General features: G+C 75.6%; 58 protein-coding genes (2 of these 58 only partly in view). 11 read left to right on the forward strand and 47 right to left on the reverse strand.

Annotated features, from left to right (window positions below):
* A protein-coding gene (gene gabT, locus AB2L27_RS03725; protein WP_370440120.1) for a 4-aminobutyrate--2-oxoglutarate transaminase crosses the window boundary here: on the reverse strand, positions 1-1,185 show its 5' portion. It extends 210 nt beyond the left edge of the window; the window shows 1,185 of its 1,395 coding nt (coding positions 1-1,185); the start codon lies at positions 1,183-1,185; its stop codon lies beyond the left edge, outside the window.
* 105 nt (positions 1,186-1,290) lie between these two features.
* Between gabT and AB2L27_RS03730 the strand changes: the two genes are divergently transcribed.
* Complete coding sequence (locus AB2L27_RS03730) at positions 1,291-2,664, forward strand: PucR family transcriptional regulator ligand-binding domain-containing protein (protein WP_370440121.1); 1,374 nt, start codon at positions 1,291-1,293, stop codon at positions 2,662-2,664.
* A 23-nt stretch (positions 2,665-2,687) separates the two neighbouring features.
* A complete protein-coding gene (locus AB2L27_RS03735; protein WP_370440122.1) occupies positions 2,688-3,089 on the forward strand; it encodes a pyridoxamine 5'-phosphate oxidase family protein in 402 nt (133 codons plus the stop codon).
* A gap of 1 nt (position 3,090) precedes the next feature.
* On the opposite strand, the gene AB2L27_RS03740 is transcribed toward AB2L27_RS03735, so the two are convergent.
* The 7 genes from AB2L27_RS03740 to rpsB form a co-directional block, all read right to left on the reverse strand.
* Positions 3,091-3,666, reverse strand: a complete 576-nt coding sequence (locus AB2L27_RS03740; protein ID WP_370440123.1) for a DivIVA domain-containing protein — start codon at positions 3,664-3,666, stop codon at positions 3,091-3,093.
* A 10-nt stretch (positions 3,667-3,676) separates the two neighbouring features.
* A complete protein-coding gene (rlmN, locus tag AB2L27_RS03745; RefSeq protein WP_370440124.1) occupies positions 3,677-4,882 on the reverse strand; it encodes a dual-specificity RNA methyltransferase RlmN in 1,206 nt (401 codons plus the stop codon).
* 56 nt (positions 4,883-4,938) lie between these two features.
* Positions 4,939-5,805, reverse strand: a complete 867-nt coding sequence (locus tag AB2L27_RS03750) for a phosphatidate cytidylyltransferase (protein ID WP_370440125.1) — start codon at positions 5,803-5,805, stop codon at positions 4,939-4,941.
* A gap of 8 nt (positions 5,806-5,813) precedes the next feature.
* Positions 5,814-6,371 carry a ribosome recycling factor gene (gene frr / locus AB2L27_RS03755; protein WP_370440126.1) on the reverse strand — a complete coding sequence of 186 codons (558 nt, stop codon included), beginning with the start codon at positions 6,369-6,371 and terminating at the stop codon, positions 5,814-5,816.
* A 78-nt stretch (positions 6,372-6,449) separates the two neighbouring features.
* On the reverse strand, positions 6,450-7,211 hold the full coding sequence (pyrH, locus tag AB2L27_RS03760) for a UMP kinase (protein WP_370440127.1): 762 nt from the start codon (positions 7,209-7,211) through the stop codon (positions 6,450-6,452).
* A gap of 181 nt (positions 7,212-7,392) precedes the next feature.
* Entirely contained in the window at positions 7,393-8,220 is an 828-nt protein-coding gene (gene tsf, locus AB2L27_RS03765) for a translation elongation factor Ts (RefSeq protein ID WP_370440128.1), read from the reverse strand.
* Positions 8,221-8,341: 121 nt separating this feature from the next.
* Entirely contained in the window at positions 8,342-9,247 is a 906-nt protein-coding gene (gene rpsB / locus AB2L27_RS03770) for a 30S ribosomal protein S2 (protein WP_370440129.1), read from the reverse strand.
* A gap of 309 nt (positions 9,248-9,556) precedes the next feature.
* Between rpsB and AB2L27_RS03775 the strand changes: the two genes are divergently transcribed.
* From AB2L27_RS03775 to AB2L27_RS03785, 3 genes are all read left to right on the forward strand, one after another.
* Complete coding sequence (locus AB2L27_RS03775) at positions 9,557-10,711, forward strand: pyridoxal phosphate-dependent aminotransferase (RefSeq protein ID WP_370440196.1); 1,155 nt, start codon at positions 9,557-9,559, stop codon at positions 10,709-10,711.
* Complete coding sequence (locus tag AB2L27_RS03780) at positions 10,708-11,070, forward strand: TraR/DksA family transcriptional regulator (protein WP_370440130.1); 363 nt, start codon at positions 10,708-10,710, stop codon at positions 11,068-11,070. Before AB2L27_RS03775 ends, AB2L27_RS03780 begins: the two co-directional genes overlap by 4 nt.
* A 525-nt stretch (positions 11,071-11,595) precedes the next feature.
* The gene (locus tag AB2L27_RS03785) at positions 11,596-12,138 is read left to right on the forward strand and encodes a murein hydrolase activator EnvC family protein (RefSeq protein ID WP_370440131.1); all 543 of its coding nucleotides are present in this window, start codon (positions 11,596-11,598) and stop codon (positions 12,136-12,138) included.
* Between the two features lie 16 nt (positions 12,139-12,154).
* On the opposite strand, the gene whiG is transcribed toward AB2L27_RS03785, so the two are convergent.
* Entirely contained in the window at positions 12,155-13,183 is a 1,029-nt protein-coding gene (gene whiG, locus AB2L27_RS03790) for an RNA polymerase sigma factor WhiG (RefSeq protein WP_370440132.1), read from the reverse strand.
* A 21-nt stretch (positions 13,184-13,204) separates the two neighbouring features.
* On the reverse strand, positions 13,205-14,179 hold the full coding sequence (locus AB2L27_RS03795) for a tyrosine recombinase XerC (protein WP_370440133.1): 975 nt from the start codon (positions 14,177-14,179) through the stop codon (positions 13,205-13,207).
* 86 nt (positions 14,180-14,265) lie between these two features.
* Between AB2L27_RS03795 and AB2L27_RS03800 the strand changes: the two genes are divergently transcribed.
* Positions 14,266-14,628, forward strand: a complete 363-nt coding sequence (locus AB2L27_RS03800) for a histone-like nucleoid-structuring protein Lsr2 (RefSeq protein ID WP_370440134.1) — start codon at positions 14,266-14,268, stop codon at positions 14,626-14,628.
* On the opposite strand, the gene AB2L27_RS03805 is transcribed toward AB2L27_RS03800, so the two are convergent.
* The 21 genes from AB2L27_RS03805 to smc all read right to left on the reverse strand — a co-directional run bounded on the left by AB2L27_RS03805 (position 14,615) and on the right by smc (position 36,884).
* Entirely contained in the window at positions 14,615-15,784 is a 1,170-nt protein-coding gene (locus AB2L27_RS03805; protein ID WP_370440197.1) for an RtcB family protein, read from the reverse strand. The genes AB2L27_RS03800 and AB2L27_RS03805 overlap by 14 nt on opposite strands.
* Before the next feature lie 114 nt (positions 15,785-15,898).
* Positions 15,899-17,047 (reverse strand): DNA-processing protein DprA, encoded by a 1,149-nt coding sequence (gene dprA, locus AB2L27_RS03810; protein WP_370440135.1) that lies wholly within the window; start codon positions 17,045-17,047, stop codon positions 15,899-15,901.
* Positions 17,044-18,597, reverse strand: a complete 1,554-nt coding sequence (locus AB2L27_RS03815; protein WP_370440136.1) for a YifB family Mg chelatase-like AAA ATPase — start codon at positions 18,595-18,597, stop codon at positions 17,044-17,046. The genes dprA and AB2L27_RS03815 overlap by 4 nt, the downstream gene beginning before the upstream one ends.
* Complete coding sequence (locus AB2L27_RS03820) at positions 18,597-18,965, reverse strand: YraN family protein (RefSeq protein ID WP_370440137.1); 369 nt, start codon at positions 18,963-18,965, stop codon at positions 18,597-18,599. Before AB2L27_RS03820 ends, AB2L27_RS03815 begins: the two co-directional genes overlap by 1 nt.
* Before the next feature lie 251 nt (positions 18,966-19,216).
* On the reverse strand, positions 19,217-19,543 hold the full coding sequence (locus AB2L27_RS03825) for a DUF2469 domain-containing protein (protein WP_366169179.1): 327 nt from the start codon (positions 19,541-19,543) through the stop codon (positions 19,217-19,219).
* A complete protein-coding gene (locus AB2L27_RS03830; RefSeq protein WP_370440138.1) occupies positions 19,540-20,328 on the reverse strand; it encodes a ribonuclease HII in 789 nt (262 codons plus the stop codon). Before AB2L27_RS03830 ends, AB2L27_RS03825 begins: the two co-directional genes overlap by 4 nt.
* A complete protein-coding gene (lepB, locus tag AB2L27_RS03835) occupies positions 20,325-21,065 on the reverse strand; it encodes a signal peptidase I (RefSeq protein ID WP_370440139.1) in 741 nt (246 codons plus the stop codon). The genes AB2L27_RS03830 and lepB (AB2L27_RS03835) overlap by 4 nt, the downstream gene beginning before the upstream one ends.
* Positions 21,062-21,751, reverse strand: a complete 690-nt coding sequence (lepB, locus tag AB2L27_RS03840) for a signal peptidase I (RefSeq protein ID WP_370440140.1) — start codon at positions 21,749-21,751, stop codon at positions 21,062-21,064. The genes lepB (AB2L27_RS03835) and lepB (AB2L27_RS03840) overlap by 4 nt, the downstream gene beginning before the upstream one ends.
* Positions 21,752-21,886: 135 nt before the next feature.
* Positions 21,887-22,249 carry a 50S ribosomal protein L19 gene (gene rplS / locus AB2L27_RS03845; RefSeq protein ID WP_370440198.1) on the reverse strand — a complete coding sequence of 121 codons (363 nt, stop codon included), beginning with the start codon at positions 22,247-22,249 and terminating at the stop codon, positions 21,887-21,889.
* 156 nt (positions 22,250-22,405) lie between these two features.
* A complete protein-coding gene (gene trmD, locus AB2L27_RS03850) occupies positions 22,406-23,224 on the reverse strand; it encodes a tRNA (guanosine(37)-N1)-methyltransferase TrmD (protein WP_370440141.1) in 819 nt (272 codons plus the stop codon).
* A complete protein-coding gene (rimM, locus tag AB2L27_RS03855) occupies positions 23,224-23,745 on the reverse strand; it encodes a ribosome maturation factor RimM (RefSeq protein ID WP_370440142.1) in 522 nt (173 codons plus the stop codon). Before rimM ends, trmD begins: the two co-directional genes overlap by 1 nt.
* Positions 23,746-23,842: 97 nt before the next feature.
* The gene (locus AB2L27_RS03860; protein WP_370440143.1) at positions 23,843-24,082 is read right to left on the reverse strand and encodes an RNA-binding protein; all 240 of its coding nucleotides are present in this window, start codon (positions 24,080-24,082) and stop codon (positions 23,843-23,845) included.
* Positions 24,083-24,086: 4 nt separating this feature from the next.
* On the reverse strand, positions 24,087-24,479 hold the full coding sequence (gene rpsP, locus AB2L27_RS03865) for a 30S ribosomal protein S16 (RefSeq protein ID WP_370440144.1): 393 nt from the start codon (positions 24,477-24,479) through the stop codon (positions 24,087-24,089).
* 127 nt (positions 24,480-24,606) lie between these two features.
* Positions 24,607-25,704, reverse strand: coding sequence for an amidohydrolase family protein (locus AB2L27_RS03870; RefSeq protein WP_370440145.1), 1,098 nt, complete (start codon positions 25,702-25,704; stop codon positions 24,607-24,609).
* Positions 25,705-25,711: 7 nt separating this feature from the next.
* Entirely contained in the window at positions 25,712-27,283 is a 1,572-nt protein-coding gene (ffh, locus tag AB2L27_RS03875) for a signal recognition particle protein (RefSeq protein ID WP_370440146.1), read from the reverse strand.
* A gap of 9 nt (positions 27,284-27,292) precedes the next feature.
* Positions 27,293-29,692 carry a [protein-PII] uridylyltransferase gene (locus tag AB2L27_RS03880; protein WP_370440199.1) on the reverse strand — a complete coding sequence of 800 codons (2,400 nt, stop codon included), beginning with the start codon at positions 29,690-29,692 and terminating at the stop codon, positions 27,293-27,295.
* 83 nt (positions 29,693-29,775) lie between these two features.
* Positions 29,776-30,114 (reverse strand): P-II family nitrogen regulator, encoded by a 339-nt coding sequence (locus AB2L27_RS03885; protein ID WP_370440147.1) that lies wholly within the window; start codon positions 30,112-30,114, stop codon positions 29,776-29,778.
* Complete coding sequence (locus AB2L27_RS03890) at positions 30,111-31,442, reverse strand: ammonium transporter (protein WP_370440200.1); 1,332 nt, start codon at positions 31,440-31,442, stop codon at positions 30,111-30,113. Before AB2L27_RS03890 ends, AB2L27_RS03885 begins: the two co-directional genes overlap by 4 nt.
* Positions 31,443-31,608: 166 nt before the next feature.
* Positions 31,609-32,793, reverse strand: a complete 1,185-nt coding sequence (gene ftsY / locus AB2L27_RS03895; RefSeq protein ID WP_370440148.1) for a signal recognition particle-docking protein FtsY — start codon at positions 32,791-32,793, stop codon at positions 31,609-31,611.
* 44 nt (positions 32,794-32,837) lie between these two features.
* Entirely contained in the window at positions 32,838-33,101 is a 264-nt protein-coding gene (locus tag AB2L27_RS03900; protein ID WP_370440149.1) for a hypothetical protein, read from the reverse strand.
* Between the two features lie 171 nt (positions 33,102-33,272).
* Positions 33,273-36,884: a chromosome segregation protein SMC gene (gene smc / locus AB2L27_RS03905; RefSeq protein WP_370440150.1), complete on the reverse strand. Its 3,612-nt coding sequence runs from the start codon at positions 36,882-36,884 to the stop codon at positions 33,273-33,275.
* A gap of 372 nt (positions 36,885-37,256) precedes the next feature.
* On the opposite strand from smc, the gene AB2L27_RS03910 reads away from it, so the two are divergent.
* Entirely contained in the window at positions 37,257-38,435 is a 1,179-nt protein-coding gene (locus AB2L27_RS03910; RefSeq protein WP_370440201.1) for a multidrug effflux MFS transporter, read from the forward strand.
* A gap of 8 nt (positions 38,436-38,443) precedes the next feature.
* Here the strand turns inward: AB2L27_RS03910 and AB2L27_RS03915 are convergent, their stop codons facing one another.
* The 5 genes from AB2L27_RS03915 to AB2L27_RS03935 all read right to left on the reverse strand — a co-directional run bounded on the left by AB2L27_RS03915 (position 38,444) and on the right by AB2L27_RS03935 (position 41,808).
* Positions 38,444-38,722, reverse strand: a complete 279-nt coding sequence (locus AB2L27_RS03915) for an acylphosphatase (protein WP_370440151.1) — start codon at positions 38,720-38,722, stop codon at positions 38,444-38,446.
* Between the two features lie 43 nt (positions 38,723-38,765).
* Positions 38,766-39,314 carry a hypothetical protein gene (locus tag AB2L27_RS03920; protein WP_370440152.1) on the reverse strand — a complete coding sequence of 183 codons (549 nt, stop codon included), beginning with the start codon at positions 39,312-39,314 and terminating at the stop codon, positions 38,766-38,768.
* A 44-nt stretch (positions 39,315-39,358) separates the two neighbouring features.
* Complete coding sequence (locus AB2L27_RS03925) at positions 39,359-40,087, reverse strand: TasA family protein (protein ID WP_370440153.1); 729 nt, start codon at positions 40,085-40,087, stop codon at positions 39,359-39,361.
* Positions 40,084-40,746, reverse strand: a complete 663-nt coding sequence (locus tag AB2L27_RS03930) for a signal peptidase I (protein ID WP_370440154.1) — start codon at positions 40,744-40,746, stop codon at positions 40,084-40,086. The genes AB2L27_RS03925 and AB2L27_RS03930 overlap by 4 nt, the downstream gene beginning before the upstream one ends.
* Before the next feature lie 204 nt (positions 40,747-40,950).
* The gene (locus AB2L27_RS03935) at positions 40,951-41,808 is read right to left on the reverse strand and encodes a M15 family metallopeptidase (RefSeq protein WP_370440155.1); all 858 of its coding nucleotides are present in this window, start codon (positions 41,806-41,808) and stop codon (positions 40,951-40,953) included.
* 339 nt (positions 41,809-42,147) lie between these two features.
* Here AB2L27_RS03935 and rhaI point away from each other — a divergent pair, with 339 nt between their 5' ends.
* Genes rhaI through AB2L27_RS03955 form a run of 4 tightly spaced genes read left to right on the forward strand, consistent with a single transcriptional unit; the run spans position 42,148 to position 48,164 of the window.
* Complete coding sequence (rhaI, locus tag AB2L27_RS03940) at positions 42,148-43,392, forward strand: L-rhamnose isomerase (RefSeq protein ID WP_370440156.1); 1,245 nt, start codon at positions 42,148-42,150, stop codon at positions 43,390-43,392.
* Positions 43,389-45,464 carry a bifunctional aldolase/short-chain dehydrogenase gene (locus AB2L27_RS03945; RefSeq protein WP_370440157.1) on the forward strand — a complete coding sequence of 692 codons (2,076 nt, stop codon included), beginning with the start codon at positions 43,389-43,391 and terminating at the stop codon, positions 45,462-45,464. Before rhaI ends, AB2L27_RS03945 begins: the two co-directional genes overlap by 4 nt.
* An 11-nt stretch (positions 45,465-45,475) precedes the next feature.
* The gene (locus AB2L27_RS03950; RefSeq protein ID WP_370440158.1) at positions 45,476-46,918 is read left to right on the forward strand and encodes a rhamnulokinase; all 1,443 of its coding nucleotides are present in this window, start codon (positions 45,476-45,478) and stop codon (positions 46,916-46,918) included.
* 7 nt (positions 46,919-46,925) lie between these two features.
* Positions 46,926-48,164 carry an alpha-hydroxy acid oxidase gene (locus tag AB2L27_RS03955; RefSeq protein WP_370440159.1) on the forward strand — a complete coding sequence of 413 codons (1,239 nt, stop codon included), beginning with the start codon at positions 46,926-46,928 and terminating at the stop codon, positions 48,162-48,164.
* 51 nt (positions 48,165-48,215) lie between these two features.
* On the opposite strand, the gene AB2L27_RS03960 is transcribed toward AB2L27_RS03955, so the two are convergent.
* From AB2L27_RS03960 to AB2L27_RS04010, 11 genes are all read right to left on the reverse strand, one after another.
* Positions 48,216-49,682, reverse strand: a complete 1,467-nt coding sequence (locus AB2L27_RS03960; RefSeq protein ID WP_370440160.1) for an NCS2 family permease — start codon at positions 49,680-49,682, stop codon at positions 48,216-48,218.
* A gap of 191 nt (positions 49,683-49,873) precedes the next feature.
* Entirely contained in the window at positions 49,874-50,800 is a 927-nt protein-coding gene (gene mutM, locus AB2L27_RS03965) for a bifunctional DNA-formamidopyrimidine glycosylase/DNA-(apurinic or apyrimidinic site) lyase (protein WP_370440161.1), read from the reverse strand.
* 12 nt (positions 50,801-50,812) lie between these two features.
* Entirely contained in the window at positions 50,813-51,562 is a 750-nt protein-coding gene (gene rnc / locus AB2L27_RS03970) for a ribonuclease III (RefSeq protein WP_370440202.1), read from the reverse strand.
* Between the two features lies 1 nt (position 51,563).
* On the reverse strand, positions 51,564-51,767 hold the full coding sequence (gene rpmF / locus AB2L27_RS03975) for a 50S ribosomal protein L32 (RefSeq protein WP_366169218.1): 204 nt from the start codon (positions 51,765-51,767) through the stop codon (positions 51,564-51,566).
* 2 nt (positions 51,768-51,769) lie between these two features.
* Complete coding sequence (locus AB2L27_RS03980) at positions 51,770-52,363, reverse strand: YceD family protein (protein ID WP_370440162.1); 594 nt, start codon at positions 52,361-52,363, stop codon at positions 51,770-51,772.
* 136 nt (positions 52,364-52,499) lie between these two features.
* On the reverse strand, positions 52,500-53,045 hold the full coding sequence (locus AB2L27_RS03985; protein WP_370440163.1) for a hypothetical protein: 546 nt from the start codon (positions 53,043-53,045) through the stop codon (positions 52,500-52,502).
* Positions 53,046-53,077: 32 nt separating this feature from the next.
* Positions 53,078-53,638 carry a pantetheine-phosphate adenylyltransferase gene (gene coaD / locus AB2L27_RS03990; RefSeq protein WP_370440164.1) on the reverse strand — a complete coding sequence of 187 codons (561 nt, stop codon included), beginning with the start codon at positions 53,636-53,638 and terminating at the stop codon, positions 53,078-53,080.
* Positions 53,635-54,198 (reverse strand): 16S rRNA (guanine(966)-N(2))-methyltransferase RsmD, encoded by a 564-nt coding sequence (gene rsmD, locus AB2L27_RS03995; protein WP_370440165.1) that lies wholly within the window; start codon positions 54,196-54,198, stop codon positions 53,635-53,637. The genes coaD and rsmD overlap by 4 nt, the downstream gene beginning before the upstream one ends.
* Positions 54,195-55,844 (reverse strand): DUF6297 family protein, encoded by a 1,650-nt coding sequence (locus tag AB2L27_RS04000; RefSeq protein ID WP_370440166.1) that lies wholly within the window; start codon positions 55,842-55,844, stop codon positions 54,195-54,197. The genes rsmD and AB2L27_RS04000 overlap by 4 nt, the downstream gene beginning before the upstream one ends.
* Positions 55,841-56,578: an ABC transporter ATP-binding protein gene (locus AB2L27_RS04005; RefSeq protein ID WP_370440167.1), complete on the reverse strand. Its 738-nt coding sequence runs from the start codon at positions 56,576-56,578 to the stop codon at positions 55,841-55,843. Before AB2L27_RS04005 ends, AB2L27_RS04000 begins: the two co-directional genes overlap by 4 nt.
* Before the next feature lie 24 nt (positions 56,579-56,602).
* Positions 56,603-56,869, reverse strand: partial view of an ATP-dependent DNA helicase RecG gene (locus tag AB2L27_RS04010; protein ID WP_370440168.1) — the 3' end only. Its footprint extends 2,025 nt past the window's final position; 267 of the gene's 2,292 nt are visible here — the last part of the coding sequence; its start codon lies beyond the right edge, outside the window — the gene reads right to left on this strand; it ends in the stop codon at positions 56,603-56,605.

Below are 56,869 nucleotides of genomic sequence, written 5' to 3' on the forward strand. Positions count from 1 at the left end.
CATGGCCCCGCGGCCGCGGACGTCGCCGACGCGCGGGTCGCGCTCGGCCAGGGCGCGCAGCCGGCGCAGCAGCAGCTCCTCGATCTGCCGGGCGCGCTCGAGCAGGCCCTCCTCCTCGATCGTGGCCAGGACGGCGAGCGCCGCGGCCGTGGCCAGCGGGTTGCCGCCGTAGGTGCCGCCGAGGCCGCCGGTGACGGGGGCGTCGACGATCTCGGCACGCCCCGTGACGGCCGACAGCGGCAGCCCGCCGGCGACGCCCTTGGCGATGGTCACCAGGTCCGGTTCGATCCCCTCCAGCGCGCTGGCGAACCAGGCCCCGGTGCGGGCGACTCCGGTCTGCACCTCGTCGGCGACGAACACGACGCCGTTCTCCCGCGCCCAGGCGGCGATGGCCGGCAGGAACCCGGGGGCGGGGACGATGAACCCGCCCTCGCCCTGGACGGGTTCGACGACGATCGCGGCGAGGTTGGCGGCGCCGACCTGCTTCTCGATGACGGCGATGGCGCGGGCGGCGGCGGTCGGCCCGTCGAGGCCGTCGCGGAAGGGGTAGCTCAGCGGGGCGCGGTACACCTCGGGGGCGAAGGGCCCGAACCCGTTCTTGTACGGCATGTTCTTGGCCGTCATGGCCATCGTGAGGTTGGTGCGGCCGTGGTAGGCGTGGTCGAAGACGACGACGGCCTGGCGGCCGGTGTGGGCGCGGGCGATCTTCACGGCGTTCTCGACGGCCTCGGCGCCGGAGGTGAAGAACGCGCTCTTCTTGGCGAAGTCGCCGGGGGTCAGCTCGGCCAGGCGCTCGGCCAGCTCCACGTAGGAGTCGTAGGGCGTGATCATGAAGCAGGTGTGGGTGAAGCGCGCCGCCTGCTCGGTGACGGCCCGCACCACGGCCGGGGCGGAGTTGCCCACGGTGGTCACGGCGATGCCCGAACCGAGGTCGGCGTAGGAGTTCCCGTCGACGTCGACGACGACGCCACCGCCGGCGGCCCGGGCGAAGAACGGCATCGAGGACCCGACCGCGGCCGAGACGGCCGCCGAGCGGCGGGCGGCCAGCTCGCGCGAGACCGGGCCGGGGACCTCGGTGACGAGGCGGATCTCCTGCGCCAGGGCGGGACCGCCCGGCGTGGCGGTCGGGTCGGCCGTCTCCTGCGGGCTGGGCCCGGGGGTGAGCCCGGGGGTGAACGTCGTCATGGCTCGACGGTAGGCGTCCGGTCCGGCGCCGTCAGTGCCGGACCTGCACGATCCACGGACTCTGCGACGGTGCAGAACGGACACCGGGTGCGGCACGATGACCCGGTGGTGCTGCTCGCCGACCTGCTCTCGACCGCCTCCCTGGACCTGCGGCTCGTCGGCGGTGACCCGGACGTGCCCGTCCGGTGGGTCGCCACGAGCGAGCTGGAGGACCCGACGCCGTTCCTGGAGGGCGGGGAGCTGCTGCTGACCACGGGGCTGCGGGTCCCGCGCGAGGGGTGGGGCGCCTGGGTGGACCGGCTCGCCGGCGCCGGCGCGGCCGGGGTGGGCTTCGGCGTGGGCCTGTCGCACCGGGCCGTGCCCCGCACGCTCGTCACCGCGGCTCGCACCGCCGGCCTGGCCGTGGTGGAGGTGCCGGTGCCGACCCCGTTCATCGCCGTCTCGCGCCGCCTGGCCGACCTGCTGCGGCGCAGCGAGAACGAGGCCGAGGCCGCCGCCGCCCGCGCCGGCCGCGACCTCGCCGCGGCCGCCGCCGGACCCGACGGGGCCCGCGCGGTCCTGCAGCGCACCGCCCGGGCCGTGCGCGGGTCGGCGTGGCTGCTCGACGCGGCCGGGACCGTCCTGGCCGCGACCACGTCCCAGGCCCCGCCCGCCGCGGCGCTGGAGGGGCTGCGGCGGGTCCGGGACCAGGGGGCCCGCGCGGCCTGGAGGGAGGTCACGGCGACCGGGACCCTCACGCTGCGCGCGGGCGGGGCGAGCCGGTGGCTGCTGGTGGCCGCCGGGCCCGACCTGCCCCGCGCGGCCCAGCAGACCGTGGGCACGGCGGCCGCGCTGCTGGACCTGCTGACCGCGCGCCCCGCCCTGGACCCCGCCGTGCTCACCCCGGTCCTCACCGCCGGCGTCGTCGACCTCGTCCTGTCCGGGCGCAGCGACCTCGCCGCGCGGCTGGCCGCGGCGCTGGACCTGCGGTTGCCCGACCCGGTCGTCGTCGTGCGCTGGAGCGGGCCGCAGGCCCCGGACCTGCTCAGCGGCGAGCACCACGCCCTCGGTTCCCCCGAGGCCGTGGCCGACGCGCTGCGCGGGTGGACCGGCCGGGCCGGGACCGCCCGCCCGGCCCCGCTGGCCCGGGCCGACCCGCGCGGCGCCGACGCCGCCTGGGCCCGCACCACGGCCCAGCGCCCCGTCGTGCACGCCGACGGCTCCACCCTGCCCGACCTGCTCGGCCCGGCTGGTCTGCAGGCGTGGGCCGCGGGCCGCCTGGAGGGGCTGCAGGACCCGCAGCTGCGCCGGACCGTGGAGGTGTTCCTGGCCCACCACGGCGCCCGGCAACCGGCCGCCGACGCGCTCGGGGTGCACCGCAACACGCTGCGCCAGCGGCTGGCCCGCGCCGAGCAGCGCCTCGGGCTGTCGCTGGAGGACCCGACCGACCGGGCCGAGGTGTGGCTGGCTCTCACCGCGACCCGCTCGTCCTCGGCCTGAACGGCCCCTGCCAGACTCCGGGCGTGGCCCTGGACCCCGCCGACCTGCCCCCCGCCGCCCTGGAGTTCCTCACCGAGCGGCACCTGGCGACACTCACGACGCTGCGGGCCGACGGCTCCCCGCACGTCGTGCCCGTCGGGTTCACCTTCGACCCCGGCACGCGCCAGGTGCGGGTCATCACCTCCGGCACCTCTCGCAAGGCCGTGCACGCCGCCCGCGGGTCGCGCTGCGTCGTCTCCCAGGTCGACGGCCGGCGCTGGCTGTCGCTGGAGGGACCGGGCCGGGTCCTGGACGACCCGGCCTCGGTGCGCGAGGCCGAGGAGCGCTACGCGGGCCGGTACCGCACGCCGCGGGAGAACCCGGCGCGCGTCGTGGTGGTCTTCACCGTGGACCGGGTGCTGGGGTCGGTCCCGCCGTGGGAGTGAGTCAGCGGTAGCCGACCATGAGCTCCACGACGCGGTCGAGGAAGGCGTCCACGGGCGCCTCGCGGTAGCCCCGCGCACCGCGTCGGGGCCGGAACAGCGCGTCGCGGACGTCGTCGGCGGTGAGGGTCAGCTCCCCGCGGAAGTGCTGCACCAGCAGCTCGCACAGCGCGTCGACGTCGCGCGGGTGGTAGCCGCGGCGCAGGCCGCGGGCGCGGGGGAACCGTTCGCCGCGACGCTCCTTCAGCCGGCCCGCGACGGCCTGGCCCAGGGCCGACCGCCGGTCGGTCCAGGCCCGCCGGTCCGGCTGGGCCAGCGCCTGGGCGCGCTCCCGCCCGGCGAGGGCGTCCTCGACCTCGGAGAGCAGGTCGTCCGTGTCGGCCACGTCGTAGCCGCCGAGCTGGGACCCGAAGCCCACGGCCCGCACCTGCGCGGCGGCGACCCGGCCGGCGGGCCCGGCCGCGGCGAGGTGGTCGAGGAACAGGTCGACGTCGGCGACCCTGTACCCGCGGCGCAGCGCCCCCACCCGGGCCGGCCGCTCCCGGACGAGATCGGTGAACGGGACCGTCCCGCTGCTCACGCCGTGCCGCTCACGCCGTCGGCTGCTCGGGACCGATGGCCGCGAGCTGGCCGCAGGCGCCGTCGATCTCGCTGCCGCGGGTGTCGCGGACGGTGGTCGGGATGCCCCGCGCCTCCAGCGCCGCGACGAACGCCTTCTCCACGGCCGGGTCGCTGGCCGTCCACTTCGAGCCCGGGGTCGGGTTCAGCGGGATGGGGTTGACGTGCACCCAGCCGCGGCCGCGGGCGTTGAGCAGCTTGCCGAGGCGGTCGGCGCGCCAGGCCTGGTCGTTGATGTCGCGGATGAGCGCGTACTCGATGCTCACGCGCCGGCCGGTGGCCTCGAAGTAGCGGCGGGCCGCGTCCAGGGCCTGCGCCACGTTCCACCGCCGGTTGATGGGGACGAGGTCGTCGCGCAGCTCGTCGTCGGGGGCGTGCAGGCTCAGGGCCAGCGTCGCCGCGATGCCCTCGGCGGCGAACTTGTCGATGGCCGGGACGAGCCCGACCGTCGACATCGTGATGCCGCGCGCGGAGATGCCCAGGCCGTCGGGGGCGGGCTGGGTCAGCCGGCGGACGGCCGCGACGGCCGACTTGTAGTTGGCCAGCGCCTCCCCCATGCCCATGAAGACGACGTTGCCGACCCGGCCCTCGCCGCCGGGGACCTCGCCGCGGGCCAGGGCCCGGGAGGCGGCCGTGACCTGCTCGACGATCTCGGCGGTGGACAGGTTGCGGGTCAGCCCAGCCTGCCCGGTGGCGCAGAACGGGCAGTTCATCCCGCAGCCGGCCTGGCTGGAGATGCACAGGGTGTCGCGGTTCTTGTAGCGCATGAGCACGGACTCGACGAGGGCGCCGTCGTGCAGCCGGTACAGCGACTTGACCGTGGTCCCCTGGTCGGCGCTCAGCGTGCGGATCGGCGTCAGCAGCCTCGGCAGCAGGGCCTCGGCGATGCGCGCGCGGCTGGCCGCCGGCAGGTCCGTCATCCGCTCCGGGTCGTCCTCGAGCCGCTCGAACCAGTGCGTGGCGAGCTGCTTGCCGCGGAACGCCTTCTCCCCCAGCTCGACCATCGCCGGGCCGCGCTCGGCCGGTTCGAGGTCGGCGAAGTGGCGCGGCGGCTTGCCGCGGCGGGGGGCGGACATGACGAGCTGGCCGGGGCCGGCCGGGGCCAGCGGGAGCGGTTCGCGCGGGGGCCGGGCCGGGTCCGTGGACGGGCCCGAGGACAGGGGGGCGGGAGTGGACATCGCCCTCCATGCTACGGCGCGCGGGACGGGGCCCCGGGACGTCAGGGCTCGGGACGTCAGGGGCCCAGGAACCAGACCAGCAGCAGGTGCACCACCGGCGCCGCGGGCAGCAGCGAGTCCAGCCGGTCCATGACCCCGCCGTGCCCGGGCAGCAGCGTGCCCATGTCCTTGATCCCCAGGTCGCGCTTGAGCATGGACTCCGACAGGTCCCCGCCGATGGCCACGACGACGGTGACGGCCCCCAGCAGGACGCCCTGCCACCACGCGCCCCCCAGGGCCAGCGGCAGGGCGAGGCCCCCCGCGACCATGCCGACGAGCAGCGAGCCGGCCGTGCCCTCCCACGACTTCTTCGGGCTGACCGAGGGCGCCATGGGGTGGCGGCCGAAGAGGACCCCGGCGGCGTAGCCGCCCACGTCGCTGGCCACGACGAGCAGGACGAACACGAGCACCCGCCAGGCGCCGTCGCTGGCGGCGAGCATGAGCATCGCGAACCCGGCCAGCAGCGGCCCGTAGGTGACGATGAAGACACCACCGGCGACGTCGCGCACGGGGGGGACCCGCACCGGGGCCCCGTGGTCGCCCCCGTCGTCGAGGAGGCGGTAGACGACGACCGCGGCCACGGTCAGGGCGTAGGCCGCGAACAACGTCTCCCCGCCGCCGAGGTAGGCGCCCGGCACCATCGCCAGGGTGCCCACCACCGGCGGCAGGACGGGGACGCGCAGGTGGCGCGAACGGAAGGCCCGGACCATCTCGACCGTCCCGTAGAGGACGGCGGCGCAGGCCAGGACGCCGAAGGCCTCCCGGCGCACGAACAGGCTGGCGACCAGCACCCCGCCCATCGCCAGGCCCATGCCGATGGCGGCGGGGAGGTTGCGGCCCGCCCGCCGCGGCGGGCGGGTCGCGGACGTCGTCTCGCTGGTCACCGGCACGCTCAGACGGCCAGGAGTTCGGTTTCCTTGTTCTTCAGCAGCTCGTCGACGGCGTCGACGTGCCGCTTGGTCACCGACTCCAGCTCCTTCTCGGCGCGCCCGACCTCGTCCTCACCGGCCTCGCCGTCCTTGACGATGCGGTCCAGCTCCTCCTTGGCGCGGCGGCGGACGTTGCGCAGCGAGACGCGGGCGTCCTCGGCCTTGGAGCGGGCCAGCTTGATGTAGTCCTTGCGCCGCTCCTCGGTCAGCTGCGGCAGCACGATCCGGATGACGTTGCCGTCGTTGCCCGGGTTGACCCCCAGGTCGGAGTTGCGCAGCGCCTTCTCGATCTCACTCATGGCGCCGCGGTCGAACGGGGTGATGAGCACCGAGCGCGCCTCGGGGATCTGGAAGCTCGCCAGCTGCTGCAGCGGCGTCGGCGCGCCGTAGTAGTCGACCATGACCTTGTGGAACATCGCGGCGTTGGCCCGCCCGGTGCGGATGGCGCCGAAGTCCTCCTTGGCGACCTCGACCGCCTTTTCCATCTTCTCCTCGGCCTCGAGGAGGGTGTCGTCGATCACGGTGGTCCCTTCGTCCTTCGTCCCGGCGCGTCCTGCGCCCCCGCGGTGCCGCAGGGCGCGGACGCGCCCGGGGAGGGCTCAGTCCGCGATCACCTGCGTGCCGATCCTCTCACCCCGCAGCGCGCGGGCCACGCCCTGGCCCTCCATGCCGAAGACGATCATCGGCAGGCGGTTGTCCATGCACAGGCTGAAGGCCGTCGTGTCCACCACGCGCAGGTTCTTCTGCAGCGCCTCGGCGTAGCTGATCGTCTCGATCTTGGTGGCGCCGGGGTCCTTGCGCGGGTCGCCCGTGTAGACGCCGTCGACGCCGTTCTTGGCCATGAGGACGGCGTCGGCGCGCACCTCCAGGGCCCGCTGGGCGGCGACGGTATCGGTGGAGAAGTACGGCATCCCGGCGCCGGCGCCGAAGATGACGACGCGGCCCTTCTCCATGTGCCGGATCGCCCGGCGCGGGATGTACGGCTCGGCGACCTGGCCCATGGTGATGGCCGTCTGCACGCGCGTGTCGACGTCCTGCTGCTCCAGGAAGTCCTGCAGCGCCAGGGCGTTCATGACGGTGCCGAGCATGCCCATGTAGTCGGCGCGGCTGCGCTCCATGCCGCGCTGGGACAGCTCCGCGCCGCGGAAGAAGTTGCCGCCGCCGACGACGATCGCGACCTGCACGCCCTGCTTGACCGGGCCGGCGATCTCGCGCGCCACCTGGGCGATGACGTCGGGGTCGACCCCGACCCGGCCGTTGCCGAAGAACTCCCCCGAGAGCTTGAGCAGCACCCGCTGGTAGGCGGGGCGGGGGTGCACCGTCCCGGCCTCGAGGTCGACGGTCAGGCTCGGCTCGCTCACGCGGTGGCTCCTCGGGTGGTTGCGCTGGGATCGGGGCTGGGGTGCGGGCTGGGGTCTGGGGCAGTCTGCCCCAGCCGGGTGCTGGAGGTCACGCTCGGTGAGTCTCGACTGGTCCGGACGTGCGAACGGGGTGGGAGGACCGTGGTCCCCCACCCCGTTCACGCTGCGGCTCGGTGCTGCCTCAGACGCCCGCGCGGAAGCGGGCGAAGGCGGTCACCTGGGCGCCGGCGTCGGCCAGCAGCTTGGTGATGGTGACCTTCTGGTCCTTGGCGAAGGGCTGCTCGAGCAGGACGTTGTCCTTGAAGAAGCTGTTGACGCGACCCTCGACGATCTTGGGCAGCGCGGCCTCGGGCTTCTTCTCCTCGCGCGCGGTCTCCTCGGCGATGCGGCGCTCGGACTCGACCTTCTCGGCCGGGACCTCCTCGCGGGACAGGAAGGTCGGGCTCATCGCGGCGGTGTGCATCGCGATGTCCTTGCCCAGCGTCTCGTCGTCCTTGTCCAGGGCGACGAGGACACCGATGGTCGGGGGCAGGTCGGTCGCGGTGCGGTGCAGGTACGCCGAGACGTGGGCACCCTCGACGCGGGCGACGTTGGGGACGAGGATCTTCTCGCCCATCGTCGCGTTGGCCTCGTCGAGGACGACCTGGACGGACTTGCCGTCCATCTCGCTGGCCAGCAGCGAGGCGGAGTCGGTCGCGCCGACGGCCACGGCCTGGGCGAGGACCTGGTTGGCCAGGGTCACGAAGCCCTCGGACTTGGCGACGAAGTCGGTCTCGCAGTTGACCTGCACCATGACGCCGAGGCCACCGTCGACGTGCACGGCCACGAGGCCGTTGGAGGCGTCGCGGTCGGCGCGCTTGGCGACGCCCTTCTGGCCCTTGATGCGCAGCAGCTCGATGGCCTTCTCGACGTCGCCGTCGGTCTCCACGAGCGCGTTCTTGCAGTCGAGCATGCCGGCGCCGGTCTTCTCGCGCAGCGCCTTGACGTCAGCGGCGGTGTACGCAGCCACGGTCTGTCCTCTCGTCGTCCTCGTGAACTTCTGGTCGGGGGCGGACGCGCGGACGCCCCGGGCCGTGGGCCCGGGGCGTCACCACAGGCGTCCTGTGTCGTACCTGGCGCAGGCGCCGAGGTCAGGCCTGCGCGGCGGCCTCGGCCGGCTCACCCTCGGCGGCAGCGGCCTGCGCCGGCTGCCCCTCGGCGGCGGCGGCCTCGGCGGCCTCGGGGGCGGTGGAGCCCTCCGCGGTCGCGGTCGACTCCGACCCACCGGTCTGCTCGCCCTCGCTGCCGGCCAGCAGGTCCTGCTCCCACGCGGCCAGCGGCTCGGCGTCGGTCTCGGACTTGCCGCCGTGACGGACCTGCAGGCCGTCGGCGACCGCGTCGGCGATGACCCGCGTCAGCAGCGTGACGGAGCGGATGGCGTCGTCGTTGCCGGGGATGCGGTAGTCGACGTCGTCCGGGTCGCAGTTGGAGTCCAGGATCGCCACGACCGGGATGTTGAGCTTCTTGGCCTCGTCGACCGCGAGGTGCTCCTTGTTGGTGTCGACGATCCACACCGCGGAGGGGACCTTGGTCATGTCCCGGATGCCGCCGAGGGTCTTCGTCAGCTTCTCGTACTCGCGACGGAGGACGAGCAGCTCCTTCTTCGTGAGGCCGGAGGCGGCGACGTCGTCGAAGTCGACCTCCTCGAGCTCACGCATGCGCGAGATGCGCTTGGAGACGGTCTGGAAGTTCGTGAGCATCCCACCGAGCCAGCGCTGGTTCACGTAGGGCATGCCCACGCGACGGGCCTGCTCGGCGATGGACTCCTGGGCCTGCTTCTTCGTCCCGATGAACAGGATGGAACCGCCGTGGGCGACGGTCTCCTTGACGAAGTCGTACGCGCGGTCGATGAAGGACAGCGACTGCTGCAGGTCGATGATGTAGATGCCGTTGCGCTCCGTGAACAGGAAGCGCTTCATCTTCGGGTTCCAGCGGCGCGTCTGGTGCCCGAAGTGCACACCGGACTCGAGCAGCTGGCGCATCGTCACGACGGCCATGGGTGGTCCTCCTCGTGCCGGCCCCCTGGTGGGGCCGATCGGTTGTCCCGCAGCGGGCCGGTCGGCCTGCCGCGCCTGGCTCCCGTGCGCACCCGACCACCGGGGCGACCCGGTGGACCGAGAGGGTGCTCCCCTCCGCCGTGGCGCGGAGAGCGGGAACGCGATGTCACCCTGGACGTCACCGGCCACCCGGAGGGCGGGCAGGACGCACGGGGGTGCGCTCGTAGTCTACGACGCGTGAGCACTGGTCTCGACCGCGGTCCGTCCACCCCCGTCGGCACACCCCCCGCACCCGCCGGCGTGCGGCGGATGCGGCGCTTCGGGCCGACCGTCTTCGCCGAGATGTCGGCCCTGGCCCAGCGCACCGGCGCGGTGAACCTGGGGCAGGGCTTCCCCGACACCGACGGCCCGGCCTCCCTGCTGGAGGACGCCGTGACGGCGCTGCGCTCGGGCGCCAACCAGTACCCGCCCGGGCTCGGCGTGCCGGAGCTGCGCGAGGCCGTGAGCCGGCACCAGGAGCGCTGGTACGGGCTGCGACCCGACCCCGGCACCGAGGTGCTCGTCACGGCCGGGGCCAGCGAGGCGACGGCCGCGGCGCTGCTGGGGCTGTGCGAGGCCGGCGACGAGGTCGTCGTCCTGGAACCGGCCTACGACGCCTACCCCGCGCTCATCGCCCTGGCCGGCGCCGTGCAGCGCTCGGTGCCGCTGCGGCCGACCACCGACGGCTTCGCCCTGGACCGGGCCGCGCTGGAGGCGGCGTTCTCCGAGCGGACCCGGCTCGTGCTGCTCAACACCCCGCACAACCCCACCGGCGCGGTCCTCTCCGACGACGAGCTCGACCTCATCGCCCGCCTCGCGGTGCGCCACGACGCCGTCGTCGTCACCGACGAGGTCTACGAGCACCTCGTCTTCGACGGCCACCGGCACCGGCCGATCGCCACCCTGCCCGGCATGGCCGAGCGGACGCTGACGATCTCCTCGGCGGGCAAGACGTTCTCGGTGACCGGGTGGAAGATCGGCTGGGTCAGCGGCCCCGCGCACCTCCTCGCTGCCGTGCGCTCGGTCAAGCAGTTCCTCACCTACGTCAACGGCGCCCCCTTCCAGCCCGCCGTCGCCCGGGCCCTGGACCTGCCCGACGCCTTCTTCACCGGGCAGGCCGCCGACCTGCAGCGCCGCCGGGACCTGCTGAGCGAGGGCCTGCGCTCGGCCGGGTTCGGGGTGCGCACCCCGGCCGGGACGTACTTCGTGATCGCCGACCCGCAGCCGCTGGGCTTCCAGGACGGGACGGAGCTGTGCCGCCGGCTGCCCGAGCTCGCCGGCGTCGTCGGCGTCCCCGTCGGCGCCTTCTGCGAGCCGGGCGGCGCGGCCGCCGCGGCGGTGGCGCCGCTGGTGCGCTTCACGTTCTGCAAGTCCGACGCCGTGCTGCTCCGGGCCTGCGACCGGCTGCAGGCCCTGCGCCGGTGATCCCGCCCGAGCGGGCCGGCCTGCGCACCGCCCTGGAGGCGGAGCGGGACGAGGCGGTCGACCGGGCCGCGGCGCTGGAGCGCGAGCTCGCCAGCGCGCTGGAGGCGGCCGCCGAGGGCACCGCCGACGACGAGCACGACCCCGAGGGCTCCACGACGGCCTTCGAGCGCGCGCAGGTGGCGGCGGTGCTGGAGCAGGTGCGCGAGCGCCTGGCCGCGCTGGACGTGGCCCTGGCCCGGCTCGGGGAGCCGGGGTTCGGGCTGTGCGAGCGGTGCGGGCGCCCCATCGCCCCGGGCCGCCTCGCCGCCCGGCCGTGGGCCACGACGTGCGTCGAGTGCGCCGGGCGGGTGCGGCGGTAGCGCCGCCGCGGCCCGCTCCCCCGGCCCCACACCCGGCCCCACACCCGGCCCACACCCGGGCCCACACCCGGCCTCACGCCCCCCACGCCCGGCTCCCCGTGGGTGCGGCCGTGGGATCGGCGTCGACGTCGTCGGGGCGACGTCCACGGCGTTCCCACGCCCGACCCGACAGCGCGGGGCACCCACGGGCGCACCCACCGGGACACCCGCGTGGAGTGAGCCGTGGGTGTCCCGGCCCGGTCGCCCCGGTGACGTCGAGCGCACACCCACGGGTGGTCCCACACCCGGCCCGACGTCGGTGCAGCCGTGGGACCGGCCCGGTCGTCGGCAGGACGACGGCCGCACCGGTCCCACCCCCGGTCCCGCTTCCCGACCCGACCCGACCCGTCCCGTCCCGTCCCGGAGCCTGGGGACGGCGAGCGCCGCACGTCGTCCCGGGCTCCACACCCCCTGCGCGGGCCCGGTCGTCCACACCGCTCACCCGGCGGGCCCGGCCCCACCGCGCGGCCGGGGCAGGCTGGCGGCGTGCTGGGTACAGGGGTCACCGCCGCTCTGGCGTCCGTCGCCGTCGCGGGCCTGGCGGCCGCCCTCGTCGTGGCCTCTCCCGTGCCGGAGCTGGTGGGTCCACCCGGGCCGGTCAGTCGCACCGGGACCACCGCGCCGACGTGGACGTGGCCGGTGGACCCGCACCTCGTCGTGCGCACCTTCGACGACGTGGGCCGCTACGACGCCGGGCACCGCGGGGTGGACCTGGCTGCGGCCGGGGGGACGCCGGTGGTGGCCGTCGCGGCCGGTCAGGTCACCTTCGCCGGCCCGGTCGCCGGCCGCGGGGTGGTCGTGGTGGCCCACCCGGACGGTCTGCGCACGACCTACGAGCCGGTCGAGGCCGGGGTGCGGGCCGGTCAGCCGGTGGCGGCCGGGGCGCTGCTGGGCACCGTGGCCGCCCAGCCGGCGCACTGCCCCGCCGCGTGCCTGCACCTGGGGGTGCGCCGGGGCGAGACGTACCTGGACCCCCTCGCCCTGCTGCGCGCGGCCCCGCCGGTCCTGCTGCCGCTGGGGCGGGCCTGACCGCCGGACCCGGCGCTCAGCTGACGTCGGACAGCTTGCCGCGCAGCTGCAGGACGGCCTTGGTGTGCATCTGGCAGATGCGCGACTCGGTGACGCCGAGGACGCGGCCGATCTCGGCCAGGGTCAGGCCCTCGTAGTAGTAGAGGGTGACGACGATCTTCTCCCGCTCGGGCAGCTGGTTGATGGCCCGGGACAGCAGGAACTTCGTCTCCTCGCTCTCGAAGGCCGCGACGGGGTCCTCGGCCTTGGTGTCCTCGAGGGTGTCGACGAGGGAGAGCTTGTCGCCCTTCTCCCCCGACACGCTCAGCAGCTCGTCGAGGGCCACGACGTTGACGTAGGAGACCTGGCTGAAGATGTGGTGCAGGTCCGACAGGGCGATGCCCATGCGGTCGGCGACCTCGGCCTCGGTGGGGGTCCGGTGCAGCTCCCCCTCCAGGGTGGCGTAGGTCCGTTCGACCTCGCGGGCCTTGCTGCGCACCGAGCGCGGGATCCAGTCGATGGCGCGCAGCTCGTCGATGATGGCGCCGCGGATGCGGGAGATGGCGTACGTCTCGAACTTGATGGCGCGCCCGATGTCGAACTTCTCGATGGCGTCGATGAGCCCGAAGATGCCGTAGGAGACCAGGTCGGCCTGCTCGATGTTGGGGGGCAGCCCGACCCCCACGCGGCCGGCGACGTACTTCACCAGCGGCGAGTAGTGCATGATCAGCTTCTCGCGGACGTAGGGGTCCGCGGTGGCCTTGAACTCCTCCCACATGGCGCGCAGGGCCGCCTCGGCCGCCTCCTGCTCGGGGGTCAGGGGCCCCTTGCCCTTGCGGCTGGTGAAGCGCGCGTTGGCCTGCGGGCGGCCCGCCGGCTGCACCTCCCCGGCCGGCTCGGTGGACCCGTCCACCGGCTCGGCCGCGTCCACCGCGTCCCGGGTGCCCGTCTGCTGCGTGCCGGTGGCGTCGATGCCGCGCTCCATCCCGTCGTCGACCACTCGCAGACCGGAGTCGCGCTCCGTCTGGGCGGCGGTGGCCCGTTCCTTCGCCGCGCCTGGTTCCACCGTGGTCCTCCCCCCGGACCGTCAGGCCCGGGGATGGGCCTGACGGTGAGAACTCCGCAACCGCTCCACGGAGACGTGTGTGTAGATCTGCGTCGTTGACAGCGTAGCGTGACCAAGCAACTCCTGTACGCTACGAAGGTCAGCTCGTCCGTCGAGCATGTGCGTCGCGGCCGCGTGCCGCAGACCGTGCGGAGACGTGTGCGGCGCACCGGGAACGGCCTCGACCGCCCGGTTGACGACGGTCCGCACCTGCCGCTGGTCGATCCGGCCGCCGCGACGGCCCAGGAACACCGCGTCACCGGAAGCCGGCCCCGCCAGCAGCGGCCGGCCCCGCTCCAGCCACGCCTGCAGGGCGCGCAGGGCGGGCTCACCGAAGGGCACGACCCGCTGCCGGTCGCCCTTGCCCAGGACGCGCACCTGCCGGTGCCCCGGGTCCACGTCCCCCAGGTCCAGCCCCACGACCTCGGCGACGCGGCAACCGGTGGCGTACAGCAGCTCCAGCAGCGCCCCGTCGCGCAGCGCGGTGGGGTCGGCGGCCTCGTCGTCCCGGGCCGCGACCGCCGGCTCCAGCGCGGCCTGGACCTGGCTGCGGGCCAGCACCCGGGGCAGGTCCCGGGACCGCTTCGGGGCCTGCAGCCGCAGCCCGGGGTCCTGCGCCAGCCGGCCGGTGCGGTGGGCCCAGGCCGTGAAGGTGCGCACCGCGGCGGCCCGCCGGGCCAGCGTGGAGCGGTGGTGGTCGGCCGCGGCCGCGGTCTGCCAGGCCCGCAGGTCCGCCAGTCCGAGCACCCCCAGGTCCAACGCCCCGTCCCCGGCGGCCGGGACCATCGTGGTCAGCAGGTCGCGCACGTCGGAGCAGTAGGCCCGGACGGTGTGCTCGGAGCGGTTGCGCTCGGCGCGCAGGTGGGTGGCGAAGGCCGCCAGCAGCCGTCCCAGGTCCTCGGGCCCGACCGCCTCCCGCTCCCGCCCCTGCCCCTGGTCGGTCCCCTCGCCTGCCACCCCAGCACCGTCGTGCGTGCCCGGCGGCGGCGCAAGCCGCCGCGCGGCCCGCCGGGGCACCGCCGCGGCCGTGCGAAGATCACGCGGTGGTTCAGCGCACCGGCCCGCGGCTCACCGACGACGGCGACCAGCCGCAGGACCCGCAGCCCGTCCAGACCGTCCGCTTCGGCCTCGACGGGCTCGCCTACGAGATCGACCTGACGGCGTCGGACGCCGCCGCGCTGCGCCGGGCCCTGGCCCCGTACGTCGAGCACGGCCGGGTCACGCCGGCACGCCGGGCCGGGGCGACCCGGCGGCGCGGGGGGACCGGCGCGGGCCCGGTCGTCGACAGCGCCGCGGTCCGCGCGTGGGCCCGCAAGCGCGGCGTCCCGGTCACCTCCCGCGGCCGGGTGCCCGCCGGCGTGATCGAGCAGTACCTCGCCGCGACCGCTCCCCTCAGTCGCCCTTGACGTTCACCACCTGGCGCAGGACGTGCCGGACCTCGACGAGGTCGGCCGCGTCGGCCATGACCCGGTCGATGTCCTTGTAGGCGGCCGGGATCTCGTCCAGGAACGCGTCGGTGTCCCGGTACTCGATGCCCTTCATGGCCTCCCGCAGCTGCTCGTGGGTGAACCTCCGGCGGGCCGCCGATCGGCTGTGCTCGCGCCCCGCGCCGTGCGGGGAGGAGCGCAGCGACATGACGTCGCCCTTGCCGACGACGACGTAGCTGGCCGTCCCCATCGACCCCGGGACCAGCCCGGGACGTCCGGCGTCGGCCGCGATGGCGCCCTTGCGCGACAGCCACACCTCGCGGCCGAAGTGCCGCTCGCGCGTCGTGTAGTTGTGGTGGCAGTTGATCCGCTCCGCCTCCTCGACGCCCGTCCCGAGGAACGCGGACAGCTGCGCGACCACCCGGTCCATCATCTCCTCGCGGTTCAGCAGCGCGAAGTGCTGCGCCCACTGCAGGTCGGCCAGGTACTCGTCGAACTCGGTCGTGCCCTCGACGAGGTAGGCCAGGTCCCGGTCGGGCAGCGGCACGAACCACTGCGCGCACAGCCGCTGCGCGACCGCGATGTGGTGGGTGGCCAGCTTGTTGCCCGGACCGCGCGACCCGGAGTGCAGGAACAGCCACACCCGGTCCAGCTCGTCGAGGGAGACCTCGATGAAGTGGTTGCCCGACCCCAGGGTGCCCAGCGCCAGCCGCCAGCGCGGGACGAGCTGCTCGCGGAAGGTGGCCCGGTCCGGCTCCAGCGCCTCCAGCTCGGCCACCCGCGGGACGGCCGTGGCCGAGACCTCGCGGTTGGCCGCCCCCGCCGACAGCGGCACCGCGGCCTCGATCGCGGTCCGCAGCACCGACAGGTCCCGGCCGGCGAGGTCGGCGGCCGTGAACCGCGTGCGGACCGCGATCATGCCGCAGCCGATGTCCACCCCGACCGCCGCGGGGATGATCGCCCCGTCGGTCGGGATGACCGACCCGACGGTCGCCCCCTTGCCGAGGTGGGCGTCGGGCATCAGCGCGATGTGCGGGTGGATGAAGGGCATGGTGGCGGCGACCTGGGCCTGCCGGCGGGTGCCCTCCTCCAGCACCGACGCCCAGTTCACCAGCTTCTCCCCCAGCCGCTCCACGGTTCCTCCCTCTCTGCTCACGACGTGTTCCTGGACTGCGCGGCAACGGTTTCCGCGCCGGGCACGAGGGACGACGATACGCACGCACCGTCCCGGGCCCCACTGGTTTTCCGCTCACACCCCCGCGGCGCGGCGCCACCCGCCGTCGCTGCGCACCGCGTGGCCCGACAGCTCCAGGCGCCCGAGCAGGGCCTGCACGGCACCGGCGTCGAGCCCGGAGTCCCGGGCCAGGCGGTCCAGGTCCGCGCCGGTGCGCCGCGGCAGGCACTCGGCCACCCGCAGCTCCTCGCGGTCCAGGCCGTCGAAGGGGCGCTGCTCCACCGCAGGGGCCGTCAGCACCTCCTGCCCCAGCTCGCCCAGCAGCTCGGCGGCCTCCGGCGCGCTCGTCACGCAGACCGCGCCCCGCTCGCGCAGCAGGCGGTGGCAGCCGGCCGAGGCCGGGGAGGTCACCGGCCCGGGGACGGCTCCGACGGGCCGGTGCAACCGCTCGGCCCGGTCGGCCGTCGACAGGGCCCCCGAGCGCCAGGCCGCCTCGACGACCACCGTGCCGCGGGTGAGGGCGGCGATGAGCCGGTTGCGCTCCAGGAACCGCCAGCGCGTCGGGGTGCTGCCCGGCGGCACCTCCGAGACGAGCGCGCCGGTCCGGGCCAGCCGGGCCAGCAGCGCCGCGTTGCCCGGCGGGTAGCTGCGGTCGACCCCGCAGGCCAGGACGGCCACGCTGGTGCCCTCGACGGCGACCGCGGCCCGGTGCGCGGCCGCGTCGATGCCGAACGCCCCGCCGCTGACGACCGCGAACCCGCGCTCGGCCAGGCCCACCGCCAGCTCCGCGGTGACGTGCTGGCCGTAGGCCGTCGCCGCGCGGGACCCCACCAGCGCCGCGCTGCGGGCGGCGACGTCGCCCAGCCGGGCCGGACCGCGCACCCATAGGCAGAACGGGGCACCCAGGGGCCGTTCCCCCGTCGCGTCGACGTCGAGGTCGGCCAGCCCGGCCGGCCACTCCTCGTCGCCGGGCACGACGAGCCGGCCCCCCGCGGCGCGGACGGCGGCGACGTCCCCGGCGGGGTCGACGTCCTCCAGCCGCGTCCGCCACCGCTCCGGGCCGCGACCGGTGACGACGGCCTCCAGGGCCAGCGTCGCCCCGACCTCGGCGACCAGCCGGGCCGCGGCGACGTCCCCCGGTTCGGCCAGCCGGCTCCACGCCGCCCGGGCCAGCCGGTCCTCGCCGAGGGCCGCGCGCAGCGCGGACGGCACGGGGCGGTTCACGCGGCCACCGCCGTGCTGAGGGCCCCCCGCAGCGCGAGGGCGCGGCCCACGTCGTCCCGGTCCGGGGCACCGGCCCCCCGCAGGTCCGCGACCGTCCAGGCCAGCCGCAGCACCCGGTCCACCCCGCGCAGGGTCAGCACGCCCCGCTCCAGGGCCCGGTCCAGGTCCCGGGTGACGTCCGGGCCCAGCCGCAGCGGCCCGCGCAGGAGCGGGCCCTTGAGCTCGCCGTTGGTCCGCACCCCGTGCCGGCCCAGCCGCTCGGCCTGCACCGCCCGCGCCGCGGCGACCCGCGCGGCCACGACGCCCGTGCCCTCCCCCGCAGCCGCCTCGGCCACCTCCGCGCGCGTCACGGCCCGCACCTGCAGCTGCACGTCGACGCGGTCCAGCAGCGGCCCGGACAGCTTGGCGGCGTAGCGGCGCCGCGCCTGCGGGGTGCACGTGCAGTCCAGGCCCTTGCCCACCGCCCGCCCGCACGGGCAGGGGTTGGCCGCCAGGACGAGCTGGAACCGCGCCGGGTACCGCGCCGTGCCGCGGGCGCGGTGCAGGACGAGCTCGCCGTGCTCCAGCGGCTGGCGCAGCGCGTCCAGGACCCGGGCCTCGAACTCGGGGGCCTCGTCGAGGAACAGCACCCCGCGGTGGGCGCGGGAGACCGCCCCCGGCCGCGGCACCCCGCTGCCACCGCCGACGACGGAGGCCACGGAGGCGGTGTGGTGGGGATCCTCGTAGGGCGGTCGGGTGATGAGGGCGGTGCCCGGGCGCCCGCGCAGCGTGCCGGCCACGGAGTGCACGGCCGTCACCTCCAGCGCGGCCTCCTCCTCCAGGTCGGGCAGCAGGCCGGGCAGCCGCGCGGCGAGCATCGTCTTGCCCGCCCCCGGCGGGCCGTTCATCAGCAGGTGGTGGCCCCCGGCGGCGGCGACCTCCAGGGCGAAGCGCGCCTCGGTCTGGCCCACCACGTCGGCCAGGTCCAGCGGCCGGCCCGTGAGCGCCCGCTCGGGCGGGACGAAGGCGCGCGGCGGTGCGGGCAGGTCCAGCGGCGGGTCCCCGCGGTAGTCCGCGACGAGCTCGGCCAGCCAGCGCGCCCCCCGGACGGTGACCCCGGGGACGAGGGCGGCCTCCTCGGCCGTGGCCTCGGGGACGACGACGCGCCGGACGCCGGCGCGGGCCGCGGCCAGCACGGCGGGCAGGACGCCGTCGACGGCGCGCACGCTGCCGTCCAGGCCCAGCTCGCCGAGGTGGACGGTCTCGGCGGACGCCTCCGGCGGCAGGACGCCGGCGGCCGTCAGGGTCGCCACGGCCACGGCCAGGTCGAACGCCGAACCCGTCTTCGGCAGCGTCGCCGGGGACAGGTTCACCGTGATCCGCTGGGCCGGCAGCGGGAAGCCGGAGTTGGCCGTCGCCGCCCGGACGCGGTCCTTGGCCTCGTGCAGGGACGCGTCGGGCAGCCCGACGAGCACGAAGGCGGGGATGCCGGAGGAGATGTCGGCCTCGACCTCGACGAGGTGCCCGTCCAGGCCGACGAGCCCGACGGCCAGGGAGCGTGCCAGCGCCATCAGAGCACCCCCCGCAGGTGCTCGACGCGCGCCGGGCCCCGTTCGGCGGGGGTGACGGCCACGACGTCGAACCGCACCCCGGCGGGGCGCACCGACGGGTGGGTCGTGAGCCACTCCTGGGCCAGCTCCTGCAGCCGGGTCAGCTTCTGGGGGGTCACCGCCTCGGTGGCCGTGCCCGCGCTGGTGCTGCGGCGGGTCTTGACCTCGCAGACGACCAGGTCGTCGCCGTCGCGGGCCAGGACGTCGATCTCCCCGTGCCGGCAGCGCCAGTTCGTCTCGAGCACCGTCATGCCCGCCTCGACCAGCCACCGGGCCGCCACCCGTTCCCCGTACCGCCCCACGGCGTCCTTCGCACGCACGTGCACCACCTCCGCAGCACAGCCTGCGGCGGCCGGCGGGGCGGTCGGGGCGGGTCGGGGCCCGCTGTGGACGGTCCGGACCCTGTGGAGACCGGTGCGGCACCGGGGGTCCTCGTCCACGGGCCCGCCGCGGTGCGGGTCCGTGGGAACGCGCCCCAGCGACCCCCCGGCAGTGGGGCGCGTCCCACGGGTGCATCGACGCAGCGTGCCGGGGCGTTACCGGTGGAGCCCCCGCTCACCCGGACGGGCGAACCGGGGGCTCAGCGCTCGCGCAGGTCGGGCCCGTCGGGGACCTCGATGTCGCGCTTCTGCAGCTCCTCGACGTTGACGTCCTTGAACGTCACCACGCGCACGTCGCGCACGAACCGGGCGGGGCGGTAGACGTCCCAGACCCACGCGTCGTGCAGCGTGACCTCGAAGTACGTCTCCCCGTCGGCCGTGCGGACCTGCAGGTCCACCGAGTTGGCGAGGTAGAAGCGCCGTTCGGTCTCCACCACGTACGAGAAGAGCGAGACGACGTCCCGGTACTCGCGGTAGAGCTGCAGCTCCATCTCGGTCTCGTAGTTCTCCAGGTCCTCGGCGCTCACGGGACCATCATGCCTGCCGGGCCCGCCGGGTGTGGGAGGTGCGGTCCGCGCTCGCCCCGTCCCCCGGCTGCCCCGGGCCCGGGGAGGCCGGGCAGCCGCCAGCTGCGCCGGTGCTGCTCGCAGCTGCCGTGCTCGGCCAGGGCCCGCAGGTGGTCAGGAGCGCTGTACCCCTTGTTCCCGGCCCACCCGTAGTGCGGGAACGCGGCGTGCCGCTCGGCCATCACCGCGTCGCGGGTCGTCTTGGCCAGCACGCTCGCCCCGGCCACGGCGGCGCAGGTCACGTCCGCCTTGACGCGCGTCGTCACGACCGGCCCCTCCCACGGCGCGGAGGGCCCGTCCTCGACCAGCTCGTCCAGCAGCGAGGGCTCGCGCGGGTCGCTGAGGTAGTCGTGGTTGCCGTCGAGGACGACGACGCCGGGGCGCACCGGCAGCTGGGCCAAGGCCCGCCGGCCGGCCAGCCGCAGCGCGGCGGTGATGCCGACGGCGTCGATCTCGGCGGGTTCGGCGTGTCCGACGGCCCAGGCGAGGGCCCAGCGGCGCACCCGGGGCGCCAGGGCGTCCCGGGCGGCGGGGGTGAGCAGCTTGGAGTCGCGCAGGCCGGTGGGCGCGCTGCGGGTGCTCTCGTCGACGACGACGACACCGATGCTCACGGGACCGGCGAGCGCCCCGCGGCCCACCTCGTCCATCCCGGCGACGAGGGCGTGCCCCGAGCGCAGGAGCTGGCGCTCCAGGCGCAGGGAGGGCGCCGGGCGCCGTGTCGCCGGGACCCCGGGGGCGGGGCTCACTGCACCCCGGTCCGGCCGGGGACGGCGGCGAAGTCGTCGGGGGTGCCCAGCCACGTCCAGTGCGACACGGGCCACACGATCGCGTACGCGCGGCCGACGACGAGGTCGACCGGCACGAACCCGTCGTGGGGCTTCTCCTGGTTGTAGCGGGAGTCGGCGGACTCGGCGCGGTTGTCGCCCATGACCCACAGCGCGCCGGCGGGGACCGTGACGTCGCACGTCGTCTCGTCCGGCGAGGTGGAGGAGACGTAGGGCTCGTCCACGGCGACGTCGTTGACGGTGACCGTGCCGTCGGGGGCGCACACGACGTGGTCCCCGGGCAGGCCGATGACGCGCTTGATGAGGTGGTCGTCGGAGTCCTCCGGCAGCAGCCCCACGAAGGTCAGCGCGTCGGCGACGACGGTGCCCACCGGGCCGCGCTGGGTCGGTGCCGACGCCGGCAACCAGCCCCCGGGGTCGGAGAAGACGACGACGTCACCGCGGTGCAGCGCGAACGGGCCCGGGGTGAGCTTGCTGACGACGACGCGGTCGCCGATGTCGAGCGTGCGCTCCATGGACTGGGAGGGGATGAAGAACGCCTGCAGCAGGAACGTCTTGACCACCAGGGAGACGACGAGGGCGACGGCGACGACGAGCACGGTCTCGCGGATCGCGCCCACGATCCCCCCGCCGGCGGGCCGGCGACGCGGGGCCGGTTCCGGGGCGGAGGTGCCCTGCTCGGTGTCCCGGGCGCTCACGACCCGCTCCCCCGTGCGACGGTGCCGACCGCGTCCAGCGGCCAGGTGACGGCGACGACCCGTCCGATGACGTCGCCCAGGGCGACCGTCCCCCCACCGGGGGACCCCAGGTGGGAGCGGGAGTCGGCCGAGTCGCTGCGGTGGTCGCCCATCACCCACAACCGCCCCGGGGGCACGGCGATGTCGAACCGCACGTCGCTGGGGGCGTCACCGGGCTGCAGGTAGGGCTCCTCCAGGGGTTCGCCGTCGACCAGGAGGCGTCCCCGGTCGTCGCAGCAGGTGATCCGGTCCCCCGGCAGGCCGACGACGCGCTTGACGAAGTCGGACTCCCCGGGCCGGAACCCCAGCAGCCCGGCGATGCCGGCCCCGACGGCGGCCAGGCCCTGCGGGTCCGGGGGTGCGTCCACGAAGGTGCCGGTGCCGTCGAAGACGACGACGTCCCCGCGCCGGACCTCGGGGGCGTCCACGCGCCACACCAGGACGCGCTCGCCCGGTCGCAGCGTCGGCTGCATGGAGTCCGAGGGGATGGAGAACGTCTGCACGACGAAGGTGCGCACGAGCAGGACGAGCAGGAGGGCGACGGCCAGCACGAGGACGGCCCGGGCACCGCGCGAGGACCGGAGCCCGGCGGGAGCACCGGCGGAGCCACCGGACGGGGTCGACGGCCGCGGGTGGGTGGACGTCACGGGGCTCCTGCCTCACGGGGACTGCGTGCCGCGAGCGCGCGACCCGTGGAGTCTAGACGGGCGGGCCGGGCACCCGTCCGGAACGACACGAGCCGGGCCCCGACGGGGACCCGGCTCGTGCTGGAGGTGCTGGGCTCAGCCGCGGGGGCTGCCCGAGTCGCGACGCTCCTTGATCTTGGCGGCCTTGCCGCGCAGGTCGCGCAGGTAGTACAGCTTGGCGCGCTTGACGTCACCGCGGGTGACGACCTCGATCTTCTCGATGACCGGGGTGTGCAGCGGGAAGGTGCGCTCCACGCCGACGCCGAAGCTGACCTTGCGGACGGTGAAGGCCTCGCGGATGCCGCCGCCGGTGCGGCGGATGACGACGCCCTGGAAGACCTGCACGCGCGAGCGGGTGCCCTCGATGACCTTGACGTGGACCTTGAGGGTGTCCCCGGCGCGGAACTCCGGGACGTCGCTGCGCAGCTGGGCCGCGTCGATGCTGTCGAGCACGTTCATGGGTCTGCTCACTTCTCCTGTCGACGCCACAGGTCATCGGCACAGGCGTTGGTCCCGCGACGGGCGTCCGGTGGGGCTGGCCCCCTGTGGCAGGCGCACCCTCCGCCGCCCGGGGGCAGCGGTCACCGGCCGTCACGGCTCGTTGGTGTCAGCGGATCAGTCTGCCACAGCGGCGGGGGTGGACCGGAACCCGTGCGCGTCGGGGGTCCAGCCGAGCTCGGCCAGGACGGCCAGGTCGTGCGCGTCGCAGCGGGCCGGGTCCAGCCGGGCCAGCACGTCGGGGCGCCGGGTGGCGGTGCGGCGCAACGCCTCCTCGCGCCGCCAGCGCTCGACGGCCCCGTGGTTGCCGCCGGCCAGGACGGCCGGGACGTCCAGACCGCGCCAGGAGGCGGGCTTGGTGTAGGCGGGGTGCTCCAGCAGGCCGTCGTGCTCGGGGGCGTGGCTCTCCTCGGTCAGCGACGCCGCGTTGCCGACGACCCCGGGCACGAGCCGGACGACGGCCTCGGTGATGGCCAGCACGGCGACCTCACCGCCGTTGAGGACGTAGTCGCCCAGGGAGACCTCCCGCACCCGGATCCGGCTCCGGTAGTGCTCCACCACCCGCGCGTCGATGCCCTCGTAGCGCCCGCAGGCGAACACCAGCCACGGTTCGGCGGCCAGCTCGACCGCCGCGCGCTGGCTGAACACCTCCCCCACCGGGGAGGGGACGAGGAGGACGGGCCCGTCCTCGCCGGCGCCGGGCGGGGGGTCGGCCAGGACCGCGTCGAGGGCCTCGCCCCACGGTTCGGGCTTCATGAGCAGCCCGGCGCCGCCGCCGTAGGGGGTGTCGTCGACCGTGCGGTGCCGGTCGTGGGTGTGCTCGCGCAGGTCGTGGACCCGCACGTCGAGCAGCCCCTGGGTCTGCGCCTTGCCGATGAGGGACAGCTGCAGCGGGGCGAGGTAGTCGGCGAAGATCGTGACGACGTCGAGGCGCACTAGCCCTCGTCCCCGGGCAGCTCGGCGAACAGGCCACCGGGCGGGGCGAGCACGACCTTGCGCCGGCGCACGTCCACGGTCGGGACGAGGGCCCGCACGAAGGGCACGAGCACCTCACGGCCGTCGGTGCCGGTCACGACGAGGACGTCCTGCGCCGAGCCGGTGAGCAGGTCGGCCACCGTGCCCAGCGGGGTGCCGGTGATGGTGACGGCGGCCATGCCCCGCAGCTGGTGGGGGTACCAGGCGTCGTCGTCCTCCTGGGCCTCCTCGTCGATGTCGACGAGCAGCAGGGTGTCGCGCAGGGCCTCCACCGCGGTGCGGTCGGCGACCTCGCGGAAGGTCAGCAGCAGGGTGCCGTTGTGCCAGCGGGCGCCGGCGACGGTGAGCTGCCCGGCCGCCGGGTCCGTGCGCAGGACGGCCCCGGGGACGAAGCGCTCGTCGGGGTCGTCGGTGCGCACCTCGACGGTGACCTCGCCCCGCACCCCGTGCGGGCGCCCGATGCGGGCGACGACGTACTCCACGAGAAGTCCTCCGGGTGGGTGGTGGGGGGAACGGCAGGACGCCGGGGCCGCGTGCGCGGCCCCGGCGTCCGGGGGTGGTGCTGGGTGGCCGGGGTCGTCAGCGACGGTCCACGTCGACGAGGTCGACGCGCACCTGCTTGCCGCCGGCCAGCGCCCCGATGACGGTGCGCAGCGCCTTGGCCGTGCGACCGGCGCGGCCGATGACGCGGCCCAGGTCGTCCGGGTGCACGCGAACTTCGAGCACGGCACCGCGCCGCAACGTCTTCGACGTCACCTGCACGTCGTCGGGGTTGCCGACGATGCCGCGCACCAGGTGCTCGAGGGCGTCCGCGAGCACCGGATCAGGACTCTTCGGCCGGCGCGTCGGCGGCGGGGGCCTCGGCCGGCGCGGACGCCTGCTTGGCCGCACCACCGGCGGGGATGCGCGGGGGCTTGGTGTTGGCGCTCGGGGTCCGGTAGGTGCCCTCGGCACCGGGCAGGCCCTTGAACTTCTGCCAGTCGCCCGTGACCTTCAGCAGCGCGGCGACCTGCTCGGTCGGCTGGGCGCCGACACCGAGCCAGTACTGGACGCGCTCGGACTTGACCTCGATCGTCGAGGGGTCCGTCATCGGGTTGTACAGGCCGACCTCTTCGATCGCCCGACCGTCGCGCTTGTTGCGCGAGTCGGCGATGACGATGCGGTAGAACGGCGCGCGGATCTGGCCCATGCGCTTGAGGCGAATCTTGACAGCCACGGTGTGGGGTGTCTCCCGGTTCTGGAGTGGCGAACGGACCGCTCCGGTGTGGGGACGCCGGGACGGGCGGTTCAGGGACGCGCGCACCCCGGGTGAGAGGGTCCCTGGGCGAGCGAGTGCCCGACCATCATGCCAGAGGTCGCGCACCGGCCACGACACGGCCGCGCAGCACCACCCGCGGGCCGTGCAGGACCCCCAGGTCCGCGCGCGGGTCGCCGTCCAGCACGAGGAGGTCGGCGCTCGCCCCCTCCTGCAGGCCCGGGTGACCCAGCCAGCGCCGCGCGGCCCACACCCCGGCGTCCAGGGCCTGCACCCGGCTCAGCCCGGCGGCGGTGAGCTCGTGCAGCTCCTGGACGACGAGGCCGTGCGGCAGCACGCTGCCGGCGTCGGTGCCGGCGAAGACGGGCACGCCCGCGGCGTGCAGGGCGGCGACGGTCTCGTACCGGCGCGCGTGCAGGGCGCGCATGTGCGCGGCGTAGGTGGGGAACTTCGCCTCCCCCCGGTCGGCGATGCCCGGGAAGGTCGCGATGTTCACCAGGGTCGGCACGACGGCGACCCCGGCGGCCGCCAGCCGCGCCAGGTGCTCCTCCCCCAGCCCCGTGCCGTGCTCGATCCCGTCGACCCCGGCGGCGAGCAGGTCCTCGACCCCGTCCTGCCCGAACTGGTGGACGGTGACGCGCGCCCCCAGCTCGTGCGCGGCGGCGACCCCGGCGGCCAGCACGTCGGCGGGCCAGCACGGGGCGAGGTCACCGGTGGTCCGGTCGATCCAGTCGCCCACGAGCTTGACCCAGCCGTCGCCGCGGCGGGCCTGCACGCGGACGTGCTCGACGAGGTCCTCGGGTTCGATCTCGTGGGCCAGGCCCCGCAGGTAACGGCGGGTGCGGGCCAGGTGCCGGCCGGCGCGGACGATGCGCGGCAGGTCGCGGGCCTCGTCCATCCAGCGCGTCTCCGAGGCCGAGCCCGCGTCGCGCAGCAGCAGGGCCCCGGCGTCGCGGTCGGCCAGGGCCTGCGCCCGGGCCACGTCGTCCTCGACCTGCCCGTGCGGACCGATGCCGACGTGGCAGTGCGCGTCGACCAGGCCGGGCAGCACCCACCCGTCCAGGCGCGTCGTCGAGGCCGCCGCCGGACGGTCGAACGTCAGCCGCCCGTCGAGGATCCACGCCTGCGGGGCGACCTCCTCGGGGCCGAGGAGGAGGGGCCCGGTGAGGTGGATGACCGGGGTCACCGGCGGGTCACTGACCCAGGTACTTGTCGAAGCCCTTCGGCAGGTTCAGGTCGGCCGGGTCGAACCCCTTGGAGGCGTCGGGCAGGCCGAAGGCCGACCCCGGCTGCGCCGCGGCGCGCTCGGCGGCCGCCTTCTGCTCGGCGGCGCGCTTGGCGGGGTTGCCGCTCTTGCCCTTCTTGCCCTTCGACGCCGCGATGCGGGCCTTCTGCTTCTTCGAGGCCCCCGCGCCCGGGCCACCGGGCATCCCCGGGATGCCGGGCAGCCCACCCCCGCCGAGGCCGTTCTTCAGCGAGCGCATCATCTTCTGGGCCTGCCCGAAGCGTTCGAGCATGTCGTTGACGGCCGAGACGGACTGCCCGCACCCGGCGGCCACGCGGGCCCGGCGCGAACCGTTCATGATGCGCGGCTGGCGCCGTTCCAGCGGGGTCATCGAGCGCACCATCGCCTCGATGCGGTCGAACTCGCGCTCGTCGAAGGCGTCGAGCTGCTGACGCATCTGGGCCATGCCCGGCAGCATCCCCAGCATCTTCTTCAGCGAGCCCATGTTCCGGACCGCCTGCAGCTGCTGCAGGAAGTCGTCGAGGGTGAAGTCCTCGTCGGCGGCGAACTTCGCGGCCATGGCCTGGGCCTGGTCGGCGTCGAACGCCTTCTCGGCCTGCTCGATGAGGGAGAGCACGTCGCCCATGTCGAGGATGCGCGAGGCCATCCGGTCGGGGTGGAACGGCTCGAACTCGTCGAGCTTCTCGCCGGTGGAGGCGAACATGACGGGCTGGCCGGTGACGTGGCGCACCGACAGGGCCGCCCCGCCGCGGGCGTCGCCGTCGAGCTTGGTGAGGACGACCCCGTCGAAGCCGACGCCGTCGCGGAACGCCTCGGCGGTGGCCACGGCGTCCTGGCCGATCATGGCGTCCAGGACGAACAGGACCTCGTCGGGCGTCACGGCGGCCCGGATGTCGATGGCCTGCTGCATCATCTCGGCGTCCACGCCGGTGCGGCCGGCGGTGTCGACGACGACGACGTCGTAGTGGTGGCGCCTGGCGTGCTCGATGCCGCGCTGGGCCACCGAGACCGGGTCGCCCACGCCGTTGCCCGGCTCGGGGGCGAACACGTCGACCCCGGCGCGCTCACCGGTGATCTGCAGCTGGTTGACGGCGTTGGGGCGCTGCAGGTCGCAGGCCACCAGCAGCGGGCGGTTGCCGTTGCCCTTGAGCCAGCGGCCGAGCTTGCCGGCCAGCGTCGTCTTCCCCGCGCCCTGCAGGCCGGCGAGCATGATGACCGTCGGCGGGTTCTTGGCGAACCGCAGCCGGCGGGTCTCCCCGCCGAGGATGCCGACGAGCTCCTCGTTGACGATCTTGACGACCTGCTGGGCCGGGTTGAGGTGCCCCACGACCTCCGCGCCGGTCGCGCGCTCGCGGATGCGGGTGGTGAAGTCGCGCACCACGGGCAGGGCGACGTCGGCGTCGAGCAGCGCGCGGCGGATCTCCCGCACGGTCGCGTCGACGTCGGCTTCGGTCAGCCGCCCCTTGCCGCGCAGCGACTTGAACGTGGCGGTGAGGCGGTCGGAGAGCGTGGCGAACACGCCCCCACCTTAACCGGCGGGCCGCCCCGGCCCCGGCACCTCCGCCGCGTCCGAGAGGGCCTGGATGGCCATGGCCACCTGCGGCGGGGACAGCCGCTGCCCCGTCGGCCCGGCGAGGTAGAGCACGTCGACGGCCTGCGCGGCGTAGGTGGCGACGTGCGCGGAGCGGATGTCGATGCCCTCGGTGGCCAGCGCCCGGCCCAGGGCGTGCAGCAGCCCGGGCCGGTCGGCGCAGCGCACCTCCAGGACGGTGGCGCGGTCGCTGGCCCCGGGCAGGATCACCACCCGCGGGTGGGCCACGAGGGACCGCGGGCCGGTGGGCCGGCCGGTCTGGGCGTCGCGGGCCGCGAGCCGCTCCAGCAGCGCCACGTCCCCGCCGACGATGCGCTCCAGGCCCTGGCGCAGCAGCTCCGGCGAGGGCGCCTCGCCCGTGGGCGACTCCACCCACCAGGAGTCCACGGCCACCCCCTCCAGCGTGCGCACCAGCGCCGAGCGCACGAGGAAGCGGTGCCCGGCGAGCAGGCCGGCCAGGTCGGCGAACAGCCCGGTGCGGTCGGGGGTGACGACGGTGACGACGAAGAAGCCGTCGACCTCGCGCACGTCGACGCGGGTCCGCCCGTCCGCGGCGGTGGCGGCGGCCAGCTCCTGCTCGGCGGTGTCGAAGGGGGCCGGGCCCGGGGCCTGCTCCCCCGCCAGCGACGTCGTGGCCCGGGCCAGCAGCCCGTCGACGAGCCGGGCCCGCCACGGCGACCAGGCGGCCGGGCCGGCGGCGCGGGCGTCGGCCTCGGTCAGGGCGCGCAGCAGGTGCAGCGTCTCCAGCCGCCCGTCGACCGCCTCGACGAGGGACGCCACCGTCTGCGGGTCGTCGGGGTCGCGGCGGGTGGCGAGGTCGACGAGGGTCAGGTGCTCGGCCACCAGGCGCCCGACGACCTCCACGTCGGCGGGGGCGAACCCGGCGCGGGCGGCGACCGCGCGGGCCAGGGGGGCGCCGGTGCGGGAGTGGTCCTGCGTCCCGGGCAGCTTGCCGAGGTCGTGCGTCAGCGCGGCCAGCAGCAGCAGGTCGGGGCGTTCGACCTCGCGCAGGAACGGGCCGGCGGCCACGGCGGTCTCGATGAGGTGGCGGTCGACGGTCCAGCGGTGCACCGCGTTGCGCTGGGGGCGGTTGCGGATCCCCGTCCACTCCGGCAGCCAGCGCTCGACGAGGCCGACCATGTCCAGGGACTCCCACACCGGCACCTGCGCGGGGCCGGCGGCGAGCAGTTCCAGCAGGGCCTCGCGGGCGGGGGCCGGCCAGGGCTCGGGCAGGGGCGGGCAGGTGGTGAGGAGGTGGTCCAGGGTCACCGGCGACAGCGGCAGGCCCGAGCGGACGGCGGTGGCGGCCGCGCGCAGCGGCAGCACGGGGTCCTCGGCGGGGCTGACCCCGGCCCCGAGGACGACCTCGCCGTCGTGCTCGACCAGGCCGTGACCCAGGGAGCGCAACCGGGGGCGCTTGCCCTGGGCGCGGAAGCGGCGCGCGGGCACCGACTGGCGGGCCCGGCGGGTCGTGAGGTCGACGGCCGCGGAGATCGTGCGGGCGGCCTGGGCGAGCGCGGCCAGCAGCAGGTCGGCGTCGGCGAACCCGCAGACGACCGCGACGGCGTCCTGCTCGGCGAGCACGAGCCGGTCCCCGGGACGGCCCGAGGAGGTCTGCAGGCCGTCGCGGACGTCAAGCAGGAGGGTGTGGGCCTCGTCGACGGCGCCGTGCGGGCGGTCGGTGAGCCAGCTCGCGGCCAGCGCGCGCAGCGTCACCACGTCGCGCAGCCCGCCGCGGGCCTCCTTCAGGTCCGGTTCGAGCAGGTAGGCCAGTTCCCCGGCGCGCGCGGCCCGCTCGGCCAGGGAGTCCAGGACCTGCGGCAGCCGGCGCCGGGCCCCGGCCCGCCAGTCGTCCAGCAGGTGCCCGCGGGTGCGGGCGACCAGGCCGCCGTCACCGGCGATGACCCGCAGGTCGAGCAGACCGGTCGCGGCGGCCAGGTCGACGGCGGCCACCTCGCGGCACCCCTTGGCGGTGCGGACCGAGTGGTCCAGACGCAACCCGTTGTCCCACAACGGGTACCAGATGCGGTCGGCCAGGGCGGCGACGTCGTCGCGACCCAGGGCCCGGCCGTCGTGCAGCAGGACGAGGTCGACGTCGCTGGCCGGGCCGGCGTCGCGGCGGGCCAGGGACCCGACGCAGGCCAGCGCGACCCCGCACCCCTCCCCCGCACCCCCCGCCAGGGGGCCGTCCGGGCCGTCGAGGGGTCCGACGGCCCGGTCCCACACGTCGCGCAACCGGGACTCCACGAGCTGGACCAGCTCGGCGCGCCGGTGCGGGCCGGGCCGGCCGGCCCGCACCGCCAGCGCGAGTCGCTCGGTGCGCAGGTCCGCGCTCAGCGCGGACCTGCCACGTCGGCGTCCACGGGGTGACCTCCAGGAACGGGTGGGTGCGGGAGACGTGCGGGGACGTGCGGGGGGTCTCAGAGCGCGTCGGGACCGTGCTCGCCGGTGCGGACCCGGACGACGTCCTCGACCGGCTGCGTCCAGACCTTGCCGTCCCCGATGCGCCCGGTCTGGGCGCTCTTGACGACGACCTCCACGACGTCGCGGGCGTCCACGTCGTCGACGAGGACCTCCACGCGCACCTTGGGCACGAGGTCGACGGTGTACTCCGCGCCCCGGTAGACCTCGGTGTGCCCGCGCTGGCGGCCGTACCCGGAGGACTCCGAGATCGTCAGGCCCTGGATGCCGTACGCTTCCAGCGCCGACTTCACGTCGTCGAGCTTGTGGGGCTTGATGATCGCGGTGATGAGCTTCATGCGGAGACCTCCGAGTTCCCGGTGGAGTGGCGGGCGTCGATCGGGCGGGCCGGGGACCCGGCCACCCGGCCGCCGCCGGCGGTGAGGGTGCCCCAGTCGTAGCCGGACTCGGCGTGCTCGGCCTGGTCGATGCCGGCGACCTCGTCGTCCTCGGGGAGGCGGAAGCCCATCGTCTTCTGGATGACCGTGGCGATGACCCAGGTCAGGACGAAGGAGAAGACCAGGACCGCGAGCGCCCCGACGACCTGGCGCCACAGCTGGTCCACGCCGCCGCCGAAGAACAGGCCGTCGACACCGGCGGGGGTGGTGGCCGACCCGAGGAAGCCGATGGCGATGGTGCCCCACAGGCCACCGACGAGGTGGACGCCGACGACGTCGAGGGAGTCGTCGTAGCCGAGCTTGTACTTCAGGCCCACGGCCAGGGCGCACAGGACGCCAGCGACGGCGCCCAGGACGATGGCCATCGCCGGGCTCACGGCGTTGCAGGCGGGGGTGATGGCGACGAGCCCGGCCACCGCGCCCGAGGCGCCGCCGAGGGAGGTGGCGTGACCGTCGCGGATCTTCTCGGTGAGCAGCCAGCCCAGGATCGCGGCCGAGGTCGCGACGATCGTGTTGACGAAGGCGATAGCGGCGGTGTTGCCCGCCGACAGGGCGGACCCGGCGTTGAACCCGAACCACCCGAACCACAGCAGACCCGCGCCGAGCATGACCAGGGGGAGGTTGTGCGGGCGCATCGGCTCGCGGCCGAACCCGCGGCGCTTGCCCAGGACCAGGGCCAGGGCCAGGCCCGCGGCGCCGGCGTTGATGTGGACCGCGGTGCCCCCGGCGAAGTCGAGGGCCAGCAGGTCGTTGGCGATCCAGCCGCCGACCACGTCGTCACCGTCGAAGGCGAACACCCAGTGCGCGACGGGGAAGTAGACCAGGGTGGCCCAGACGCCGGCGAAGACCATCCAGGCGCCGAACCTGGCGCGGTCGGCGATCGCCCCGGAGATGAGGGCGACGGTGATGATGGCGAACACGGCCTGGAAGGCGACGAAGGCCATGACCGGGTAGGCCGCCGAGGTGTCCTCGCCGAGCATCCCCGACAGGCCGAAGTACTCGAACGGGTTGCCGAGCAGGCCGGCACCGACGTCGTCGCCGAAGGCGATCGAGTAGCCGTACAGCACCCACAGGACGCCGATGAGAGCCAGGGCGCCGAAGCTCATCATCATCATGTTGAGCACGCTCTTGGCGCGGACCATGCCGCCGTAGAAGAGCGCGAGGCCGGGAGTCATGAGCAGCACGAGCGCCGCGCTGATGAGGATCCAGGCGGTGTCACCTGAGTTCAGGGCCGAGTCCATGGGCGAGGTGGCCTTCCGCTGGGCCGGCGTGCCGGCGAGGGAGGGGGACGGGAACGCGACCACCGTGACCTGCCGGCGTTACAGCCCTTCGCGCGGTGTGTTTCGGGCGTGTGACGGCGCGGGCCCGCGCGTGAACATCACGTGACGGCCGGCCTCAGCTCAGCAGCGCGTCGACGAACGCCTCCGGCTCGAACGGGGCCAGGTCGTCGGCCCCCTCCCCGAGCCCGATGAGCTTGACCGGCACGCCGAGGGACTGCTGGACGGCCACGACGATGCCGCCCTTGGCGGTCCCGTCGAGCTTGGTCAGCACGATGCCGGTGACGTCGACGACCTCGGAGAACACCGCGGCCTGGCGCAGCCCGTTCTGGCCGGTGGTGGCGTCCAGGACCAGCAGGACCTCGTCGACGGGGCCGTGGCGCTCCACGACGCGCTTGACCTTGCCCAGCTCGTCCATGAGCCCGACCTTGTTCTGCAGCCGGCCGGCGGTGTCGATGATGACGACGTCCACCTCGGCCTCGGCGCCCTGCTTGACGGCGTCGAAGGCGACGGCCGCGGGGTCGGCGCCGTCGCGGTCGCTGCGCACGGTGGTCACGCCGACGCGGTCGCCCCAGGTGGCCAGCTGCTCGGCCGCGGCGGCGCGGAAGGTGTCGGCCGCCCCGAGCACCACGTCCTTGTCCTGGGCGACCAGGAGGCGGGCCAGCTTGCCGACCGTCGTCGTCTTCCCGGTGCCGTTGACGCCGACGACCATGACGACGGCGGGGCGCTCGCCCTGGCGCTGCGTGGCCAGCGTGCGGTCGGTGCCCGGGCCGACGGCGGCGAGCAGCTCCTCGCGCAGCAGCTCGCGCAGGTGGGCGGGGTCGCGGGTGCCCAGGACCTTCACGCGCTCGCGCAGCGCCTCCACGATGCGCGTCGTGGGGTCGACCCCGAGGTCGGCGAGCAGGAGGGTGTCCTCGACCTCCTCCCACGTCGCCTCGTCGAGGGTGTCGCGCGAGAGCAGGGCCAGCAGCCCCTGGCCCAGGGCGGAGTTGGAGCGGGCCAGGCGCTCGCGCAGCCGGACCAGGCGGCCACCGACGGGGGCGGGCCGCTCCAGGACCGGTCCCTGCGGCAGGTCGACGTCCTCGACGGTGCGGGTGGCGCTGTCGCGCGGGACCTCGGCGTCGTCCCCGACCCCCGGCAGCGGCTCCTCGCCCTCGCCCCGGTCCCTCAGGCCCGACTGCTGCCCCGGGCGGGGCGGCAGCGAGCGGCGACGGCGGCGCGGGCGCACCAGGCCGACCAGCGCGCCCACGCCCGCCAGGGCGATGACGGCGATGAGGCCGATGACGATCTCGACTGTCTCCACGAGCCCAGATCTTCCCAGACGGGGCGGGCGGCGCCCGCCCGGTCTCAGCGGGCGCGGGCGGCCCGGTGCTCGTCGCGCTCGCCGCGGCGCTGGGCCTCCAGGCGCGCGGCGACCTGGGTCCGCACCTCGTGGACGAGCCGGTCGCGGTGCTGGCGCAGCACGGGCACGAGCCGGGCGGCACCGGCGTCGATGCGGGCCATCGTGCGGCTGCCGCGACGGCGCAGGCTCGGGGCCGCCACGGTCAGCAGGACGACGACGGCCAGGCCGACCGTCACCGCGAACGTCACCAGCAGGGTCGTCAGGACCACGGGAGCACCACCCACGACGTCGGCACCGGGACCAGGTTCGGAGCTGGTCCCCGGTGGAGCTTCATCACGCGACCACTGTGCCCCTCGGGCCCCGCGGGCACCACACGGCACGCGCCGTCGTCATCTCTCCGTGACCGGATGCTCACCTCTGCGTCACCGGCGCGACGCCGGTCACACCGCCGCGGGGTCGGCGTCGGGCACCTCGGACGGGACGGGCGGCCGTCCCTCGCGCAGCCGCTGGCTGACCACGGTGCTGATCCCGTCCCCGCGCATCGTCACCCCGTACAGGGCGTCGGCGATCTGCATGGTGCGCTTCTGGTGGGTGATGACGATGAGCTGGCTCGTCGCCCGCAGCTCCTCGAACAGGGTGATCAGCCGCGACAGGTTCGCGTCGTCGAGCGCGGCCTCGACCTCGTCGAGGACGTAGAACGGGCTGGGGCGGGCCCGGAAGATCGAGACGAGCATGGCCACCGCGGCGAGCGAGCGCTCCCCGCCGGACAGCAGCGACAGGCGCTTGACCTTCTTGCCCGCCGGCCGGGCCTCCACCTCGATGCCCGTGGTGAGCATGTCGGAGGGGTCGGTGAGGACGAGCCGGCCCTCCCCGCCGGGGAACAGCCGCGGGAAGACCTCCTCGTACTGCTGCGCGACCTCGGCGAACGCCTCGGAGAAGACCCGCTCCACGCGCTCGTCGACCTCCTTGACGATGTCGAGCAGGTCCTTGCGGGACTTCTTCAGGTCGTCGGACTGGGTGACGAGGAACTGGTGGCGCTCCTCCATCGCCGCGTACTCCTCCAGCGCCAGCGGGTTCACCTGGCCGAGCTGGCCCAGCGCCCGTTCGGCGGAGCGGCGCCGCTTGTCCTGCTCGGCGCGCACGTAGGGCCGAGGCTCCGGCGCCGTCTCCGGTTCGGGGTCCCCGGGGGCCGGCGGGGAGGGCGGGACGGGCTGGTGCGGGCCGAACTCCTCCACGAGGACGTCGGGGTCGGTGCCCAGCTCCTCCAGGGACCGCTGGCGCAGCTGGTCGATCGTCCACCGCTGCTGGGCGCGGGCGACCTCGTCGGCGTGGCGGGTGTCCCCGAGCCGCTGCTGCTCGGTCTTGAGGGACTCCACGGCGCGCCGGGCGGTGCCCACCTGCTCCTCGAAGGTGGCGCGGGCGGCCTCGGCGGCCTCCCGCAGCCGGGCGGCCTGGGCCTGGGAGGACTCCCACGCCGCGAGCGCCGTGGCGGCCCCCTCCTGCACGGTCGCCGCCACGCGCGACTGCTCGGCCCGCCGGGCGCGGCGGGCCGCGGCGCGCTCGCGGGCGGCGAGCTCCTCGGTGGCCTGCCGCTGGAGGGCGTCGGCGCGCCCGGCCAGGGCCCGGGCGCGCTCCTCGACGGTGCGCAGCGCGAGCCGGGCCTCGGTCTCGGTGCTCCCGAACCCGCGGGCGACCTCGGCCAGGCGGTCCCGCTCGTCGGTGGAGACGTCCCCCTCGTCCTCGCCCTGCACCGCGCCGGCCGCCTCGAACCGCTCGGACAGCTCGGCCAGCTCGGCGCGGTCGGCCTCCAGCCGGGCCCCGACCTGCTCGCGGGTGGCGCGCACCCGGTCCGCCTCGGCCGCGGCCGCGCGGGCCGCGGACCCGAGCTGACCGAGCTGCTCGGCGACGGCGTTCATCCGCGCGTCGGAGTCGTGCAGCCGGTCCAGGGCCGCCTCGACGCGCTCGGCCGCCGCGGCGCGGGCGGTCTGCGCCTCCTCCAGCGCGTCCTGCGCCCGCTGCGCGCGGCCCTCGGCGGCCGACAGCGCGTCGGTGGCCTCGTCGACGGCGGCCTGCACCTGCAGCAGGCTCGGCGCCGACGACGAGCCGCCCGCGGCGACGTGGGCGCCGACGACGTCGCCCTCGCGCGTCACCGCGAGGAGGTCCGGCCGCGACCGCGCGACGTGCTGCGCGGCGGGGAGGTCCTCGACGACGACGACGTGACCCAGCAGCCGGGCCAGGGCCGCGCGCAGCTCGGCGGGCGCGGTGACCAGCGACAGGGCCGCGCGGGCCCCGGCCGGCACGAGGAGCCCGGCGTCGGCGGGACCGGGCGAGGCGACGACCATCCCGGCCCGGCCGGCGTCCTGGCCCTTGAGGTGCTCGATGGCGGCGACGGCGTCGGCCGGGCTCGCGACGGCGACCGCGTCGGCGCTGGACCCGAGCGCGGCGGCGATCGCCTGCTCCCAGCCGGGTTCGACGCTCAGCAGCGCCGCGACCGAGCCCAGGACCCCGGAGACGGCCGGGCCGGCGGCCAGCAGGGCCCCGGCGCCGTCCTTGCGGGTCAGCCCGATCTCCAGGGCCTCCTTGCGGGCGGCCCACGTCGCGCGCTCGCGTTCGGCGGCCTGCACCTCGGTGCGGGCCTGCTCGTGGGCGGTCTCGGCGGCCTGCAGCGCCTGCGCCGCCGCCTCGTGCTCGGCGTCCAGGCCCTCCTCGCCCTCCTCCACGCCGGCGACCTGCGTCTCCAGCGCGGTGAACGCCGCCTGCGCCTCCTCCCGGCGCCGCTCGGCGTCGGCCAGGGAGGCGGACAGGCGCTCGCGCTCGGCCTCGGCGGACTCCACGCGGCTGGTGCGGGCGGCGACCTGCCCGCCCAGGCGGGCCAGCCCCTCGCGGCGGTCGGCGGCGGCGCGCAGCGCGGTCGCGACCCGCTGGTCCTCGGCGCGGGCGGCCCGGTCGGCCTCGGCGCGGGCGGCCAGGACCTCCTGCAGCGCGGTCCGGCGCTCGGCGACCTGCCCGGCCAGCTCGGCCTCCTCGGCGCGGACGCGGTCGGCGTGGGCGGCCAGCTCCTCGGGGTCGCGCCGGCCGGTCTGCTCCTCGGTCTCGCCCGCCAGCAGCCGGGACCGCTCGGCGGCCAGGGCCTGCACCCCGCGCAACCGCTCGGCGAGGGCCTGGAGGCGGTGGTGGGTCTCCACGGCGCGGGCCAGGTCCGGGGCCGCGGCGGCCGCGGCCCGCTCGGCGGCCTGCAACCGGGCCGAGGCCTCCCCCAGGTCGGCCTCGACCCGGGCCTGGCGCGCCTTGAGGGCGGCCTCGTCGGCCTCGTCGCGCTGCAGGGAGCTGCTGGCCTGGACGAGGTCGTCGGCCAGCAGCCGCAGCCGCGCGTCGCGCAGGTCGGCCTGGACCACCTGGGCGCGGCGGGCGGCCTCGGCCTGGCGGCCCAGGGGCTTGAGCTGGCGGCGGATCTCGGTGACGAGGTCAGCCACCCGCGTGAGGTTGGCCTCCATCGCGTCGAGCTTGCGCAGCGCCTTCTCCTTGCGGCGCCGGTGCTTCAGGACCCCGGCGGCCTCCTCGATGAACGCGCGGCGCTCCTCGGGGGAGGCGTGCAGGACCGCGTCGATCTGGCCCTGGCCGACGATCACGTGCATCTCGCGGCCGATGCCGGAGTCGGACAGCAGTTCCTGCACGTCGAGCAGGCGGCAGGTCTGGCCGTTGATCGCGTACTCGGACCCACCGGTGCGGAACATCGTCCGGGTGATCGTCACCTCGGCGAACTCGATGGGCAGCGCCCCGTCGGAGTTGTCGATCGTCAGGCTCACCTCGGCGCGCCCGAGCGCGGAGCGTCCCTCCGGGCCGGTGGTGCCGGCGAAGATGACGTCCTCCATCTTCCCGCCGCGCAGGCTCTTGGCGCTGCTCTCCCCCATGACCCAGGTCAGGGCGTCCAGGACGTTCGACTTGCCCGAGCCGTTGGGGCCGACCACGCACGTGATCCCCGGCTGCAGCCGCAGCGTCGTCGCGGAGGCGAACGACTTGAACCCCTTGAGGGTGAGGGTCTTCAGGTGCACGGGGTCAGAGCCTAACGAGGCGGAGGCCGTGCCCGGCCGAGGTGAGCCGCCCCGGCGGGGCGTGCCGGCCGGGCCCGCGGGCGGGGGGCGCGGTCATCACGGTCCGGAATGACCGTCGGGACGACACGCGGTGCGCTCGGCGGGTGACCGTCAGGCGTTGTAGAACGGTCGCAGACCTCGACGAGCCCCGGAAGGACCCCTGTGCCGACCCGCCCCGCCGGTCGTACCCGCTCCACCCACCCCGCCCGCCCGCCCCGCCCGGCCCCCCGGGCCCTGCCCCGGTCCCGCACGGCGCTGCGCACCCTCCTGCCGGCCGGTCCCACCGGCCCCACCGGAGCGGGGCCCCGGCCCACCGACGAGGTGCCCCTGCGCCTGCTGGTGACGCTGGCCCTGCTGTGCGCGATCGGCCCCCTGGCCGTGGACGCGTACCTGCCGACGTTCCCGGACCTGGCCACGGACCTGTCCGCCAGCGCGGCCCGCGTCCAGCTGACCCTGACGACGTTCATGCTCGGGATGGCCGTCGGCCAGCTCGTCCTGGGTCCCCTGTCCGACCGGCTCGGCCGCCGCCGCCTGCTGCTGGCCGGCACGTTCGTGACGTTCCTGGCCGGCCTGGCCTGCACCCTGACGCCCTCGATCGGCGTGCTCGTCGTCGCCCGCCTCGTCCAGGGCGTGGCCGGGGCCGCCGGGGTGGTCATCGGCCGCGCCGTCGTCGCCGACATCGCCACCGGCCGGGCCGCGGCCCGGGCCTTCTCCACCCTCGGCGTCATCGGCGGGGTGGCCCCCGTCGTGGCCCCGCTGCTCGGCGGCCTCATCGCCGGGCACGGCGGCTGGCGCGGGATCTTCGCCGTCACCGCCGTCGCCGCGCTCGTCATGGTCGTCGCGGCCTGGTTCGTCGTGCCCGAGACGCTGCCCGCCGAGCACCGCCACGGCGGCGGGGCGCGCGAGGTGGCCCGCACCGCACGCGCCGTGCTGTCCCGGCGCGGCTACGTCGGCTACGTCGGCACCCTCGTCCTGGTGTTCGGGACCGTGTTCTCCTACGTGTCGGCCTCGCCGTTCGTCCTGCAGAACGTCGTGGGCCTCTCGACCGGGACGTACTCCCTCGTCTTCGCCGTCAACGCCCTGGGGATCGCCGCCGGGGGCGCGGTCTCCACCCGGGCCCTGCGCCGGTTCGACCCCGCCCAGGTCCTGACGACCGGGGTGCTCCTGCAGCTCGGCTGCGCCGCCGGGTTGTTCACCACCGTCCTGGCCTTCGACGCCTGGACCCCCGCCGTGCTCGTCCTGCTGTGGTTCACGGTGTTCAGCGTCGGCCTCGTCTTCGGCAACGCCACGGCGCTCGCGATCGAGCAGGTGCGCTTCGCCTCCGGCACCGGGTCCGCGCTGCAGGGGGCGCTGCAGTTCACCGTGGGCGCGCTGGTCTCCCCGCTCGTCGGCCTGGCCGGTGAGCACTCCGCGGTGCCGATGGTGACGATGATGCTGACGTGCACCGGGCTGGCCGCGGTGATGCTGTTCCTCGTGGCCGGCCCCGCGCGCCGGGCGCGGACCGGGGCCTGACCCCGGTCCTACCGGGTCCCGAACCCCGCAACGCCCTCGGCCGGGCCCCAGTGGTCACCGACGCGGGTGACCCGGCCGGGGCGGTCGTGCCGGGAGGGGTCGGCGCGCAGCCGGGACAGCAACTGCCGCAGAGCCTCGCGCTCGCCCTCGGCGATCACCTCCACCCGGCCGTCGGGGGTGTTCTCCGCGCTGCCGGCCAGCCCGAGCTCCTCGGCCTGCCGCTGGGTCCACCAGCGGAAGCCGACCCCCTGGACGTGGCCGGTGACGAGGGCGGTGAGGCGTTCCACGCCGGGAGCCCAGGGCCGCCCGGCCCGGGCGCGTGCCCGGGCCTCACTCCTGGCGCGGCACCACGGGTGAGGGCGTGGCCGGGGGCGCCGCCTCCACCGCCAGGGTGCCGGCCCCGGCGACCAGGGCGCTCACCCGCAGGTAGCGCGCACCGCCGACCGGCGGCACGAGGGCCCCGCCGACCGGGGAGCCGAACGGCACCGCCGTCGAGCCCCCGGGGCAGGTGCCCATCCCCGTCCAGGGGACCGCGCACAGGGCACCGCTGACCACCAGGCCGTTGCCCGAGGTCAGCCGGTAGACGACCGACGCGGGCCGGCGCGTGCCGGTGGCGGCCACGGTGAAGTGCTGCGCGCCGAGGAGGGTGCCGTTGACCACCACCGGCGGGCCGGGCACGTGGGGCGGGGCGGTGGCGGTGGTGACCACGACGCCCCAGGACGCGGAGGTGAGCGCGCCGGTGGCCGTCGCGCCCGCCGGCAGCGGCGCGGCCCGCGCACCGGGGGCGCACCACAGCAGACCCGCGAGCAGACCCGCGAGCAGACCCGCGAGCAGCCCCGTGGGGCGGCGCAGCCCGAGGAGGGACCGGTGGCCCGGCATGGCCCCTGGGTCCTCCTCTCCGGTGGTGCGCCCCGCGGCGCCGGTCAGCTGTTGGTGGTGGTGGCGGCCCGCTGGGTCGTGGCGAACGTCCACGTCAGGCCGGCGCTCAGGCCCTGCACGCTGCCCGTCGGCGCGACGCCGTTGACCGAGACGTCGTCGTTGGTCGCCGACGGCAGGGTCAGCGAGACCTGGAAGTACCGGGTGGCACCGGGGGCCAGGCCCGGCCCGCTCAGCGACGGTGGCGCGACCGACGTGCTCGCCAGGGTCGCCGCCGGGGTCTGCGCCAGGACGGGGACCCCCGTGCCCGGGACACCGGGGGCAGAGGTGGTGCAGGTGCCCGTGGCGACCGTCCAGGCGACGGGGCACTCGTTCACCGTGACCTGCAGCCCCTTCGTCGCGCTGGTCGTCAGCAGGGTGGGGCTGGAGTCCGCGAGCCGCAGCGTCAGGCCCTGACCGGGCAGGGTCCCGGTGTTCTGCAGCTGCACGTAGCGGTTGACGACGTCGCCGGGGGCCAGGTCACCGACCACCGAGGTGAAGCCGGCGCTGCCGGCCGTCGGGGACAGGGTCAGCAGCAGGGTGCCGGTGCGCACCTGCTGGGCGGTGCCGTTGAACGCCTGGGCGGTCAGCGCGGCGTAGACCCCGCCGGAGGTCAGGGCCACCCCGGCGGCCACGGTCGCGGCGATGCCCGCGACCTGCCGCGCCCCGCGCCGGGTGCCGCGGCACCGGTGCCCGGTGGTGGGGTGCTCCGGGGTGCCGTGCTCGGTGACGCTCATCGCAGGACCTCGTTCTGGTGGGGGGTGGGCTGCAGGGGGGAGGGGGCCTGCGGCGCGGGGACGGCCACGACCGGGAGGTCGCGCGCCGGTCCGTCCGCACCGCAGGACGCGCACGGGATCGCGGCGGTGGTGGTGGAGGTGGTGGAGGTGGTGCACTCCGGGCAGTCGCAGGCCCGGGCCCGCCACTGCGGCAGCAGCACCAGCCCGGTCACCCCCAGACCGGCCAGGACCACCAGCAGCACCTTCAGCCCGGTCCCCCAGCCGGCCGGGACCCCGGGCAGCACGCCCGGCAGCACGGTCGCGACCACGGGGACGCGCGCCCCGGGCAGCAGGTCGGTCCAGGCGTCGGGTCCGGCGTTGGCGTCGCCCTTGGTCTGCACGCTCACCGCTCCGGCGGTCACCGCGACGTCGTGGACGCGGTGGGCGACCGGGGCGGGCATGTCCGGGGTCATGACGAGGACGACGTCGCCCCGGCGCAGCCGGTGGGGGTCGGTGTCCAGCGTCACGAGCCGGTCCCCGGCGCTGAAGGCGGGGGTCATGCTGTCGCTGAGCACGTGGTGCACGGCCAGCCCGGCGGTGAAGTGGGCCAGGAGCAGGCCCGCGGCGACGAACAGGCCCAGGCTCGAGGTCACGGCACCCAGGAAGCGGCGGCGGCTCACGGGCGCCCACCGCCCGGCACGCTCGGGGACGGGGTCTCCGGGGAGCACCCGGTGCGGGTGGGGACGACGGGCACGACCTGGACACCTCCCGATGGTGGGTAACCATTGCTAGAAGGTGATCGGCTGTCCGGGTGACGACTTGAGCGCGGCGCGCTCGGAGCAGGCGTGTGGTGCGGTCGCGGTGCGGTCGGACGCCGGGCCCGCTCAGGCGTAGCCGGTGCCGCCGCTGACGCCGAAGAACTCCTCGAGCGTGGCGGTCCCGCTGCCGGCCAGCCGCTGGACGAGGTCGGTGCCCACCCACCGCCAGTGCCAGGGCTCGGCGTCGTAACCCGTCACGGCGGTGGCCCCCTCGGGGTAGCGCAGCAGGAACCCGTACCGGCCGGCGTGCGCGCGCAGCCAGTCCGACTCCGGCGTCTGCGCGAAGCAGTCCTCCAGCAGGCACCGCGGCCGGGTGCGGCCGCTGAAGTCGACCGCCAGCCCCGTCTGGTGCTCGCTGTAGCCGGGGCGGGCCGACAGGCTCTCGGCGGCATCGAGCCCGTCGCGCCGGACGGCGTTCTCGTGCACGGCCCGCTGGCGCTCGTAGGAGCGGTACCCGCTCGCCACGCCGAGGACCACGCCGTCGCGCTCGGCGTCGCCGAGCAGGGCCCGCAGGTCCGGGGCGATGACGGCCGCGACCTCCGCACCGCCCACGACGGCCAGGGCGGGGGCGTACTCCCGCGGCTGCAGGGGGTGCTGCTTGTTGACGACGACCCACGGGCTGTCGGCCGCCGTCCGCGACGGTCCCTCGACCGCGGTCGGCTGCGTCTGGACCGGCGCCACCGGCTGCGGGGGGTCCGGCGGGGCCGAGGGCGGCACCGGGGCGGGCCCGGTCGCCGCCACCGTCTCCGGGTCCTCCCCGGCCGGCCGCGCCAGGACGACCCCACCCCCGACGCCCGAGAGGAGCAGACCGCCGAGCACCGCGCGGCGGGCGAGGACGGCCCGGTGGCTGAAGTGCCGGTGACCGTCGGGCAGCACCTGCGGGGCGAACGGCGAGCGCCGCCTCCGGGGGGCCGCTGGGGTCATGGGCGCGATCCTCCCAGTGCGGGGCACCGGCGTCACGTCCCTCCCCCGGCCTCCGGCCACCATGGCGTCTGACACGATTCAACATCCGCGGAACGGCGCTCGCGCCGAGACGGCGCCGACCACCGGTGGCATCCGACCATCCGGACCACCGCAACTGGTGCAGCACAGACGGTCCGGGTCGTGCAGAGCGCCGGGACGGACCCCCTCGCGCCGAGGCTGCGCGCGGCCGTCGACGCCGACCGGCCCCGCCACTCTTGTGAAACGTGTCAATCCTGATCTACCGTGGCCTCGTCCGCGACGGCGCGGACCGTGGCCCCAGAGAGCAGGAGCGGAGCAGGCATGACGAACGGCGAGTCCGGCCGGACCTCGGACACCCCCACCCCCGGCACCCCCCGCGAGCGCGCCCTGGCCGTCCTGGCCACCCAGGCGATCGAGCTGCCCTCCTGGGCGTTCGGGAACTCCGGCACGCGGTTCAAGGTCTTCGGCACCCCCGGCACCCCCCGCGACCCCTTCGAGAAGATCAGCGACGCCGCGCAGGTGCACCGGTACACCGGCGTCGCCCCCCGGGTCTCCCTGCACATCCCGTGGGACCTGGTCGAGGACTACGGCGAGCTCGCCGCCCACGCCGCCGACCTCGGCGTCACGATCGGCATGGTCAACGCGAACCTGTTCCAGGACGACGACTACAAGCTCGGTTCCCTGACCCACCCCGACCCGCGGGTGCGGGCCAAGGCCGTGGCCCACCACGGCGAGTGCGTCGAGGTCATGCGCGCCACCGGGTCCAAGGAGCTCAAGCTCTGGCTGCCCGACGGCACCAACTACCCCGGCCAGGACGACCTGCGCGCGCGCCAGGACCGCCTCGCCGAGTCCCTGCAGCAGGTCTACGCGCTGCTGGACGAGGACATGCGCCTGGTCCTGGAGTACAAGTTCTTCGAACCCGCCTTCTACTCCACCGACGTGCCCGACTGGGGCACCTCGCTGCTGCACTGCCTGGCCCTGGGCGAGCGGGCCAAGGTCGTCCTGGACACCGGCCACCACGCCCCGGGCACGAACATCGAGTTCATCGTCGTCCAGCTCCTGCGCGCCGGCCGGCTGGGGGCCTTCGACTTCAACTCCCGCTTCTACGCCGACGACGACCTCATGGCCGGGGCCGCGGACCCGTTCCAGCTGTTCCGGATCATGCACGAGATCGTCGGGGCCGGGGCCCTGGAACCGGGCACCCCCTCGGACGTGGGCTGGGACCCGGCCGGTCGCGGCGTGAACTTCATGCTCGACCAGTGCCACAACGTCGAGGAGAAGATCCCCGGGCAGATCCGCTCGGTGACCAACGTCCAGCAGGCCACGGCCAAGGCGCTGCTGGTGGACCGCGACGCGCTGCGGGCCGCGCAGCACGCCGGGGACGTCCTGGGCGCGCACGACGTGCTCATGGACGCCTACCACACCGACGTCCGCCCGCTGCTGGCCGAGCTGCGCCAGAGCCAGGGGCTGGACCCCGACCCGATGGCCGCCTTCACCGCGTCGGGCTACCTGCAGCGCACCGCGGGTGAACGCGTCGGCGGGACCCAGGCGGGGTGGGGCGCGTGAACACCCCCGTGAACTCCCCCGTGGACACCCCCGAGAACACCCCCGAGCCCGTGCGCGACCTGCTGCGCCGCTCGCACGCGCTCGGCGCCGACCCCCGGTTCACCAACTACGCCGGCGGCAACACCTCCGCCCAGGGCACCGCGACCGACCCGGTGACGGGGCAGGACGTGCAGCTGCTGTGGGTCAAGGGGTCCGGGGGCGACCTGGGCACCCTGACCCAGGACGGTCTGGCCGTGCTGCGATTGGACCGCGTCCGGGCCCTGGCCGGGGTCTACCCCGGGGTCGAGCGCGAGGACGAGATGGTCGCCGCGTTCGACTACTGCCTGCACGGCAAGGGCGGGGCCGCGCCCTCGATCGACACCGCCATGCACGCCCTCGTCGACGCCGCCCACGTCGACCACCTGCACCCCGACGCCGGCATCGCGCTGGCCTGCGCGGCCGACGGTGCCGAACTCACCGAACGGGTCTTCGGCGGGAAGGTCGTGTGGGTGCCCTGGCGCCGTCCGGGGTTCCAGCTCGGTCTGGACGTCGCCGCCGTGAAGGAGGCCAACCCGGACGCCGTGGGCACGATCCTCGGCGGGCACGGCATCACCGCCTGGGGCCAGACCTCCCAGGAGGCCGAGGCGAACTCCCGGTGGATCATCGAGACGGCCGAACGGTTCCTCGCGCAGAACTCCGTGCCCGAACCCTTCGGCCCGGTCCTGCCCGGGTACGAACCCCTGCCGGCCGCCGAGCGCCGCGCCCGCGCCGCCGCCCTGGCCCCGGTGCTGCGCGGCATCGCCAGCCGCGACACCCCGCAGGTCGGGCACTTCACCGACGCCGACGTGGTGCTGGACTTCCTGTCCCGCGCCGAGCACCCGCGGCTGGCCGCCCTCGGCACCTCCTGCCCCGACCACTTCCTGCGCACCAAGGTCGAGCCCCTGGTCCTGGACCTGCCGCCGACGGCCTCCCTGGAGGAGGTGAAGGCGCGGCTCGCGGAACTGCACGAGACCTACCGCGCCGACTACCGCGCCTACTACGAACGGCACGCCGACGCCGACTCCCCCGCGATGCGCGGGGCCGACCCCCTCGTCGTCCTCGTCCCGGGCGTGGGGATGTTCTCCTACGGCCGCAACGCCCAGACCGCGCGCGTGGCCGGGGAGTTCTACGTCAACGCGATCAACGTCATGCGCGGCGCCGAGGGCGTCTCGACCTACGCCCCCATCGACGAGGCCGAGAAGTTCGGCATCGAGTACTGGGCGCTGGAGGAGGCCAAGCTCGCGCGGATGCCGAAGCCCAAACCCCTGGCCACCCGCATCGCCCTGGTGACCGGGGCGGCCTCGGGCATCGGCAAGGCCATCGCCACCCGGCTGGCCGCCGAGGGCGCCTGCGTCGTCGTGGCCGACCTGGACCTGGAGAAGGCCCGTGCGGCCGCAGCCGAGCTGGGCCCGGCCGACGTCGCGGTGGGGGTGGCCGTCGACGTGTCCGACCCCGCGGCCGTGCGCGCCGCCGTCGACGCAGCCGTCCTGGCCTTCGGCGGTCTGGACCTGGTGGTGAACAACGCCGGCCTGTCGATCTCCAAACCCCTGCTGGAGACGACCGAACGCGACTGGGACCTGCAGCACGACGTCATGGCCAAGGGTTCCTTCCTCGTCTCCCAGGCCGCCGCCCGCGTCCTCATCGACCAGGGCCTGGGCGGGGACATCGTCTACATCGCCTCGAAGAACTCGGTGTTCGCCGGGCCGAACAACCTCGCCTACTCCGCCGTCAAGGCCGACCAGGCCCACCAGGTCCGGTTGCTGGCCGCCGAGCTCGGCGAGCACGGCGTGAAGGTCAACGGGGTGAACCCCGACGGCGTCGTGCGCGGGTCGGGCATCTTCGCCGGCGGCTGGGGCGCCCAGCGGGCCGCGACGTACGGCATCGACGAGCAGGACCTGGGGAAGTTCTACGCCCAGCGCACCCTGCTCAAGCGGGAGGTCCTGCCCGAGCACGTCGCGAACGCCGTCGTCGTCCTCACCGCCGGGGACCTGTCGCACACCACCGGCCTGCACGTCCCCGTCGACGCCGGCGTCCCCGCCGCGTTCCTGCGCTGAGAGGAGACCCGATGTCCGTGCACGTCGCCGTGGACCTGGGTGCCTCCAGCGGCCGGGTCATGGTCGGCACGGCCGCCCCCGGGGTCCTGGCCCTGGAGGAGGTCCACCGGTTCGGCAACGGCCCGGTCCCGGTCGCCGGGGCCTGGTTCACCGACGCCGTCGGGTTGTGGCAGCAGGTCCGCACGGGCCTGCGCGCCGCGGCGCGGCACACCGCCGACGCCTCCTCGGTGGCCGTGGACACCTGGGCGGTCGACTACGGCCTCCTGGCCGCCGACGGCACCCTGCTCGGCACGCCCCGGCACTACCGCGACGGCCGGACCGACGGGGTCGCCGAGCGCGTCCACGCCCGCGTGCCGGCCGTGGACCTGTACCGCCGCAACGGCCTGCAGCACCTGCCCTTCACGACGCTGTACCAGCTCGTGGCCGAGGGCCGGCTGCTGGAGCTGGCCGACCGGTTGCTGCTGCTGCCGGACCTGTTCGGGCACTGGCTGGCCGGTGTGCAGGGCGCCGAGGCGACCAACGCCTCGACGACGGGGCTGGCCGACGTCCGCACCGGCCGCTGGGCGCCCGACCTCCTCGAGCTGGCCGGCATCCGGCCGGGGCTGCTGCCGGACGTGCACGACCCCGGCACCGTCCTGGGGGGCCTGCGGCGCGAGGTCCTGGCCGACTCCGGCCTGGGGGCGGGCACGCGCCTGGTCGCGGTCGGGTCCCACGACACCGCCTCGGCCGTCGTGGCCGTCCCCGCCGCGGACGAGGCGTTCGCCTACGTCGCCTGCGGCACGTGGGGCCTGGTCGGGGTCGAGCTGGAGGACCCGGTGCTGTCCGCGGAGTCCTTCGCCGCCAACTTCACCAACGAACGCGGCGTCGACGGCCGCATCCGCTACCTGCGCAACGTCATGGGCCTGTGGGTCCTGCAGCAGTGCGTGGCCGAGTGGGAGGCCGAACCCGGTCAGCACGGTCCGGTCGACCTCGGTGACCTGCTCGCCGCGGCCGCCGACGTCGCCCCCGGGGGGCCGGTCGTGGACGTCGACGACCCCCGGCTGCTGCCGCCGGGCCCGATGGTCGCCCGCGTGCGCACCCTGGTCCAGGAGTCCGGCGCCCGGCCCCCGGCCACCCGCGCGCAGGTCGTGCGGTGCGTCCTGGAGAGCCTGGCGGCGGCCTTCGCCCGCTCGGTCGCCGACGCCTCGCGGCTGTCCGGCCGGGACGTGCGCGTGGTCCACCTCGTCGGTGGCGGGGCGCGCAACGCGCTGCTGTGCCGGCTGACCGCCGACGCCTGCGGGCTGCCCGTCGTGGCCGGCCCGGTCGAGGCCACCGCCCTGGGCAACGTGCTCGTCCAGGCGCGCGCGGCCGGTGAGGTGTCCGGGTCGCTGGAGACGCTGCGCGCCCTCGTGCGGCAGACTGCCGACCTGGTCACGGTCGCCCCGCGCACCAACCCCGAACCGCAGCACACGTAGGAGTGTCGTGAAGCGCCAGACCCCGAACCCCCGTGAACTCCTGGACCTCGTCGGGTTCAAGAAGCCCCAGCTCGACGGCCGCAAGCGCCGCCTGGAGAACGCCCTCACCATCGAGGACCTGCGGGGCATCGCCAAGCGCCGCACGCCGCGGGCCGCCTTCGACTACACCGACGGCTCGGCCGAGGGCGAGATCTCGCTGGCCCGCGCCCGGCAGGCCTTCAGCGACGTGGAGTTCCACCCCTCGATCCTGCGCGACGTGTCCACGGTCGACACGTCCACGACGATCTGGGGCGGACCCTCGGCCCTGCCGTTCGGAATCGCCCCCACCGGGTTCACCCGCCTCATGCAGACCGAGGGCGAGGAGGCCGGCGCCGGGGCCGCGGGGGCCGCGGGCATCCCGTTCACGCTGTCCACCCTGGGCACGACGACCATCGAGGGCGTCCAGGCCGCCAACCCCACCGGGCGCAACTGGTTCCAGCTCTACGTCATGCGCAAGCGGGAGATCTCCTACGGCCTGGTCGAGCGCGCCGCGGCCGCCGGGTTCGACACGCTGATGTTCACCGTCGACACCCCGATCGCCGGGGCCCGGCTGCGGGACAAGCGCAACGGGTTCTCCATCCCCCCGCAGCTGACGCTGTCCACCCTCCTGGACACCGCCACCCGGCCCGGCTGGTGGTTCGACTTCCTCACCACCCGCAAGCTGGAGTTCGCCTCCCTGACCGAGACCGGCGGCACCGTCGGGGAACTGCTCGACTACGCGATGGACCCCTCCATCGACTACGACGACCTCGCCGAGATCCGCAGCCTGTGGCCCGGCAAGCTCGTGGTCAAGGGCGTGCAGAACCTGCCCGACGCCCGCACCCTGACCGACCTGGGCGTCGACGGGATCGTCCTGTCCAACCACGGCGGCCGGCAGCTGGACCGTGCCCCCATCCCCTTCCACCTGCTGCCGCAGGTGGTGCGCGAGGTCGGGCGCGACACCGAGATCGCCGTGGACACCGGGATCATGAACGGGGCCGACGTCGTCGCCTCGATCGCGATGGGGGCCCGGTTCACGCTCATCGGGCGCGCGTACCTGTACGGGCTCATGGCCGGCGGGCGCGCCGGCGTCGACCGCGCCATCGCGATCCTGGCCGACCAGGTGGTGCGCACGATGAAGCTGCTGCAGGTGCAGACCCTGCAGGAGCTGACCCCCGCCCACGTCACCCAGCTCCAGCGCCTGGCCCCCCGCCCGCTCACGAGCTGAGCGGGCGGGGGCCCGCACCCGGGGTCCCGCCGTGGGGCCCCGGGTGCGGGCTCAGGCCACGCCCAGCGCCTGCTTGACCGGGTCGATCGCGAAGTACAGGACGAACAGCACCGCGACGACCCACATCACCGGGTGCACGGCCCGGGCGCGCCCGCGGGCCACCTTGAGCAGCACGAAGGCGATGAACCCGGCCCCGATCCCGGCGCTGATCGAGTAGGTGAACGGCATGAGCACGATCGTCAGGAACGCCGGGACCGCGATCTCGAAGTCGGTCCAGTCGATGCCCTTGACCTGCGTCATCATGAGGAACCCCACGACGACGAGGGCGGGGGTCGCCGCCTCGTAGGGGACGATCGAGACGATCGGGGCCAGGAACGTCGTCAGCAGGAAGGCGGTCCCGGTCACGACGCTGGCCAGACCCGTGCGCGCCCCCTCCCCGACGCCGGTGGCCGACTCGATGAAGCTGGTGTTGCTGGAGACCCCGCCCGCGCCCCCGGCGGCCGCGGCCAGGGAGTCCACGACCAGGATGCGGCGCATCCGCGGCGGGTTGCCGTTCTCGTCGAGCAGGTCGCCCTCGGCGCCGATGGCGACGACGGTGCCCATCGTGTCGAAGAAGTCCGCCAGCAGCAGGGTGAAGACGAGCAGCAGGACCGTGACCCAGCCGATCCGCTCGAAGGAGCCCAGCAGGGAGAAGTGCCCCAGCGTCGCGAAGTCGGGGGTGTCGATCCAGGAGTCCGGCAGCGCCGGCACGTTCAGCCCCCACGCCCGGTCGTTCGCGACCGACCCGTCGGCACCGGTGCGCGGGCCCAGGTGGGCCACCGCCTCCACCGCCACGGCCAGGACGGTGGCCACCACGATGCCGCCGAGGATGGCCCCGCGGACCCCGCGCGCCATGAGCACGAGCGTGAGGACGAGCCCGACGACGAAGACCAGCGTCGGCCAGCCCGAGAGGAACCCGCCGATCCCGAGTTCGAGGGGGGTCCCGCTGCCCGCGCGGACGAAGCCCGCGTCGACGAGACCGACGATGGTGATGAACAGGCCGATGCCGACGCTGATGGCCGTCTTCAACGGGGCCGGCACGGCCCGGAACACGGCCTCGCGCAACCCGGTGAGGACGAGCACGAGGATGAGCAGGCCCTCGATGACGACCAGGCCCATCGCGTCGGGCCACGTCATGCCGGGCAGGGCCGCCACGCCGAAGGCCAGGAAGGCGTTCAGGCCCAACCCGGTCGCCAGCGCGAGCGGGTAGTTCGCCACCGCCCCCATGAGGAGGGTGACGACCCCGGCCACCAGGGCGGTGCCCGCGGCGACGGCCGCGAGGTTGGGCGAGGTGCCGCCGCCGAGGTACTGCCCAGTGCTGTCCGGCTGGGTCCCGATGATGAGGGGGTTCAGCACGACGATGTAGGCCATCGTGAAGAAGGTCGCCAGGCCCCCGCGGACCTCGCGTCCCACGGTGGAGCCACGGGCACTGATCTCGAACCAGCGGTCGAGCGCGGACGGGGCGGCGGTGACGGCCATCGGAACCTTCGGGTCGGGTGCTGCGGAGGGGGTGCTGCGGAGGGGGCCACGTCCTCGGAGCCGTGGCGCATCCTGCCAGACGCCGGGCGGGTCCCCCGGCCACCGGACCTCCCCCGGGGCGCCGGCGCTGTCCCCGCGGGCAGGCACCCCCCGGGACCCTGCGCGGCCGCAGGGTCCCGGCGGGCGGGTCCTCACCAGTGCGCGGTGCGCGGGACCGGCTGGCAACCGGGGCAGGAGAACGAGGACCGGTTCATGAACGCGTCCCGGCGCACGAGCGAGCCGCACCGCGGGCAGGCCCGGCCGACCTGGCCGTAGACCGCGAGCGAGCGGTCGAAGTACCCCGAGGCCCCGTTGACGTTGACGTAGAGGGAGTCGAAGCTCGTGCCCCCCGCGGCCAGGGCCGCCGTCATGACCTCCCGCAGCCCGGCGAGCAGCGCGTCCGCCTGGGCGCGCGTCGCGGACCGGGTGGGCCGGGCGTAGTGCAGCTTCGCCCGCCACAGCGCCTCGTCGGCGTAGATGTTGCCGACCCCCGAGACGAGGGTCTGGTCCAGCAGCGCCCGCTTGAGGCCGGTCGTCTTCTCCCGCAGCCGCCGCGCGAACAGCGCGTCGTCGAAGGCGGGGTCGAGCGGGTCGCGCGCGATGTGCGCGACCGGCGCGGGCAGGAACCGGGACCAGGGCGCGTCGGGGAACTCCCCCAGCCCGCCGAGGCCGCCGTCGCCGACCCCGACGAGGGGGACGACCGCGACCCCGCCGAACGTGCGCTGGTCGACGAACCGCAGGTCCTCGCGGCCGTCGTCGAACTCCCACACGGCCCGCAGGTGCTTCTCGGCCGGCGCCTTCGCAGCCTCGACGAGCAGCTGCCCGCTCATGCCGAGGTGGACGACCATCGCGTCGGCGGCGTCACCGTCGGCGGTGGCCAGCGGCAGCCACAGGTACTTCCCGCGGCGCACCGCGTCCGCGACGACGAGGCCCTCGGTGCGGGCGATCGCGTCCTCGGGCCCGGCGACGTGGCGCCGCGTCACCCGCGGGTGCAGGAACCGCGCCGAGCGGACCGTGCGGCCCACGACCCAGCGGGCCACCCCGCGGCGGACGACCTCGACCTCGGGCAGTTCGGGCACGTCAGGACCGGCTCAGGACGACGCGCGCACGGCCGCGGCGACCGTCGCCGCCCGCAGGGCCTCGACGGCGGCGCTGGCGGCCTTCTGCTCGGCCTCCTTCTTGCTGCGCCCCTCGCCGTGACCGAGGGCGGTGCCCCCCACGACGGCGTCGGCCGTGAACGCCTTGGCGTGGTCGGGCCCGGACTCGGAGATCGCGTAGGACGGCACGCCGAGGCCCTCGGCGGCCGTCAGCTCCTGCAGCGCGGTCTTCCAGTCGGTGCCGGCGCCCAGGCGCTCGGAGGAGTCCATGAGCGGGGAGGTCAGGCGCAGCACGAACTCGCGCGCACCGTCCATCCCCACGGACAGGTACGTCGCGCCGATGACGGCTTCCAGGGTGTCGGCCAGGATGGAGTTCTTGTCCCGGCCCCCGGTGCCGAGCTCGCCCTTGCCGAGGCGGACGTGCGCGCCGAGGTCGAGACCGCGGGCGATGTCGGCGAGCGCGCGGGAGTTCACGACAGCGGCCCGCAGCTTGGCGAGCCGGCCCTCGGAAACGTCCGCGAACCGCGCGTACAGCTCGTGGGTGACGACCAGGCCGAGCACGGCGTCCCCGAGGAACTCGAGGCGTTCGTTGGTCGGCAGCCCGCCGTGCTCGTAGGCGTAGGACCGGTGGGTCATGGCCAGCAGCAGGAGCTCGGCCTCCACCTCCACGCCCAGGGCAGCAGTCAGCCGGGCGACGTCGCGGACGTCGCCCGGCGTGACGGCGGGGGCCTGCTGAGCGGTCAGCTCAGAGGTCCTTGACCTTGCGGCCCTTGTACTCGAGGTACAGCGGGGTGCCGGCGGAGTCGGTGACCACACGGGCGGTGTGCGGGCGCGAGTAGGCGACCTGACCGCGCACGGTGCTGCGGACCAGCGTCTCCTCCTGCGCCTTCCACTGCGAACGGCGGGCGCGCGTGTTGCTGCGGGACATCTTCCGCTTCGGGACGGCCACGATCAGCTCTTCTCTCTGGTTCCGGACGGGGAGTCGTCACTGCTGGGGAGCAGGGACTGCAAGGCGGCCCACCGGGGGTCCGCCGGTTCTTCGGAGACGGGGGCCGGTTCGGAGACCCCGATCTCGTAGTCCTGCTGGCAGGGGCCGTCGCACTCGGGCTGGAACGGCAGGTCCAGCACGATCGCGTCCCGCACGGCGGGTTCGAGGTCGACGAGCTCGCCGGGGGCGACCTCACGGATCTCGTCCTCGTCGTCGGCCACCTCCGCCGGCGTCTTGCCGGGGTAGGCGAACAGCTCCTGCAGGGTCACCTCGACCGGTTCGGTGACCTCGGTGAGGCACCGCACGCACTCGCCGACGGCGGTGCCGCGGACGGTGCCGGAGACGAGCACACCCTCCATGACGGCTTCCATCCGCAGGTCCAGCTCGAGGTCGTCGCCCTCGGGCACGCCGATGACGGCGATGCCGAGGTCGGCGGGGGCGGGCACGGTGCGCTGCAGGGTGCGCATGGTGCCCGGTCGGCGGCCCAGGTCGTGCGTGGACAGCACGAGCGGCGCGTTCGGGTCCAGGTGACCCTCCGGCAGCTGCCTCTTGCTCACGTCCACACCTCGTCGCTCGACCGTTCCGACACACCACACGGCCCCGCCGCTGGGTGGGGGCACCACTCGCGTCGAGGCCGTCCCCAAGGGTAACCGAGGCCGCGGCCACGACCCAATCGCCCGGTGGCCGAGCGCCTCAGGAGTCCTTCCCGCCCGTCGCCGGGGCCGCGTCCCCGGACTCCCCGGACTCCCCGGACGACCCGGACGACCCGGGCTGCGCCTGCGGCTCCGCGCCGGTCTCGCGCACCTTGAGCCGGTCGCGCCCGCGCGCGGCCTGCTGCTTGAGGCGGTCCAGCTCGTCCTCGAAGTCGGACAGCTTGCGGTCGACCCAGGCGTCGGCGTCGACCCGCAGGCGCTTGGCCTCCTCGCGGGCCGTCTGCACGATGTGGTCGGCCCGTTCGCGCGAGGCGCGCGTCACGGCCTGGGCGTCGACGAGCTCCTCGGCCCGCTCCCGGGCCTGGGCCACCAGCTCGTCCGCCTCCAGCCGGGCGGCCTCGAGGACCTCGTCGCGCTGGGCGAGCACGTCCCCGGCCTGCTGCACCTCGGCCGGCAGCAGCCGCCGGACGTCGGCGACCAGCGCGAGCAGCTGCTCGCGGTCGACCACGACCGACGACGACAGCGGGACACCCCGCGCACCCGACACGAGCGCGGCGAGCTCGCCGAGCTTCTCGTGCACCTCCACAGCAACTGCCTCCCTAGAGCGTCGACCGGCGTTCAGGCCGGGTCGGGGGCATTCTCCCCCAGCCGGGTCCCCAGCGCGGCACGCACCGCCGCCGGCACCAGCCCGGAGACGTCGCCGCCGTGGCGGGCGACCTCCTTGACGAGGGAGGAGGAGACGTGGCCGTAGGCGGGGTCGCCGACGAGGAAGACGGTCTCCAGGCCCGTGAGGTGGCGGTTCATCAGCGCCATCGGCAGCTCGTAGGCGTAGTCGGTGCCGCTGCGCAGGCCCTTGACCACGACGGGGGCGCCCAGGCGGCGGCAGTGCTCGACGAGCAGGCCGCCGTCGAACTCCGTCACGACGACGCGCGCGGCGCGCGGGTCCCCGGACTCGGCCAGGGCGCGGCGGACGAGGTCGGCCCGCTCGGGGCCGGTGAAGGTCCCGCGCTTGTCGGGGTTGACGGCCACGCCGGCGTGCACGACGTCGAACAGCTCCGCGGCGCGCAGCAGGACGTCGAGGTGCCCCAGGGTCAGCGGGTCGAAGCTGCCCGGGCACACGCACACCCGGCCCCCGGTGCCGGTCCCGCTCCCGCTCGCGCCGGTCTCCTCGCTGCTCATGGGCGCACCGTAGCCACCCACACCGTCGTCTCCCCGTACCGCCGCTGCCGGACGCCGTCCACCACGTCCGGCCACCCCGGCTCGGGGGTGCGCGAGGACCGCTCGACCACGAGCGTGGCGGCCGGGGCCAGCAGCGGGGCCAGCACGTCCAGCAGCGCGGTGACGTCCCCGGTGGGCACGGCGTACGGCGGGTCGAGCAGGACGAGGTCCCACCCGCCCTCGACCACGGCGGCCGGGGAGGCGGCGAACCGCTCGGCGCGGTCGGTGACGACGCGGACCCCGGGCAGGCCCAGGGCGGCGACGTTGGCCCGGGCGGTGGCGGCCGCCGGCCGGGCCGCCTCCACGAGGACGACCTGCGCGGCCCCGCGGCTGGCCGCCTCCAGGCCCAGGGCGCCGGAGCCGGCGTACAGGTCCAGCACGCGCGCCCCCTGCACCGCCCCGGCGGCCTCCAGGGCGGAGAACAGCGCCTCGCGGACGCGGTCGCTCGTGGGCCGGGTGGTCTCCCCCGGGGGCACCTTGAGCCGGCGGCCGCCCGCGGCGCCGGCGACGATCCGGGTCACGAGACCCTCCTGGCCCGGTGCGCCGCGTAGGCCCAGCCGATGCCGACGGCCGCGGCCGAGGCCAGGACCTGCCCGAGCAGCAGCCAGTCGAAGGCGCCCCGGGCCAGGGTGGCGAGCAGCACGGGCACGCTGACGAGGACGGCGAGGTCGGGTCCGGTCGTCACCGCCGCCGCCGCGCCGGGCGGGATCGCGCCCATCGCCGTGGCGACGGCGGGACGCGACAGGTCCGGGTCGGGCCGGACCGCCCCGCGCAGCGCGGCCGCGGCGAACCCCGGACCGGCCAGGGCCCCCAGCAGCGCCCACGACCACCAGGCCGCCCCGAGGGACTCCCCGTGCAGCAGACCGGAGGCCGTGACCGCCAGGGGATAGGCCAGCGCCCCCCACAGCGCCGACAGGACGGCGACGGGGATCCACCGGACGGCGACGACCGTGGTGGCCGAGACCGGCAGGGCGCGGGCGGCGGCCGGGACGAGGGCGAGGCTGCGGGCCGGTTCGGACAGCGTCGTGGCGGCGGCGTACCCGGCCAGCCACAGCAGCAGCGCGGCCACGGCCCGGTGGGCCGAGGTGCCCGCGGCCAGGACGAAGGGGACCAGGACGAGGACCCCGGCGGTCACGAGCCGGCGCGGCTGGCGGCGCAGCAGGAGCACGTCGGCGGCCACGACGGCCGAGACCGGGCCGCGGACGAGGCCGAAGCGGCGCCGGCGCCGGACCCGGCCCCCCGAGTCGGCCGACAGCGCCCGGCCCATCTCCCGCACGTCGATCTGCAGCACCGAGGAGGTCAGCCGCTCCAGCCGGGAGGCCCCGCGCCGCAGCGACGGCGAGGGCACGTCCCCGGCCCGCGCGAAGGCCCCGCGGCCGGCGAGCACGGCCACGACGAGCGCCCCGGCGGCCACGACGGCGGCGGGCACGAGCACGGCGCCGGGCTGGACCGCGTCCACGGCGATCCCGGCCGCCGCGCTGGCCGCGAGCAGCACGAGGAGGGCGACACCCACGGCGTCCAGGACGCGCCCGGCCCGCAACAGCGCCCGCACCCCCGACCCGACGGCCGGGCGGACGAGGAGCAGGTACCCGGCCCCGGCGAGCCCGGCGCCGACGGCGAACCCGCCGCCGGGGCCCGCGGCGGCGAGGGGACCGGTCAGCTCCCCGGCCACGCCGAAGGCCACCGACGTCGCCCACGCCGTGAACAGCCCGCCCGCGAGCGCCGAGCCCAGGGCCCGGTTGCGCACGACGGGGCGCAGCAGCTCCCCGCGGTCCACGGGCAGCGGTGTCCACCACGTCGTCGGGGCGGTGCCCAGGGAGACGGGCCCGAGCCGGCACCACACGGCCAGGCCGAAGGCCGTGAAGCTCACCGCGACGCCGACGGCCGTCAGCACGGCCGACGTCTGCGCGGTCCAGCCCGGCCCGTCCCCGGTGCTGGACAGCCCGGCCCGCAACGCGTTGCGCAGCGAGCCGCTGCCGCCGAGCAGCAGCAGGAAGGCGATGCCGACCTGCAGCAGCGTCGTGTAGGTGTCCACGACGCTGGCCCGCAGCCCGCGGGCGGCGCGGGAGGGCGCGGCCTCCTCGAGGAGGTCGCGCCGGGAGGGGTAGGGCTGGTCGGCCAGGGGCCCGACGAGCGCACCCCGCGGCCCCGCGTCGGGTGCGCTCACCGGACGGGGTCGCTGACGATGCGGGCGGCCTCGTCGGCCCCGACGACCCGGCACGTGCCCTCGCTCCCGCCGCCGTCGTCGATCACGACGGCGCGCGTGGCGAGCCGGCGCAGCAGGACGACGTCGTGGGTGGCCAGCACGAGGGCCGTGCCGGCGTCGCGCTCGGCGAGCAGCCGGTCGGCCAGGGCTTCGCGGCCCGTGGGGTCCAGGCGCTGCTCGGGTTCGTCCAGCAGCAGCACCGAGCGCGGCCGGACGAGGGCCGCGGCCAGCAGCAGCCGCCGCTTCTGCCCGCTGGACAGGGAGACCGGGAGCTGGTCGACGGCGTCGGTCAGGCGCTGGGCCTCCAGCTCGGCGTCGACGACGGCGACGACGTCGCGCACGCCGTGCCCGCGGGCGACGAGCTCGAGGTGCTCGGCGACGGACAGCTCGGCGAACCAGGCGTCCTCGTCGAAGACGCAGGCGACCTCGCGGCGGAAGCGCACCGAGCGCTCGTCGACGGGCTCGCCGTGCAGACGGACGGTCCCGTCGAGGGGTTCCAGCAGCCCGGCCACGGCCCGCAGGACGGTGGACTTGCCCGCACCGTTGGCCCCGACCAGGCACAGCGCCTCCCCCCGCGCGACGTCGACCGTCACGGGGGCGCAGACCGGCTCGCCGTAGCCGACGACGAGCCGGTCCATCCCCAGGACGACGTCCCGGACGGGGCCGCGGGCCCGGGCGCGCTCGCTCCTGCTCATGTCCGTCTTCTCATGTCCGTGTCCTCACGTCCGGCCCAGGAAGGCCGCGGTGTCGCCGGTGACGCGGGACGCGACGGCGGCCGCGAGCCCGGGGTGCCGGGCGAGGTCGGGGTCGACCTCGACGAGGGTGCGGGCCCGGGCGCGGGCCCGTTCGATGACGTCGGCGTGCTGCAGGACGCCCAGGAGCTGCAGGGAGGACCGTTCCCCGGACTGCGCGGCGCCCAGGACGTCGCCCTCGCGCCGTTCGGCGAGGTCCAGGCGCGCCAGCTCGAACCCGTCGCGGGTGCGGGC

The sequence above is a fragment of the Kineococcus halophytocola genome (assembly GCF_041276425.1).
Classification (GTDB): domain Bacteria; phylum Actinomycetota; class Actinomycetes; order Actinomycetales; family Kineococcaceae; genus Kineococcus; species Kineococcus halophytocola.

Bases quoted from the DNA above. Each gene is read 5' to 3' on its own strand.
- rlmN (WP_370440124.1), bottom strand. From the start codon at position 4,882: ATGTCCACTCCCGCCCCCCTGTCCTCGGGCCCGTCCACGGACCCGGCC.
- rpsB (WP_370440129.1), bottom strand. From the start codon at position 9,247: ATGGCCGTCGTGACGATGCGCCAGCTGCTCGAGTCCGGTGTGCACTTC.
- AB2L27_RS03775 (WP_370440196.1), top strand. From the start codon at position 9,557: ATGCGGCGCTTCGGGCCGACCGTCTTCGCCGAGATGTCGGCCCTGGCC.
- AB2L27_RS03815 (WP_370440136.1), bottom strand. From the start codon at position 18,597: ATGGCGCTGGCACGCTCCCTGGCCGTCGGGCTCGTCGGCCTGGACGGG.
- rplS (WP_370440198.1), bottom strand. From the start codon at position 22,249: ATGAACGTGCTCGACAGCATCGACGCGGCCCAGCTGCGCAGCGACGTC.
- AB2L27_RS03885 (WP_370440147.1), bottom strand. From the start codon at position 30,114: ATGAAGCTCATCACCGCGATCATCAAGCCCCACAAGCTCGACGACGTG.
- AB2L27_RS03920 (WP_370440152.1), bottom strand. From the start codon at position 39,314: ATGCCGGGCCACCGGTCCCTCCTCGGGCTGCGCCGCCCCACGGGGCTG.
- AB2L27_RS03925 (WP_370440153.1), bottom strand. From the start codon at position 40,087: ATGAGCGTCACCGAGCACGGCACCCCGGAGCACCCCACCACCGGGCAC.
- AB2L27_RS03935 (WP_370440155.1), bottom strand. From the start codon at position 41,808: ATGACCCCAGCGGCCCCCCGGAGGCGGCGCTCGCCGTTCGCCCCGCAG.
- rhaI (WP_370440156.1), top strand. From the start codon at position 42,148: ATGACGAACGGCGAGTCCGGCCGGACCTCGGACACCCCCACCCCCGGC.
- AB2L27_RS03950 (WP_370440158.1), top strand. From the start codon at position 45,476: ATGTCCGTGCACGTCGCCGTGGACCTGGGTGCCTCCAGCGGCCGGGTC.
- AB2L27_RS03960 (WP_370440160.1), bottom strand. From the start codon at position 49,682: ATGGCCGTCACCGCCGCCCCGTCCGCGCTCGACCGCTGGTTCGAGATC.
- coaD (WP_370440164.1), bottom strand. From the start codon at position 53,638: ATGAGCAGCGAGGAGACCGGCGCGAGCGGGAGCGGGACCGGCACCGGG.
- AB2L27_RS04005 (WP_370440167.1), bottom strand. From the start codon at position 56,578: ATGAGCAGGAGCGAGCGCGCCCGGGCCCGCGGCCCCGTCCGGGACGTC.